General features: G+C 71.2%; 46 protein-coding genes and 3 pseudogenes (1 of these 49 cut by a window edge). 14 read left to right on the top strand and 35 right to left on the bottom strand.

Annotated elements, in window-relative coordinates:
• The 3 genes from ACZ7L1_RS27130 to ACZ7L1_RS27120 form a co-directional block, all read left to right on the top strand.
• Positions 1-653 carry the 3' portion of an ABC transporter substrate-binding protein gene (locus ACZ7L1_RS27130; RefSeq protein ID WP_471440625.1) on the top strand. Its footprint begins 709 nt before the window's first position, so the window shows 653 of its 1362 coding nt (coding positions 710-1362); its start codon lies off the left edge, out of view; it ends in the stop codon at positions 651-653.
• An 88-nt stretch (positions 654-741) separates the two neighbouring features.
• Positions 742-2925: an alpha-galactosidase gene (locus tag ACZ7L1_RS27125; protein WP_471440624.1), complete on the top strand. Its 2184-nt coding sequence runs from the start codon at positions 742-744 to the stop codon at positions 2923-2925.
• Between the two features lie 142 nt (positions 2926-3067).
• Positions 3068-4444, top strand: coding sequence for an amidase (locus ACZ7L1_RS27120; RefSeq protein WP_471440623.1), 1377 nt, complete (start codon positions 3068-3070; stop codon positions 4442-4444).
• 9 nt (positions 4445-4453) lie between these two features.
• Here the strand turns inward: ACZ7L1_RS27120 and ACZ7L1_RS27115 are convergent, their stop codons facing one another.
• Positions 4454-4873, bottom strand: a complete 420-nt coding sequence (locus ACZ7L1_RS27115; RefSeq protein WP_471440685.1) for a CBS domain-containing protein — start codon at positions 4871-4873, stop codon at positions 4454-4456.
• A gap of 241 nt (positions 4874-5114) precedes the next feature.
• Between ACZ7L1_RS27115 and ACZ7L1_RS27110 the strand changes: the two genes are divergently transcribed.
• The 4 genes from ACZ7L1_RS27110 to ACZ7L1_RS27095 all read left to right on the top strand — a co-directional run bounded on the left by ACZ7L1_RS27110 (position 5115) and on the right by ACZ7L1_RS27095 (position 9466).
• Complete coding sequence (locus ACZ7L1_RS27110; RefSeq protein WP_471440622.1) at positions 5115-5288, top strand: hypothetical protein; 174 nt, start codon at positions 5115-5117, stop codon at positions 5286-5288.
• A 180-nt stretch (positions 5289-5468) separates the two neighbouring features.
• On the top strand, positions 5469-7757 hold the full coding sequence (locus ACZ7L1_RS27105) for a catalase (RefSeq protein WP_471440621.1): 2289 nt from the start codon (positions 5469-5471) through the stop codon (positions 7755-7757).
• A 118-nt stretch (positions 7758-7875) separates the two neighbouring features.
• Positions 7876-9063, top strand: coding sequence for an alcohol dehydrogenase catalytic domain-containing protein (locus tag ACZ7L1_RS27100; RefSeq protein ID WP_471440620.1), 1188 nt, complete (start codon positions 7876-7878; stop codon positions 9061-9063).
• A gap of 34 nt (positions 9064-9097) precedes the next feature.
• Positions 9098-9466: a TraR/DksA family transcriptional regulator gene (locus tag ACZ7L1_RS27095; RefSeq protein WP_471440619.1), complete on the top strand. Its 369-nt coding sequence runs from the start codon at positions 9098-9100 to the stop codon at positions 9464-9466.
• A gap of 69 nt (positions 9467-9535) precedes the next feature.
• Here the strand turns inward: ACZ7L1_RS27095 and ACZ7L1_RS27090 are convergent, their stop codons facing one another.
• From ACZ7L1_RS27090 to ACZ7L1_RS27075, 4 genes are all read right to left on the bottom strand, one after another.
• Positions 9536-11062, bottom strand: a complete 1527-nt coding sequence (locus ACZ7L1_RS27090) for an FAD-dependent oxidoreductase (protein WP_471440618.1) — start codon at positions 11060-11062, stop codon at positions 9536-9538.
• 43 nt (positions 11063-11105) lie between these two features.
• The gene (locus ACZ7L1_RS27085) at positions 11106-11990 is read right to left on the bottom strand and encodes an SDR family oxidoreductase (RefSeq protein ID WP_471440617.1); all 885 of its coding nucleotides are present in this window, start codon (positions 11988-11990) and stop codon (positions 11106-11108) included.
• A 121-nt stretch (positions 11991-12111) separates the two neighbouring features.
• Positions 12112-12594, bottom strand: coding sequence for a GNAT family N-acetyltransferase (locus tag ACZ7L1_RS27080; protein ID WP_471440616.1), 483 nt, complete (start codon positions 12592-12594; stop codon positions 12112-12114).
• Positions 12595-12647: 53 nt separating this feature from the next.
• Complete coding sequence (locus tag ACZ7L1_RS27075) at positions 12648-12824, bottom strand: hypothetical protein (RefSeq protein WP_471440615.1); 177 nt, start codon at positions 12822-12824, stop codon at positions 12648-12650.
• Positions 12825-13306: 482 nt separating this feature from the next.
• Here ACZ7L1_RS27075 and ACZ7L1_RS27070 point away from each other — a divergent pair, with 482 nt between their 5' ends.
• Positions 13307-13792 carry a hypothetical protein gene (locus ACZ7L1_RS27070; RefSeq protein ID WP_471440614.1) on the top strand — a complete coding sequence of 162 codons (486 nt, stop codon included), beginning with the start codon at positions 13307-13309 and terminating at the stop codon, positions 13790-13792.
• A 124-nt stretch (positions 13793-13916) separates the two neighbouring features.
• On the opposite strand, the gene ACZ7L1_RS27065 is transcribed toward ACZ7L1_RS27070, so the two are convergent.
• The 7 genes and pseudogenes from ACZ7L1_RS27065 to ACZ7L1_RS27035 form a co-directional block, all read right to left on the bottom strand.
• Positions 13917-14618, bottom strand: coding sequence for a nucleotidyltransferase domain-containing protein (locus ACZ7L1_RS27065; protein WP_471440613.1), 702 nt, complete (start codon positions 14616-14618; stop codon positions 13917-13919).
• A gap of 169 nt (positions 14619-14787) precedes the next feature.
• A complete protein-coding gene (locus ACZ7L1_RS27060; RefSeq protein WP_471440612.1) occupies positions 14788-15024 on the bottom strand; it encodes a hypothetical protein in 237 nt (78 codons plus the stop codon).
• Positions 15025-15123: 99 nt separating this feature from the next.
• Positions 15124-16599 (bottom strand): SDR family NAD(P)-dependent oxidoreductase, encoded by a 1476-nt coding sequence (locus ACZ7L1_RS27055; protein ID WP_471440611.1) that lies wholly within the window; start codon positions 16597-16599, stop codon positions 15124-15126.
• Between the two features lie 203 nt (positions 16600-16802).
• Complete coding sequence (locus ACZ7L1_RS27050; protein WP_471440610.1) at positions 16803-18164, bottom strand: wax ester/triacylglycerol synthase family O-acyltransferase; 1362 nt, start codon at positions 18162-18164, stop codon at positions 16803-16805.
• A 144-nt stretch (positions 18165-18308) separates the two neighbouring features.
• Positions 18309-20639: a GH92 family glycosyl hydrolase gene (locus ACZ7L1_RS27045; protein WP_471440609.1), complete on the bottom strand. Its 2331-nt coding sequence runs from the start codon at positions 20637-20639 to the stop codon at positions 18309-18311.
• A gap of 188 nt (positions 20640-20827) precedes the next feature.
• Positions 20828-21019, bottom strand: a pseudogene (locus ACZ7L1_RS27040) (hypothetical protein); the annotation flags it as partial.
• Between the two features lie 9 nt (positions 21020-21028).
• The gene (locus ACZ7L1_RS27035; protein ID WP_471440608.1) at positions 21029-21421 is read right to left on the bottom strand and encodes a winged helix-turn-helix transcriptional regulator; all 393 of its coding nucleotides are present in this window, start codon (positions 21419-21421) and stop codon (positions 21029-21031) included.
• Positions 21422-21527: 106 nt separating this feature from the next.
• Here ACZ7L1_RS27035 and ACZ7L1_RS27030 point away from each other — a divergent pair, with 106 nt between their 5' ends.
• Positions 21528-22373 (top strand): NAD(P)H-binding protein, encoded by an 846-nt coding sequence (locus ACZ7L1_RS27030; RefSeq protein WP_471440607.1) that lies wholly within the window; start codon positions 21528-21530, stop codon positions 22371-22373.
• Positions 22374-22407: 34 nt separating this feature from the next.
• On the opposite strand, the gene glgC is transcribed toward ACZ7L1_RS27030, so the two are convergent.
• From glgC to ACZ7L1_RS27015, 3 genes are all read right to left on the bottom strand, one after another.
• Positions 22408-23628, bottom strand: coding sequence for a glucose-1-phosphate adenylyltransferase (gene glgC / locus ACZ7L1_RS27025; RefSeq protein ID WP_471440606.1), 1221 nt, complete (start codon positions 23626-23628; stop codon positions 22408-22410).
• A 44-nt stretch (positions 23629-23672) separates the two neighbouring features.
• On the bottom strand, positions 23673-24824 hold the full coding sequence (gene glgA, locus ACZ7L1_RS27020) for a glycogen synthase (RefSeq protein ID WP_471440605.1): 1152 nt from the start codon (positions 24822-24824) through the stop codon (positions 23673-23675).
• A gap of 74 nt (positions 24825-24898) precedes the next feature.
• Complete coding sequence (locus ACZ7L1_RS27015; RefSeq protein WP_471440604.1) at positions 24899-25606, bottom strand: (2Fe-2S)-binding protein; 708 nt, start codon at positions 25604-25606, stop codon at positions 24899-24901.
• Positions 25607-25855: 249 nt separating this feature from the next.
• On the opposite strand from ACZ7L1_RS27015, the gene ACZ7L1_RS27010 reads away from it, so the two are divergent.
• A complete protein-coding gene (locus tag ACZ7L1_RS27010; RefSeq protein ID WP_471440603.1) occupies positions 25856-26941 on the top strand; it encodes a DMT family transporter in 1086 nt (361 codons plus the stop codon).
• Between the two features lie 39 nt (positions 26942-26980).
• Here the strand turns inward: ACZ7L1_RS27010 and ACZ7L1_RS27005 are convergent, their stop codons facing one another.
• Positions 26981-28210 carry a transglycosylase family protein gene (locus tag ACZ7L1_RS27005; RefSeq protein WP_471440602.1) on the bottom strand — a complete coding sequence of 410 codons (1230 nt, stop codon included), beginning with the start codon at positions 28208-28210 and terminating at the stop codon, positions 26981-26983.
• A gap of 332 nt (positions 28211-28542) precedes the next feature.
• Here ACZ7L1_RS27005 and gndA point away from each other — a divergent pair, with 332 nt between their 5' ends.
• Positions 28543-29982 carry an NADP-dependent phosphogluconate dehydrogenase gene (gene gndA / locus ACZ7L1_RS27000; protein ID WP_471440601.1) on the top strand — a complete coding sequence of 480 codons (1440 nt, stop codon included), beginning with the start codon at positions 28543-28545 and terminating at the stop codon, positions 29980-29982.
• Positions 29983-30849: 867 nt separating this feature from the next.
• Here gndA and ACZ7L1_RS26995 read toward each other — a convergent pair.
• The 13 genes and pseudogenes from ACZ7L1_RS26995 to ACZ7L1_RS26935 all read right to left on the bottom strand — a co-directional run bounded on the left by ACZ7L1_RS26995 (position 30850) and on the right by ACZ7L1_RS26935 (position 44250).
• Positions 30850-31539 carry an aspartate/glutamate racemase family protein gene (locus ACZ7L1_RS26995; RefSeq protein WP_471440600.1) on the bottom strand — a complete coding sequence of 230 codons (690 nt, stop codon included), beginning with the start codon at positions 31537-31539 and terminating at the stop codon, positions 30850-30852.
• Positions 31536-31958, bottom strand: a complete 423-nt coding sequence (gene panD, locus ACZ7L1_RS26990) for an aspartate 1-decarboxylase (RefSeq protein WP_471440599.1) — start codon at positions 31956-31958, stop codon at positions 31536-31538. The genes ACZ7L1_RS26995 and panD overlap by 4 nt, the downstream gene beginning before the upstream one ends.
• Positions 31959-32690: 732 nt before the next feature.
• On the bottom strand, positions 32691-32933 hold the full coding sequence (locus ACZ7L1_RS26985; RefSeq protein WP_471440598.1) for a DUF5302 domain-containing protein: 243 nt from the start codon (positions 32931-32933) through the stop codon (positions 32691-32693).
• A gap of 212 nt (positions 32934-33145) precedes the next feature.
• Positions 33146-34561: a DEAD/DEAH box helicase gene (locus ACZ7L1_RS26980; RefSeq protein WP_471440597.1), complete on the bottom strand. Its 1416-nt coding sequence runs from the start codon at positions 34559-34561 to the stop codon at positions 33146-33148.
• A 611-nt stretch (positions 34562-35172) separates the two neighbouring features.
• Positions 35173-36006: an RNA polymerase sigma factor SigF gene (locus ACZ7L1_RS26975; protein WP_471440596.1), complete on the bottom strand. Its 834-nt coding sequence runs from the start codon at positions 36004-36006 to the stop codon at positions 35173-35175.
• Positions 36007-36102: 96 nt separating this feature from the next.
• A pseudogene (locus ACZ7L1_RS26970) lies at positions 36103-37440 on the bottom strand (thiamine pyrophosphate-dependent enzyme); the annotation flags it as partial.
• A gap of 70 nt (positions 37441-37510) precedes the next feature.
• Complete coding sequence (locus tag ACZ7L1_RS26965) at positions 37511-39094, bottom strand: FMN-binding glutamate synthase family protein (protein WP_471440595.1); 1584 nt, start codon at positions 39092-39094, stop codon at positions 37511-37513.
• A 166-nt stretch (positions 39095-39260) separates the two neighbouring features.
• The gene (locus ACZ7L1_RS26960) at positions 39261-40520 is read right to left on the bottom strand and encodes a PP2C family protein-serine/threonine phosphatase (protein WP_471440594.1); all 1260 of its coding nucleotides are present in this window, start codon (positions 40518-40520) and stop codon (positions 39261-39263) included.
• On the bottom strand, positions 40520-41332 hold the full coding sequence (locus ACZ7L1_RS26955) for an alpha/beta fold hydrolase (RefSeq protein WP_471440593.1): 813 nt from the start codon (positions 41330-41332) through the stop codon (positions 40520-40522). Before ACZ7L1_RS26955 ends, ACZ7L1_RS26960 begins: the two co-directional genes overlap by 1 nt.
• 180 nt (positions 41333-41512) lie before the next feature.
• Positions 41513-42197: pseudogene (locus tag ACZ7L1_RS26950) on the bottom strand (aldehyde dehydrogenase family protein); the annotation flags it as partial.
• Positions 42198-42274: 77 nt separating this feature from the next.
• Entirely contained in the window at positions 42275-42685 is a 411-nt protein-coding gene (locus tag ACZ7L1_RS26945) for a DUF6896 domain-containing protein (RefSeq protein ID WP_471440592.1), read from the bottom strand.
• Positions 42682-44043 (bottom strand): polymorphic toxin-type HINT domain-containing protein, encoded by a 1362-nt coding sequence (locus tag ACZ7L1_RS26940; RefSeq protein WP_471440591.1) that lies wholly within the window; start codon positions 44041-44043, stop codon positions 42682-42684. The genes ACZ7L1_RS26945 and ACZ7L1_RS26940 overlap by 4 nt, the downstream gene beginning before the upstream one ends.
• Positions 44044-44070: 27 nt before the next feature.
• Positions 44071-44250: a hypothetical protein gene (locus tag ACZ7L1_RS26935; protein ID WP_471440590.1), complete on the bottom strand. Its 180-nt coding sequence runs from the start codon at positions 44248-44250 to the stop codon at positions 44071-44073.
• A 352-nt stretch (positions 44251-44602) separates the two neighbouring features.
• Here ACZ7L1_RS26935 and ACZ7L1_RS26930 point away from each other — a divergent pair, with 352 nt between their 5' ends.
• Both ACZ7L1_RS26930 and ACZ7L1_RS26925 read left to right on the top strand, forming a co-directional pair.
• Entirely contained in the window at positions 44603-46570 is a 1968-nt protein-coding gene (locus ACZ7L1_RS26930; RefSeq protein ID WP_471440589.1) for a DUF8189 domain-containing protein, read from the top strand.
• A gap of 180 nt (positions 46571-46750) precedes the next feature.
• Entirely contained in the window at positions 46751-50128 is a 3378-nt protein-coding gene (locus ACZ7L1_RS26925) for a LamG-like jellyroll fold domain-containing protein (RefSeq protein WP_471440588.1), read from the top strand.
• A 320-nt stretch (positions 50129-50448) separates the two neighbouring features.
• Here the strand turns inward: ACZ7L1_RS26925 and ACZ7L1_RS26920 are convergent, their stop codons facing one another.
• The 6 genes from ACZ7L1_RS26920 to ACZ7L1_RS26895 all read right to left on the bottom strand — a co-directional run bounded on the left by ACZ7L1_RS26920 (position 50449) and on the right by ACZ7L1_RS26895 (position 55175).
• Positions 50449-51372, bottom strand: a complete 924-nt coding sequence (locus ACZ7L1_RS26920) for an NADP-dependent oxidoreductase (RefSeq protein ID WP_471440587.1) — start codon at positions 51370-51372, stop codon at positions 50449-50451.
• Between the two features lie 171 nt (positions 51373-51543).
• Positions 51544-51819: a DUF6510 family protein gene (locus tag ACZ7L1_RS26915; protein WP_471440586.1), complete on the bottom strand. Its 276-nt coding sequence runs from the start codon at positions 51817-51819 to the stop codon at positions 51544-51546.
• 31 nt (positions 51820-51850) lie between these two features.
• The gene (locus ACZ7L1_RS26910; protein WP_471440585.1) at positions 51851-52561 is read right to left on the bottom strand and encodes a ferredoxin reductase; all 711 of its coding nucleotides are present in this window, start codon (positions 52559-52561) and stop codon (positions 51851-51853) included.
• Between the two features lie 2 nt (positions 52562-52563).
• The gene (locus ACZ7L1_RS26905; RefSeq protein ID WP_471440684.1) at positions 52564-53163 is read right to left on the bottom strand and encodes a sulfite oxidase-like oxidoreductase; all 600 of its coding nucleotides are present in this window, start codon (positions 53161-53163) and stop codon (positions 52564-52566) included.
• 300 nt (positions 53164-53463) lie between these two features.
• Positions 53464-54183, bottom strand: coding sequence for an alpha/beta fold hydrolase (locus ACZ7L1_RS26900; RefSeq protein ID WP_471440584.1), 720 nt, complete (start codon positions 54181-54183; stop codon positions 53464-53466).
• A 20-nt stretch (positions 54184-54203) separates the two neighbouring features.
• Entirely contained in the window at positions 54204-55175 is a 972-nt protein-coding gene (locus ACZ7L1_RS26895) for an alpha/beta hydrolase (protein ID WP_471440583.1), read from the bottom strand.
• Positions 55176-55572: 397 nt separating this feature from the next.
• On the opposite strand from ACZ7L1_RS26895, the gene ACZ7L1_RS26890 reads away from it, so the two are divergent.
• Positions 55573-57459: an amidohydrolase gene (locus ACZ7L1_RS26890; protein WP_471440582.1), complete on the top strand. Its 1887-nt coding sequence runs from the start codon at positions 55573-55575 to the stop codon at positions 57457-57459.
• Positions 57460-57550: the final 91 nt, after the last annotated feature.

The raw sequence follows: 57550 nt of genomic DNA, 5'->3' as shown, positions 1-57550 counted from the left end.
GCTGGCGCCTGGGTGACAAACCCACCTGGCCGACGGTGTTCAACTACACCGACCCGCGGTTCGTGAAGACCATGGACTGGATCCGCTCGCTGACGAACAAGGGCTACGCACCGAAGATCGGTGACTTCGCCAACAGTGTCAGTGATGTGGACCTGCTGTCGTCCGGCAAGGTCGCCATGGAGAGCGCCGGCTCGTGGGAGGCCGCGACCTTCGTGAAGATCCCGAACCTGAAGGTCGGCATCGCCCCCACCCCCTACGGCCCCGACGGCCGGACCAGGGCCGTGCTCAGCAACTCCAACGGCAACAACATCTGGGCCGGCACCAAGAACCCGGACCTGACCTGGCAGTGGGTTTCCTACATGGGCTCCGAGTCCTGCCAGTCGAAGGCTTCGCAGACAGGTACATTCTTCCCGTCGATCCCGGCCGCCATGGACTCCTCGGCCAAGGCGCTGGCCGCCAAGGGTGTGGACCTGTCCGTCTTCACCGACATGATGAAGAACAAGGCCCTCTACCCCTCCCCGGTCTACGGCAACGGTGCCGCCCTGCAGGACGCGCTGGAGCCGTTGTTCGAGGCGTACTTCGCGGGTCAGAAGGACGACTCCGTGTTCACGGACATGCGGGACAAGAGCAGGACGCTGCTCGCGAAGAGCTGAACCACCGAAGGCAACCGGTTGTCCGGGCGCCGGACGCGGCCCACGAGCAGGGCCCGTCCGGCGGGCCGGAGCCATGAAAGGACTCTGCATGCCCGACACCACCGCGCGGATCCTGGCCCTGCGCGCGGCCGGCACCTCACTCGTCGTCGAGCTCGCCGAGCCGGTGCCCAGAGTCCTGCACTGGGGAGCCGACCTGGGCGACCTGTCGGAGGCCGGCCTGACTGCGCTCGCCCTGACCGGTGAGCCCGCCGTGCTGAACAACTCCATCGACGTCCCGCGCCGGTTCACCGTCTGGCCCACCGAGGCGGACGGCTGGTCCGGCACCCCCGCCCACCAGGGCCATCTGGCCGGTACCGCCGCCGCACCGCGGCTCAGCCTGGCCGGAGCGTCGTACCGCCCGCAGGCCGAGGGCGGGGAGCTGTCCCTGGACCTCACCGACCCCGGAGCCGGACTCGACGTCACCGTCACCTACCGCCTGGAGCCCTCCGGCGTCCTGGGCGTGCGGACGCGGATCGGCCGCCGGGCGGACGCCGCCCCGGAGCCGTACGACCTCGCGCAGGTCACCACGATGCTGCCGTTGCCCCGCCGGGCCGCGGAGATCCTGGACTTCACCGGCAAGTGGAGCCGGGAGCGCTCCCCGCAGCGCCGCCCGCTCGGCTTCGGGACGTACGCCCGCGAGGTGCGGCGCGGCAAACCCGGCCTGGACTCGCCGTACCTGGTGACGGTCGGCGTGCCGGGGTTCGGTTTCCGCCAGGGCGAGGTGTGGGGGGTGCACCTCGCCTGGAGCGGTGACCAGCGGTATCTGGTCGAGCAGTTGCCGGAGGGCGCGGGCACCCACGCCGCGGTGCTCGGCGGCGGCGAGCTGCTGCGGCCCGGGGAGATCCGGCTCGCCCCCGGTGAGTCGTACATCACGCCGGTGTGCCACTTCACCTGGTCCGATCAGGGCCTGGACGGGCTCGCGGACCGTTTCCACACCCTGCTGCGGGCCCGACCCGCGCATCCGCGCACCCCCCGCCCGCTGATCCTCAACAGCTGGGAGGCGGTGTACTTCGACCACGATCTGGACCGGCTGCTGCGGCTGGCCGACAAGGCCGCCGAGGTCGGTGTCGAGCGTTTCGTACTCGACGACGGCTGGTTCCGCGGGCGCCGCTCGGACAACGCCGGGCTGGGCGACTGGACGGTGGACCCGGTGGTGTGGCCCGAGGGGCTGACGCCGCTGGTGGACCATGTGCGCTCGCTCGGCATGGAGTTCGGGTTGTGGGTCGAGCCGGAGATGGTCAACCTGGACTCCGACCTGGCCAGGGAACACCCCGACTGGGTCCTCGGCCCGGCGCGCGGCGTCGGCCCGTCCTCCCGGCACCAGCACGTCCTGGACCTGGCCAACCCGCAGGTATGGGACTACCTCCTGGGCGCGCTGGACGTCCTGGTGGAGAAGTACGGCATCGCCTATCTGAAGTGGGACCACAACCGGGAGCTCCACGAGGCCGTGCACAGCGGCGCCGACCGCCCGGTCGCGCACGCCCAGGTCCTCGCTCTCTACCGGCTGATCGACGCCCTCAAGGAGCGCCACCCCGGGCTGGAGATCGAGAGCTGCGCCAGCGGCGGCGGCCGGATCGACCTGGGCATTCTGGCCCGCACCGACCGGGTGTGGGCCTCGGACTGCAACGATCCGGTGGAGCGACAGATGATCCAGCGGTGGACGGCGCAACTGCTGCCGCCCGAGCTGGTCGGCGCCCATGTCGGCTCCGGCACCAGCCACACCACCGCCCGGGTCAGCTCCGACGCGTTTCGGCTGACCACGGCCCTGTTCGGGCATGCCGGTATCGAACAGGACATCACCCGGTGCAACCCCGAGGAACTCGGCCGGCTCACCGCCTGGGCCGCGCTCTACCGCGAACTGCGTCCCTTGCTGCACGGCGGCCGCACGGTCCGCGCCGACCTCGCCGGTGACGCCACCCTGCTGCACGGGGTCGTGGCGCACGACGGTGCGGCCGCGCTGTACTGCTGGGCCCGGGTGGCCACCTCGCCCGAGGGGCAGTCCGGGCGGGTGCAGCTGCCCGGACTCGCCGCCGACGCTACCTACCGGGTACGGGTCCGTACCGAGCTGGGGCTGCCGTCCTTCCACCAGACGTCCGGGCCGGCATGGCTGACCGCCGCGCTGGATGACTGGCTGACGCTGCCCGGTGCGGTGCTCACGGTGGCCGGACTGCCCATGCCCAACCTCAACCCGGACCAGGCGCTGCTGCTGGAGGTCCGGCGGAACGACCAGTGACAGGGACGGGTCGTCCGAGGGTGACCCTGGTGACAAGTCTCCCTCGGGCTCTCGACGTGGCGCCGCCCGCAGGGCACAGTGCTGCTCGTACTCGCCAGTACGCTCATGCGCCAACCACGCCGAGCACCGACAGGGAGCGCCCGTGACCAGCTGGGTCGGCCGGACCGCCGCCGAGATCGCCGCCGCCGTACGGGAGAAGCGGGTCACCCCGCGGGAGGTGGTGGCGGAGCACCTCGCGCGGATCGAGGAGCTGGACGGCCGCGTCGGCGCCTTCCGCCGGGTCCGCACGCAGGCGGCGCTCGCCGAGGCCGACGAGGTCGCGGAGCGCGCGGAGCTGGCCGATCTGCCGCTGGCGGGCGTTCCCGTGGCGGTCAAGGACAATCTGGCGGTGCGCGGCGAGTCGACGCGCAACGGCTCGGCCGCCACCCCCGACACGCCCGCCGAACGGGACCATGTCACGGTGGCCCGGCTGCGCGCGGCGGGCGCGGTGGTGGTGGGTCTGACCAACGTGCCGGAGCTGTGCGTCTTCGGCACCACGGAAGGGGTGCACGGGACCGCCCGGAACCCGTGGGACCTGACGCGCACGGCGGGGGGCTCCTCCGGCGGCAGCGCGGCGGCGGTGGCCGCCGGGATGGTGCCGGTCGCGCTCGGCAACGACGGGATGGGGTCGCTGCGCATCCCGGCCGCGAACTGCGGGCTCGTCACCATCAAGCCCGGCCACGGCGTGATCCCCGCGGGCATCGGCAACGGCGACTGGTTCGGCATGTCCGAGAACGGCCCGCTGGCGACGACGGTCGAGGACGCACGGTTGGTGTTCGGCGTTCTGGCGGGGACAGGCGAGGACCAGGCTTCGGGAACCGCGCCGCGCAGGATCGCGTTCTCCCTGCGCAGCCCCCTGCTCGGCGTCACCGTGAGCCGCCCGTACGCGGACGCGGCCCGCGCGGCGGCCGCACTGCTGTCGAGGGCGGGTCACGACGTGCGTCCGGACGAGCCGCCGTACCCCTGGTGGCTGGGCACGACGTCACTGGCGCACTGGACGGCGGGTACGGCGGTGGACGCGGAGGGCCTCGATCCGCAGCGACTGGCCCGGCGTACCCGGGTGCACGCGGCGGTGGGGCGGCGTTTCGTCGGGAGCGTGCGGTCCGGTGACCGCCGCGGGCAACTGCGCCGGCTCCTCGAACCGTTCTTCGCCGCGCACGACGTGCTGCTCACCCCGGCGCTCGCCCGTCGCGGCCCCGTCGCCGATTCCTGGCACGAGCGCGGCTGGCTGCGCAACCTGCTGACGAACACCGCCTACTCCCCCATGACCCCGCCGTGGAACCTCACGGGCTGGCCGGCGATGTCGGTGCCGTTCGACACCCTCCCGAACGGCACGCCCTGCGCGGTGCAGCTGGTGGGACGGCCGGGCTCGGAGCGGGAACTGCTGGCGATGGCGGGCCAGTTGGAGTCCCTGCGGCCCTGGCGGCGCACCGCCCCGCTGGGCCGGGGCGGTGCCACACGCTCCGAGCCGGCCGGTTGAACACCCGTCCTACTGGTTGGACTTCGCGACGCTGATGTCACCAAGCGCCGACTCCGGGTCCCGCTCGATGGCCAGGTCGCCGAGGGACACGATGCCCACGGGCTCCCCGTTCTCGACGACCGGGACACGGCGCACGGAGTGCTCGCGCATCAACCGTACCGCGCGGTCCAGTTCGTCCTCGGGGCTCACGGTGACCAGGTCGCCGCTGCACGCGCGATCCACCGTGGTCTCCCGCGGGTCCGCTCCCTCCGCGACCGTGCGCACCACCAGGTCGCGGTCGCTGACCAGCCCGCGCAGCCGGTCGCCCTCCGTCACGAGGACCGCGCCGATGTTCTGGTCGCGCATCACCTGGGCCACGGTCGCCACCGAGGTCTGCGGTTCGACCGTCACGGGTGCGGCGGTCATGATGTCGCGTACGTGCTGGGCCATCATGTCTCCCTTCGCGCATCGCTGCGGTGGCGGTCACCGCGCTCGGCCGCCGGGTACCCGGCGAACCCGACGCCTCACCCGTCGTTTCGGCCGGTACGCACGGGGTGTTCCGCAGAAGGGCGGCGCACGTCACCACGGCCCGTTTCCTCAGGCCGTCACTGGGGACTCGGTCAACAAGCGCCGTGAGGCCCCGGTGAGACGAGGCCCGGCGCTCGAGGATGCAGAAGGAAGATGAACTGTCGTGACCGTACAGCCAAGTGAGAAGCCCGTCGTCCGCCCGCTCGAGACCGGTTGGGCGCAGGCCCGTCGCCTGCGCGACAACCGCCTGCGCACCTGTGTGCCGGCTGTCGACGACGGGAAGAGGCCCTGGCCGCGCCGCGACCCCGAGGGAAACATCGTCCGGGGCGAGGACTGAGGGCCGAAGAACGACCGGGCCATTTGGCTGCCGCGTACACGCTTCACCGACGAGGGCGTGGGTACCCAGGCGGGGCGAGCGAACGCGAGCGCGCGGCGCTTCCTCCGTGGGCGCGGGAGGGCGTCCCCCTGCCCTGCCCGTTTCGCCGCGTGGACTTCACGCCCGGAAGGCGGCAACCACATGAGCGAGAACCCGGTCAAAGGCATGAAGGACAAGGTGGTCGACGCGCTGCGGGGCGACGGGCAGGCGGACGGCGGCATCCCCGGCAGGCCCGGCGCCGAGCCGCCCGAGGTGGCCGAGCCGACCGAGCCCAGGCCGCCGCTGCCGCCCAAGCCCGACCAGACGACCCCGGTCGCGGTCAGCCCGACCGGCCGCCCCACGGAGGCGGACCCGACGGCGCGCGCCCAAGGCGGCCCCTACCTCACCACCGCGCAGGGCAACCGCCTCCACGACACGGACCACTCCCTGAAGGCCGGTGAGCGCGGGCCTGTCCTGCTCCAGGACCACCATCTGCGCGAGAAGATCACCCACTTCGACCACGAGCGCATCCCCGAGCGGGTCGTCCATGCCCGCGGCGCGGCGGCCCACGGGGTCTTCCAGAGCTACGGCACCGCCGCGAACGTCACCAGGGCTGCCTTCCTCCAGCGGGACGTCGAGACACCGGTGTTCGTACGGTTCTCCACGGTGCTCGGCTCCCGGGGGTCGGCCGACACCGTGCGTGACACCCGGGGTTTCGCGACCAAGTTCTACACCGGCGAGGGCGTCTTCGACCTGGTCGGCAACAACATCCCGGTGTTCTTCATCCAGGACGCGATCAAGTTCCCGGACGTCGTCCACGCCGCGAAGCCGCACCCCGACCGGGAGATCCCGCAGGCGCAGAGCGCGCACGACACGTTCTGGGACTTCGTGACCCTGCACACCGAGGCCACGTTCCACACGATGTGGAACATGTCCGACCGGGGCATTCCGCGCTCGTTTCGGATGATGGAGGGCTTCGGCGTCCACACCTTCCGGCTGGTCGACGCCGAGGGCGCCACGACACTGGTGAAGTTCCACTGGAAGCCGAGGCTCGGCGTGCACTCCCTGGTGTGGGAGGAGGCCCAGCTCATCGGCGGTACGGACCCGGACTTCCACCGGCGCGACCTGGCCGACGCGATCGAGGCGGGCGCGTATCCCCAGTGGGAGCTGGGCATCCAGACCTTCCCGGACACCCCCGAACAGACCTTCGGGGGCATCGATCTGCTGGACCCGACGAACATCGTCCCCGAGGAACTGGCCCCGGTGCAGCCGGTCGGTCTGCTCACCCTCAACGCCAACCCGTCGAACTTCTTCGCCGAGACCGAACAGGTCGCCTTCCACCCCGGCCATCTCGTGCCCGGTATCGACATCACCGACGACCCGCTGCTGGCCGGCCGCCTCTTCTCCTACCTGGACACCCAGATCACCCGCCTGGGCGGACCCAACTTCGCGCAGATCCCGGTGAACCGCCCGCACGCCCCGGTGAACGACATGCTGCGCGACGGCATGCACCAGACCGCCGTGCACACCGGGGTGGCCCCCTACCGGCCCAACTCCCTCGACGGCGGCTGCCCGTTCGTCGCGGGCACGGGCGACCTCGGGGGCGCCGGCGACCACGCGTACGTCGAGGCTCCGGTGCGGATACCCGAGGCGACGAAGTCCCGTACGGCGCCGGCGTCCTTCGCGGACCACTTCACCCAGCCGAGGATGTTCTGGCTGAGCCTGAGCCCGGTGGAGCGGGAACACCTGGTCGCCGCCTACACCTTCGAACTCGGCAAATGCTACGAACAGGCCGTCAAGGAACGAGGGCTGCGGGTACTGGCCAACATCGACCCCGAGCTGTGCGAACAGGTCGCCGTCGGCCTCGGTCTGCCCGCGCCCGAGGCCGGCGTGCCGATCGTCGCGGTCGACCCCAGTCCCGCCCTGTCGCAGGTGGGCCGGACCTGGCCGCTGGACGGGCGCATCATCGGTGTCGTCACCGACGGCGGCACCGACCTGGACGGTCTGCGCACGGTGCGGGAGGCGGTGTTCACCGCGGGCATGGTGCCGCTGGTCATCGCTCCCACCGGCGGAAAGCTCGACCCGGAGGGCGAGCCCATCACCGTCCAGCGCAGCTTCGCCACCGCCCGGTCCGTCGAGTACGACGCCGTGCTGGTGGCCGGCGCTCCGGCGCCCGCCCCCGACGCGTACGGCGCACGCGACGCGAAGGCCGGGGAGCCCGGAGCCGACGGCAGCGTCGATCCCCGGGTGCTGCTGATGCTGGCGGAGGCCTTCCGGCACGGCAAGGCGATCGGCGGCTGGGCCGGCGCCGAGGCCGCGCTCCAGGCGGCCGGTGTGCCCACGGACGCTCCCGGAGTGGTGACCGCCCAGACCGGTTCCGACGCGCTGCAGCAGATCACCGGGCTGCTGACGAAGCACCGTGTCTGGGAGCGGTTCGCCTCCCGCGTGTGACCGCGGTCGGCCCCCACGTCGGTGTGTCGAACCGGGCGCCCCGGGGACTCGGACCGGGAGCCCGGTACTCGGAACACCGGTGCGATCCCGCCATGCGACAGGACCGGAGGAGCAGAACATGCGAGCACTGACCTGGCAGGGCCGACGCGATGTCCGCGTGGAGACCGTCCCGGACCCCCGGATCGAGAAGCCCGGCGACGTCATCGTCAGGGTCACGTCCAGCGGGATCTGCGGTTCCGACCTCCACCTGTACGAACTCTTCGGTCCCTACATCGACCCGGGCGACGTCCTGGGCCACGAACCCATGGGCATCGTGGAGGAGGTCGGGCCGCAGGTTCGCACACTCGGGCCGGGCGACCGGGTGGTCATCCCGTTCAACGTCTCATGCCGTGACTGTTTCATGTGCAACCAGGGCCTGCACTCGCAGTGCGAGACGACCCAGGTCCGCGAGCGCGGCACCGGCGCCGCCCTGTTCGGGTACACCAAGCTGTACGGACAGGTGCCGGGCGGGCAGGCGGAGCTGATGCGGGTGCCGTTCGGCGACAGGCTGCCCATCAAGGTGCCCGAGGGGCCGCCGGACGACCGGTATGTGTACCTGTCCGACGTGCTGCCGACCGCGTGGCAGGCGGTGGAGTACGCGGCGGTGCCCGAGGGCGGCAGCGTGGCCGTCCTGGGCCTCGGGCCCATCGGCGACATGTGCACCCGGATCGCCCGGCACCGGGGCGCCGGTCTGGTCATCGGCGTGGACCTGGTGGACGAGCGGCTGGAGCGCGCCGCGGCGCACGGGGTCACCTGCTTCGACCTCCGCCGGCACAGCGGCGAGGACCTGACCGAGGCCGTGCGGGAGCTGACCGGCGGGCGGGGACCGGACAGCGTGATCGACGCCGTCGGCATGGAGGCGCACGGCGCGCCGTTCGCCAAGGCCGCGCAGTGGCTGACCGGTCATCTGCCCGACGCGGTGGCGCAACCGCTGATGGAGCACGCCGGAGTGGACCGGCTCGGGGCCCTGCACACGGCCATCGACCTGGTACGCCGCGGCGGCACCCTGTCCGTCTCCGGGGTGTACGGCGGGGCCGCGAGCCCCATGCCCCTGTTGACCATGTTCGACAAGCAGGTCCAGGTGCGCATGGGCCAGGCGAACGTCTGGAACTGGGTGGAGGACATCCTGCCCCTGCTCACGGACGAGGACCCTCTCGGCGTGGACGGCTTCAAGACGCACGCCATGCCGCTCGAGGACGGCCCCAAGGCGTACGCGATGTTCCAGGCCAAGGAGGACGGCATGGTCAAGACCCTGCTCAAGCCGTGACCGTGGTGAGGACCGAGCCCGAGGTGATGTACCCATGCCGACGAAGGAACTGTCGACCGAGGACCTGCGTGACATCGCCGAGAAGCTGACCGCAGAGGCGGACGCGCTGCGCGTGGAGCTCGCGGCGGCCGAGGCGCAGATGTCCGCCCTGTCCGCGGACTGCGACCTGGACGCGGGCGACGCCAGCGCGAAGACGGCCGCCCTCGAGAGCCTGCGCACGGACACCGAGCGCGCCCGGACGCTGCTCGACCGGATCCTCACCACCCTGTCCCGGGTGGGGGCCCCCGGCTTCGGCCGGTGCACGGCCTGCGGTGGCGAGATCGGCCGCGACCGTCTGCTGGCGGTACCGCACACGGACCTCTGCATCGCCTGCGCACGGACGGGGACGGACGCCGGGCTGTGAAGCCGGCGTCCGCCCGAAGCCGGGCCCGTCCGCCCGAAGCCGGGCCCGTCCGCCCGAAGCCGGGCCCGGTCAGACGTCCCGCTGCTCCAGCGGCCGTACGGCCGGGCCCTGCAGGACGCGTCCGTCGACGTCGAAGCGGGAACCGTGGCAGGGGCACTCCCAGGCCTGCTCGGTGCGGTTGAACGCGACGAGGCAGCCCAGGTGGGTGCAGCGCGCCGACACGGCGTGCAGCTGCCCCGAGTCGTCCCGCGACACGGCGCACACATGGCCGCCGACGCGCAGCACCGCGCCCTCTCCCGGGGCGACGTCGTCGACCGAGCCGCCGCCGATGAACGGTGCCAGACGGTCACCCACGAAGTGCTGCGTGACCTTCGCCTGGTACCTGAGGAAGGCGGGCGCCTCCCTCAGGACCGTGCCGACCCGGCGCGGGTCGTACAACCGCGCCCACGGCGGCTCGCGCCCGTCGATCAGCGCGGACAGCAGGAGACCCGCCATGACGCCCCCGCTGAGTCCCCAGCCGCCGAAGCCCGTGGCGACGTAGGTGTGGTGGCTCGCCGGGTGCAGGGGCCCTACGAGCGGCACGGTGTCCGAGGAGTCGTTGTCCTGGGTGGCCCAGCGGTGCCTGAACTCCAGGGGCCCGAAGTGCTCGGTGGCCCAGTCGGCCAGTCGGGTGAGGTGGTCCCCGGTGTCGGAGGTACCCGGCGTGAAGTGCTCGCCGGTAACGATCAACAGACGCATGCCGTCCTGGTAGGGCGTGGTGCGGATCGACCGCGTGTTCTCCTCGGGAGTGATGTACATGCCCTGCGGCGCACGTCCGGCCTCGATCGGTGCCGTCAGCACGACCTCGCGGCGCGGCGAGAGCCGGGCGAAGAGCATCGCGCGGTCGAAGATCGGGTAATGGGTGGCCACCACGACGTCCCGTGCCGTGACCGTGTGCCCGGCCTCGGTGGTCAGGCGGCAGGGCTCGCCTTCGTGCAGTCCGACCACGCGGGTGTGCTCGTACAACTGCCCGCCACCGCGCTCCAGCGCCTCGGCGAGCGCGAGGAGGTACTTGCGCGGGTGGAACTGCACCTGGTCGGCCACCCTCACCGCGCCCGCCACGGGAAAGGGCAGATCCGTGTCGGTGACGAACTCGGCGGGCAGCCCCGCCTCCCGCGCGGCCTCCGCCTCGGTGCGCAGCTCGGACACGCGGTCGTGGTCCGTCGCGTAGGTGAACGCCGGTGCGGTCTCCCAGTCGCAGTCGATGCCGAGTTCGTCCACCAGCTCGGCGGCGCGGCCGATCGCCTCCAGCTGGGAGCGGCCGTACAGTCGCGCGCCGTCGGCGCCCCGGGTGCGGCGCAGTCGCTGGTAGACGAGGGAGTGCAGCGCGGAGAGCTTGGCGGTCGTGTACCCGGTGACGCCCTCGGCGAGGCGTCCGGCCTCCAGCACGGCGACGCTGCGGCCGCCGCGCGCCACCTCCCAGGCGGTGCTCAGGCCCGCCACCCCGCCTCCGACGACGGCCACGTCGACGGTGATGTCCTCGGTGAGGGCGGGCCGGGGAACTCCGGGTGCCGTTTCGATCCAGTACGACGTCTGCGTGCCGGTGTGGTCACTCATGGCGCACCGAGTTCCCCGGGACGGGTCGTCGAAGCGCGGCCGGTCAGGGCAGCGGCGTGCCGCCCGTGGCGTTGACGATCTCGGCGGTGATGTAGCTCGCGTGCTGCGAGGCGAGGAAGACGTACGCGGGAGCGATCTCGGCCGGCTGGGCGGGCCTGCCCAAAGGTGCCTGCTTGCCGAAGTTGGTGGTGTCCGGGAGCGTCGCCGGGATCAGCGGGGTCCACACGGGCCCCGGGGCCACCGCGTTCACCCGGATGCCGTCGGAGGCGACCATCTGCGCCAGGCCCTGCGTGAAGGTGACGATGGCGCCCTTGGTCGTGGCGTAGTCGAGCAGGTGCGGACTGGGCTTGTACGCCTGGACGGACGTGGTGTTGATGATCGATCCGCCGGGCGGGATGTGCGGCAGCGCCTTCTTGCACAGCCAGAACATCCCGTAGAGGTTCGTCCGCATCACCCGGTCGAACTGCTCGGTGGTGATGGCCTGGATGCCGTCGGACTGGGCCATCTGGTACGCGGCGTTGTTGACCAGGACGTCGATGCGCCCGAACTCGGAGAGCGCCCGTTCGATCAGCCGGTCGCACTGCTCCTCGTCACGGATGTCGCAGGACACCGGGACCGCCTTGCGGCCCGCGTCCTCGACCAGACGCGCCGTCTCACGGGCCTCGCCGCTCTCCTGCTCCAGATGGGTGAACAGGACGTCCGCGCCCTCCCGCGCGTAGGCGAGTGCGACGGCGCGTCCGATCCCGGAGTCGCCGCCGGTGATGACGGCCTTCCGGTCCGTGAGGAGGCCGCTGCCGCGGTAGGAGTCCTCCCCGTGGTCCGGCGGCGGGTCCATCGGGCCGGTCCAGCCCGGGTGCGGCTGGTCCTGCTGGGGGAATTCCGGTTGGGGATGCTGCTGTCCGGGGTGCTGAGGTGCGTTGTCGTTCACGGTGCGTCGAGTCCCCCCACCGGGCGGGATCGACACATGCCCGGCCGCTTCGAACCAGACACATCGAACACACCATTCACGGACAGCCGTTCGGTTGAGAGTGTCCCTACAGCCCGGGTCCCTATAGCGCCCGGTACATGACGTGCAGCCCCACCCTCCCGAACCGGGGGTGGTCGTACGCGTCCGGAACGGTGCCCACGATCGCGAAACCGAGGGACGTCCACAGCGCCACCGCGGGGTTCGTCTCGACGACCGCGTTGAACACCATGCCCCGGTAGCCCTGGACCTTGGCCGCGGCCAGGATGTACTCGGCGAGAGCCCGGCCGATGCCCTGTCCCGCGTGGTCGGGGTCCACCATGAAACCGGCGTTGGCGATACCGGCCGCGGGGCCGCCGTAGTTGGGCGTCACGTAGGCCGAGCCGACGACCGCTCCGGAGTCGTCCTCCGCGACGTACACACATTTGGCCGGCGCCATCCACAGGGCGCGGGCCACCTCCTCGGAGGTGTCCGGGTCCCAGGTGTAGGTCTCCCCGGCGGCGACGATCCGGTGCCAGAACGGCCAGATGCGCGGCCAGTCGCCGACCGCGGCTTCTCTGATCAGCATGGGCGTGAGTCTGACACGCCCATGCCGTCAGTGATCATGACGGGTCCTACGGATCAGTCCACGCTGGGCAGGATGTGCGGCTCGGCGAGGTCGTCCTCGTAACCGGCCAGCCGGATGGGCGCGGAACGGGCCCACACGTCCAAGCTGCCGAGCTTCTTCTCGATACGACGACCCCCGCGCTCCAGGCGTTCCTTGGGGCGCTGTTCGTGATGCGTCTTCTCCGGTGTCACCGCGCACTCCTTATGTGTCGGGTAACCCTCAGGACGTTCCGGTCCAGTGTGCCGCTGTGCCCTCGACGTCCGGTCGGGTATGAGTTCAGAAAGGTCGGACGCGGTGGCGCCGGCAACTCGTACGAGGGCAGGCCGTGGTGACCGACCTGTCCCGGGACGGACCGTGGGTGTGGGTAGGACCCCAAAGGCTGTCCGTACACCTCAGGTTAACCAAATGAGCGGACTCCCGCTCGATGGGGCTGAAACAACCGTGTAACTGTCTTGAGTCGTACAGCTCCATGCGGCCAGGTTTTCCACCGTTTCAGCCGTGTTCAGCATGGTTCGCGGCCACCCGTTCGGTCCCCTCCTCGAACCGCTGACCGGTACGGCAGGTGTACGGACCGGCGCGCACGGTGCTCAGTTCAGGTCCCGTTGGCCGGTACGCAAGCTCACCCTGATCTGCTGACGGCCGGCAACGGCTTTTCTCGCGGGAGGACTGACGCATGGAGCTGCGCAGCGTCGAGGAGCTGATGGACCTGCTGCACGCCTGCCGGGGCGCGCGGAACACCCCCGGCGGCAGCGGACGGCCGGTCGACGTGCACGAACACGCCTTGCAGACCGCCGCCCTGCTGCGCCGAAGTCACCCCGCGGACAAGGAACTCCAGGTGGCCGGGCTGGTGCATGGCATCGGCCGGCTGCTGGGGCGGGGCGACGGCGCCGGGCGCGCCGACCTCGCGGCCGACGCGGTACGGCCGCTGCTCGGCGAAAGGATCTCCCGTCTCGTACGCCTGCAGGGGCAGGACGGGCCGCTCACGCCCGCGGAGGCCGCCGAGTTCGAAGGCGACCCGCTGGCCGGCGACGCCGTCATCCTGCGGCAGGCGAACGAGGCGGCCGAGGTGGCGGGCCTGGACGCGGGCGTGCTGGAGGACTGGCGGACGGTGCTGGAACTCGTGGCGGCACGACACGCCCGCCTGGAGGCCGTGGACTGAACGCGACACGCTGCCGGGGGCGCGCCGTCTGTGGGCAGTCCTGGCCTTTGTCGCCATCGGCTCCGGTCCGCACGGGCGCCATGCCGTGCCCTCATGGCGGCCTCGTACTCCTGGGCGCAGGGCGTCAAGCGGCCAGCGCACCGGGCGCGTAGAAGTGGGCGCGGACACGGCGCAGCCATGCCTCGACGGCCGTCTCGTCGGGCCGTTCCGGCAGCGCGGCGCGTGCCTCGCCGAAGGCGTCCTCGTAGAAGCGGAGCAGGGGCAGAGCGACCGTCGGGTCGGTGGCCACGCGCTCGCCGAACTCGTGGTACTCCTGCGGGTTCGCCACGCGGAGGGTCAGGCGCCCGGTGGTGTACAGCTCCAGGCCCTGGTGGCAGAGCCGCTTGAGGTGGCGGGCGTGTTTGGCGGTGCGTCTGCGGGTGTCGGCGGAGAAGGAGCCGTCCCCCCGGGACTCCAGGCGACGGAACTGCCGAGTGGCGTAGCCGAGATAGGCGTCACGGACGCGCTTGGCACACAGGAAGGACGTCCGGATGCCGATCAGCTCGTCGCCGAGCGCGGTGCGCACCTCGTACAACTCGTCCGGGAGCCACACCAGTTCCATCGCGGTCGGATTGCCGCCGAGCGCGAGCCGGCACCACTTCGCGGCCTCGTGCAGGGTGCGGTCCGGGGCGGTGGAGACATGGGACTCCTTGGGCGGGTGCAGTCCGTGCAGCCGCTCCGTGGGCGCCGCGAACAGGCCGAGCCGGTCGACGTCGGAGCCCTCGTGGGCGAGCCCGTACGCGGTGGACCCGACGATGCCGGACAGCAGGACGTTCGGGACGGTCACGGTCGCCGCCTTCCCTGGTTCTCACGCTGCGCCGGGGCGGCAGCAGTCAGTGGGGACTCAAGTCATGGCGGGACGTTAACCGCCGGGGCGGGACCACGGCGAAGGGTTTTCGCAGTACGCCCCGGAGCCTCAGCCTCCGGGGCGTACGCAGTAGAGGACCGGCAGTGGCTCAGGGAAACAGCGCGATCCCGAAAATGATCAACAGGACGATGCCGACGATCATCATGACGGTGGCCCAGGAGCTGCGGTGCCTCACCGGCTCGGTGGGGCCGCCGCCGCGCGGCCGGTCCTCCGGCAGGACGCAGTCCGCCGGACGATCGGACATGTAGAACTGCTCGTCGCTCGGGTAGACGTTGCGGGGATCACCGGCGGCACGGGGATCGATCTCATGTGGAGTGGACATCATGGGACCTCCTTGCGCGGTGCTCGTCGAGGACGAGTTCCCGGCCGGCGCCGGATGACGCGTCAAGGGCGCCGCGTCACCGCCTTCGGGTCGCTTCCGGGCTCACCACTTCCCCGGCGCGTAGTCCTTCAGGAAGACGCCGTACAGGTCCTCGCCCTGTTCGCCGCGCACAATCGGATCGTATACCCGGGCCGCGCCGTCCACGAGGTCGAGCGGCGCGTGGAAGCCCGCGTCCGCCAGGCGCACCTTGTCCGGATGCGGGCGCTCGTCCGTGATCCAGCCGGTGTCGACGGCGGTCATCAGGATGCCGTCCTTCTCGAACATCTCCTGGGCGCTGGTGCGGGTGAGCATGTTCAGGGCGGCCTTGGCCATGTTGGTGTGCGGGTGGCCGGCGCCCTTGTAGCCGCGGCTGAAGACGCCCTCCATGGCGGAGACGTTCACGATGTAGGTCCGGCGGGCCTGCGACGCCGCCATCGCCGGGCGCAGGCGGCTGATCAGGATGAAGGGCGCCGTCGAGTTGCACAGCTGGACCTCGAGCAGCTCGATGGGCGTGACCTCCTCGACCGTCTGCACCCAGCTGTTGGTGTCGTGCAGGTCGGGGACGAGGCCGCCCGCGTCGATGGCCGTACCGGCCGCGATGCGTTCCAGGGACGCCGAGCCGGAGACCAGCGCGAGGTCGGTGACGTCCTGCGCGGTCAGCGCGCCGCCGCCGGCCACGGGCAGCGCGGCCACGGCCCCCGAGCCGAACGTGCCGATGACCTCGGCGGCCGGCAGCTCGCCCGCCGGGAGCGGGGCGGACTCGGCTGCCACCAGTTCGCTGTAGGCCTGCGGGGAGCGGCGTACGGTCTGCGCCGCGTTGTTGATCAGGATGTCCAGCGGTCCCTCGGCGGCCACGGAGTCGGCGAGCGCCACCACCTGGGCCGGGTCGCGCAGATCGATGCCGACGATCTTCAGCCGGTGGATCCACTCGTCGCTGTCGGGCTGGGCCTTGAAGCGGCGGATCGCGTCGTTCGGGAAGCGCGTGGTGATCGTGGTGTGGGCGCCGTCGCGCAGCAGACGCAGCGCGATGTACATGCCGATCTTGGCGCGGCCACCGGTCAGCAGGGCGCGCTTGCCGGTGAGGTCGGCCCGGGCGTCGCGGCGGGCCCGGTTCTCGGCGGCGCACTTCTGGCAGAGCTGGTGGTAGAAGTAGTCGACCTCGACGAAGCGGGTCTTGCAGACGTAGCAGGAGCGGGGGCGCTGGAGTATCCCCGCGATCCGGCCGGCCTCGGTGGCCGAGGACGGCAGGATGCCCTCGGTCTCGTCGTCGATGCGCAGCGCGGAGCCGGTGGCGGTGGCCTCGGTGACCGTCTTGTCGTGGGCGGTCTTGGCGGCGCGGCGCTCCTGGCGGCGGCGCTGCTTGACCGTGCGGTAGATGTGCGATGTGGCGCGGCGCACCTTGATCGCGTCGGGGTGGTCGACGTCGAGCTTGTCCAGTTCCTCGAGCACGCTGAGGCAGACGGCGAGCCGCTCCGGGTCGATGCCGGGCCCGTACGCCACCTCGTCCATGGCCGCCGGGCCGTCCTTGGTCACCGTCATCGCGCTGCCGTTCCTCGCTCTCCCGCGCAGCGCTCCGACCGCGCTCGCCTCCGAACGGGGAATTTTACGGAGCGGCGGGGCAGGTCACCAAACCGGCGATGATCGAGTCGAAGTCCCCCGCCGGCGGACGGGCCGCGCGCGGCCGCGGGTGACGCGTGTCCCGGCACCACTCGGGATGCCGGGACCGACGCGTCCGTCCCCGTTCAGATGCGGCAGGCCGCCAGCAGTGTCTCGACCTCGTCGGGGACCGCCCGGGCCAGGCGTTCCAGGTCCGGCACCGCCCGGCCGTCCGCGACGAGCCCGTAGTGGACGCGACCGCGGTACGTCGAGATCGCCACCGCCAGGGACTGGCCGCGGGCCAGGGGGGCGAGCGGGTAGACCTCGGCGAGCGGGTTGCCCCCGAGCCTCAGGCCGAGGCTGGGCAGCGGCACGCTGGTGACCAGGATGTCGAACCAGAGCCGCGCGGCCTGGCTGACCAGCGGCCCGCCCAGCCGGTGCCCCAGCGCCGGCACATGGTCGGCGAGCAGCGCGACGGCGCCCGCGCCCCGGTTGGGCCCGGCGTCCTTGTTGCGGTCCATGGCCGTGCGGACCGTCCGCAGCCGCTCCAGCGGGTCCGGATCACCGACCGGAAGCCGTATCAGGTAGCCGGAGAGCCGGTTGCCCTGTGGGTGCGCGGTGCGCGGCCGGCGCTTGGACACCGGGATGAGCGCCCGGGGCTCGACACCCGCGCTGCCGTCGCCGCGCTCGTCCAGCCAGCGTCGCAGGGCGCCCGCGACGACCGCGATCAGCACGTCGTTGACGGTGCCGCCCGCCGACTTGCGCACCCGGTGCACATCGTCGAGGTCGATGGCGACACCGGCCGTACGGCGGGTGCCGCTGGGCTCGGAGGTGAGCGCTGACGAGGAGCGCATGCCGATGGTGGACAGGGCGACGGAGGCGCCGATGTCGAGGGCCCGCCCCACGTCGGCGAGCGTGCCGCGCAGCAGCCCCGGGAGCCTGCGCACGTCGGGCAGGAGGCCCCGGGCGGGCTCTGGCGGGCGCGGCCGGGGCTCGGGCATGTCCATCGGGTCCATGACGGCGGCCGCGAGGGTCAGCGCGCGCAGTCCGTCGGCGAGCGCGTGATGGAACTTGAACAGCACGGCGAAGGAGGTGCCGTCCTCCCCCGGCAGCACATGCGCCTCCCACGGCGGCCGGCCGCGCACCAGCGCGCGCTCCATGAGCCGCCCGGCCTCGGCGTGGAAGTCGGCGGTGGGCGCGTGCAGCCGCACATGGCGCATGGGGTCGAAGTCGGGGTCGGGTTCCCGGGTCGCACCGCCCAGGGCGAGCGGGAGACGCGCGGCGGCGAGGTCGCGCGGCAGGCGTACGTCCGGCAGCCAGACGTCGCGGATCCGCATGCGCAGTCCCGGGACCGCGGCGGCGCGGGACGCCAGCAGATCCGCGGCATGGGCGCCCGCGGTCGGCGAGTGGCAGGAGAACACGCCGAGGGCACCGAGGTGCATGGGGTGCCCGGCGGACTCGATGTTCCAGAACGCCAGGTCGAGTGGTGCGAGCAGGTCAGAAGTCAATGGCTTGCCTCGCGTCGACGATGAGGGAAGCACGAGTCAACCTCCGACAGGCGATTACGGTCAAGTACGATCAGGCTACGTACAGTTAACAGCGGATTAAGTCCCGCCGCGCCGAGAGCAGCGGGACCGATGTGACGGAGGAGGTCATTTCAACGGGGGCGGCGCGGCCTGCGGTGCCGTGCCCCACCCGGACGGCCGCGCGCCGACCGTGAACTCCAGCGTGCCCAGACGACGCAACACGTCCGTCGTGACGTACGTGCGTTCGTACGCCGTTCCGTCGATGCGCACGTTCTGGACGTACCGGTCGCTCCCTGACGTGCCGGGTGCGGTGATGGTCAGCCTGCCGCGCGGGTAGTACGCCCGGTCGAGCACCAGGTCGACGCGGTCGAACACCGGGGTGGTCAGACCCCAGGTGGGATAGCCGGGCTGCACGGGGAAGAGACCGATGGACGACAGCACGTTCCAGGCGGACATCGTGCCGAGGTCGTCGTTGCCGGTCATCCCGGTCGGGCCGTTGGTGAAGAGGGTCAGCGCCGCGTGCACGACGTCCGTGGTCTTCCACGGCTGACCGGTCGACAGATACGTGTAGGGGGCGATCAGGTCCGGCTCGTTCTGCGGGTTGTACGTGGCCGCGTCGTAGTAGGCGTACGGTCCGTGCACCCACACTTCACGCGCGGTCCTCTCCGGGTCCTTGAGCAGCTCGCCGTATGCGAAGAAGGCGTCGAGCCGGTCATTGGCCGCCTGTCGGCCGCCGATGAGGCCGACCATGCCGGGCAGGTCCTGCGGCACGAGCCACTGGTACTGCCAGGCGGTGCCCTCATGGAAACCCTGGCTCTTGGCCGGTTCGGCCGGCCCCGCGAAGGCTCCGGAGGCGTCCCGGGCGCGGAAGAAGCCGGTCGAGGAATCGAAGAGGGTGCGGTAGTTCCGCGACCGGGCGGCGTAGCGGGCGGAGTCCGCGGGGTGTCCCAGGTCGCGTGCCATCTGGGCGAGCATGGCGTCGGCGAGCGCGTACTCCAGCGTCACCGACCCGCCGTGGTGGTAGTCGGAGTCGCCGGGCTTGGTGTAGGGGCGGCCCTTGATGTAGGGCGCGAAGCCGTGTGCGATGTACTCGCGGTTCGCCTCACGGCCCGTGTACATGGTGTCGGCGGACGGCACGCCGTCGGCGTTCTTCTTCAGCGCGCGGTACGCCCGCTCCTCGTACCCCTTGAGCAGTCCCTGATGATAGGCGTGGGTCAGGTACGGGGTGACGGGGTCGCCGCTCATGATGTTCGTCTCGACCGTGCCGTAGCCCCACTTGGGCAGCCAGCCACCCTGCTCGTCGACCTTCAGCAGGGAGACGGCCATGTCGCGCGCCTCGCGCGGCGCGAGCAGGGACAGGAGCTGGGACTGGGTGCGGTAGGTGTCCCACAGCGACCAGTTCTGGAAGTACGTGAAACCCTGCGCGCGGTGGACCTTCTGGTCCCAGCCGGTGTAGCGGCCGTCGGCGTCGCTGCCGATGTTCGGCGCGAGGAACGACCGGTACAGCGAGGAGTAGAAGGTGGTGCGCAAGGTGGCGTCGCCGCCCTGGACCCGGACGTCGTCGAGGCGGTCCTCCCAAGCGCGGCGGGCGGCCTCCCGCACGGTGTCGAACGAACGGCCGTACGTGGTGGCGAGGTTGACGTCTGCGCCGTGTGCGTCGACGTACGACAGCGCGGTGGTCGCCTCGACGGTGCGGTCCTTCGTGGTGTCGAACGTGACATAGGCGCCGTTGCGCCCGGGCCCCGCCGACTTCGTCGCCCCCGGGGTGATCGAGTCCTGGTACCAGGTCCCGTGCGCGGTGAACGGCCGGTTGAAACGGGTGATGGTGTAGACCGTGTACGGCCGGGTGGAGCGGCAGAAGCCGGTGCCCGTGATCTCGGTGCGCACGGTGCGGTCGTCGAGGATCTCCACCTTGGAGGACACGTTCTTGTGCAGCGCCTGGCCCGCGTTGAGCAGCACGTTCGCCTTGCCGGTGGCCGGGAAGGCGTAGCGCTGCACGGCGGTGCGCTGGGACGCCGTCAGTTCCGCCTCGATGCCGCTGTCGAGGCCGACCCGGTAGTAGCCGGGGCTCGCCTGCTCGTTCGCGTGGCTGAAGGTGGCCGCGTACTTGGCGTAGTCCGTCTCGGTCACGTCACCCGTCGTCGGCAGCACCGGCAGGTCTCCTCCGATGGCGCAGCCGACGCCGGAGAGGTGCACGAGGGAGAAGCCGCGGATCCGGTTCTGGGTGTGGTCGTAGCCGGTGTTGTGCCCGGTGTCCGGAGAGAACTGCACCATGCCGAAGGGCACGGCGGCGCCGGGGAAGGTGTTGCCCTCGTCCTGTGTGCCGATGAAGGGGTTGACCAGGCCGGTGTGCCCGCCGTCGCGCGGCTCTGCGGCATGGGCGGCCGACGGGAGGCACAGCGTCGAGGCCACCACCGTGCTCGCGGCGGCGAGGCGCAGGCGCCGGGTGCGTCTCATCTCGGAAGACCTCCGGAGGATTGATGTGGTCGAGCACATGGTGGTGGCGGGGCGTCGGTTTCCCGGGCAACCGGCGGGGTCCTTCCGGGGCGCGTCGCGGATCAGCGCCTGGTGCGCGATCCGCGGACGCGCGGCGTCCGGCTCGGGGAACCGGCGGTCATGGCTGAGCAGACCGCGGTCGACATCCATGAGTCGTAGGTGAGCTGGAGCCGCCTGCCCGAGCCGATCCGCCGGCCTGCGGGCACGCTGAAGGTGCGGCGGTACCCCATACGGTCCTCGTGCCGCTCGATGCCGGAGAGCTGCGACTCCACGGGATGGGGAACGAGGATGTGCGCGCCGAGGTTCTTCCCGAACGGCGGCCGTTCACCCGCCCGTGCTGCCCGGCGGTGCTACCGGGCCGAGTCGGTGTCGTAGTCGTTCCGGGCCCGTTCGACCTCGTCCAGGTGCTCGGCGGACCATTGCGCGAGGTGCGCGAAGAGCGGGGCGAGGCTGCGGCCGAGTTCGCTGATCTCGTACTCGACCCGTGGGGGGACCTCCGGGTGGTACGTGCGCCCGATCAGCCCGTCGCGCTCGAGTTGCCTCAGCCGCTGGGTCAGCACCTTGGGTGTGATCCTGTCGATGCGCCGCTGAAGTTCGACGAAGCGCTGACGGCCGTGGGTGTGCAGGGTCCACAGGATCGGGGTCGTCCAGCGGCTGAACACGATGTCGACGACCGGGGCGATGGGACAGGCGAGTTCGGGGTCGGACGCGGCGGACGCCGCCCAGGTCGCTTCACCGGCCATGCGCGCACCCCTCCGGGATAGCCACTTTCCTGTAGGTACCTACTATACCGACGGTGTTAGCGTCCCTGTGTCTCGACAACCACTGTGCAGCAAAAGGGAGTTGACCATGTTCGTAGTGACGGGGGCGACCGGCAACGTCGGCCGGTCGCTCGTGCGGATCCTGGTGGCCGCCGACGAGCAGGTGACCGCGACATCGCGCGGGATCTCGGAGGCCGACATGCCGGAGGGCGTGCGGCGGCGGGCGGCGGACCTGACCGACCCGGAGAGCCTCCGGCCCGTGTTCGACGGCGCCGATGCGCTCTTCCTGCAGAACGGCGGCCCCAGTGCGCACCTGGTGAGCCCGCGGGACATCCTGGACGTCGCCAAGGCCGGCGGTGTCGAACGGGTGGTGCTGCTCTCGTCGCAAGCGGTCGCGACCCGGCCGGAGTCGGGCTCGCACGGGGGCGTCGCGCGCGCCATCGAGGACGCCCTACGCGAGTCGGGCCTGGAGTGGACGATTCTGCGACCCGGTGGCTTCCACTCCAACGCGTATGCCTGGGCCGAGTCGGTCCGTACCCGGCGGGCCGTCGCGGCACCGTTCGCAGATGTCGGACTGCCCACCGTCGACCCGGGCGACATCGCCGAGGTCGCCGCGGCGGCGCTGCGCGAGGACGGTCACCACGGCCGTGTCCACGAGTTGACCGGGCCGTCGCTCACCACGCCCCGGCAACGGGCGGAGGCGATCGGCGACGCGCTCGGCGAACCCGTACGGTTCACCGAGCAGACCCTCGACGAGGCCCGAGCGGAGATGCTGCGGTTCATGCCCGAGCCGGTGGTCGAGACCACGCTGACCATCCTGGGCGAGCCGACCGCCGCCGAACAACGCGTCAGCCCCGACGTCGAACGCGTCCTCGGCCGCCCGGCCCGCTCCTTCGCCGACTGGGCCCGGGAGAACGCCGCCGCCTTCCGCTGACACGGGAGACGGTGGCGGCCCGGCCCCACAGGGCCTACGACACCCGCTGCCCCTTCCCCAGCGCGATCACTCCGCCCTTCGACACCGTGTACAACTCCGCGTCGCGTTCCGGGTTGACGCCGATCGTCGCGCCCGGAGGGACCTCCACGTTCTTGTCGAGGACCGCTCCGCGGACGATCGCGCCGCGGCCGACGTGAACGTTGTCGTGCAGGACCGAGCCCTGGACGACGGCGCCCGGGTCCACCAGGACGCCCGGGGACAGGACCGACCGCGACACCTGGCCCCGGATCAGGCACCCGGCGCTGATGATCGACTCGCTGGCGATGCCGCCCGAGTTGAAGCGGGCCGGTGACAGCTGGTAGGAGTGCGTGTAGATGGGCCAGTTGCGGTTGTAGAGGTTGAAGGCCGGGCGCTCCGCGATCAGGTCCATGTGCGCCTCGTAGTACGCGTCCAGGGTGCCCACGTCCCGCCAGTAACCCCGGTCTCGATTGGTCTCGCCGGGCACGTGGTTGGCGCTGAAGTCGTACAGCTGGGCCTCGCCGCGCTCGGTGAGCTGGGGCAGGATCGAACCGCCCATGTCGTGCACCGAGTTCTGGTCCTCGGCGTCCCGCTGCAACGCCTCGATCAGCGCCTTGGTGGTGAAGATGTAGTTGCCCATGGAGGCGAAGACGGTCTCGGGGTCGTCCGGCAGGCCGGGCGGGTCGGCCGGCTTCTCCAGGAAGCGTTCGACCGTCTGTCCGTCCGAGCCGGGTGTGATCACGCCGAAGGAGGAGGACTCGGCGCGCGGCACCCGTATGCCCGCGACGGTCACGCCCGCCCCGCCCTCGATGTGCTGCGCGAGCATCTGCCGCGGGTCCATGCGGTAGACGTGGTCGGCGCCGAACACCGCCACGTACTCCGGCTGTTCGTCGTGGATCAGGTTCAGCGACTGCAGGATCGCGTCCGCGCTGCCCAGGTACCAGCGCGGGCCGAGCCGCTGCTGGGCCGGTACCGGGGTGACGTAGTTGCCGAGCAGGCTGGACATCCGCCAGGTGGTGGTGATGTGCCGGTCCAGCGAGTGCGACTTGTACTGCGTGAGCACGCAGATGCGCAGGATGTCGCCGTTGACGAGGTTCGACAGGACGAAGTCCACGAGGCGGTAGGTCCCGCCGAAGGTCACGGCCGGTTTCGCACGGTCGGCGGTGAGCGGCATCAGCCGCTTGCCCTCCCCGCCGGCCAGTACGATTCCCAGCACCGAAGGTCCACCGCGCCGCATGCCGCCGCCCCTCTACGCCCGGTTGTGCTGCACTTTGCTGATTACTACCCCTGTTTGAGGACATCCTCGTACAGGCGGACCGTGCGCCGGGCCACCGCGTCCCAGCCGAACTCCCCCGCTGCGCGCTCCCGTCCGGCCTCGCCCATCCGCCGCGCGGCCACCGGATCGGCGAGGACGGCGTCGAGGGCGCGCGCGAGGTGCTCCTCGAAGCCGTCGTCCACGTCGACCAGCAGGCCGGTGCGGCCGTCGTCCACGACCTCCGGAATGCCGCCGGTGCGCGAGGCCACCACGGCGGTGCCGCACGCCATGGCCTCCAGGTTGACGATGCCGAGCGGCTCGTACACCGACGGACAGACGAACACGGTGGCATGGGTCAGGAGCTGGATCACTTCCGGGCGCGGCAGCATCTTGGGGATCCAGTGCACGCCCTCACGGCCCCGGCTCAGCTCCTCGAACAGGTCACGGAACTCGCGGTCGATCTCGGGGGTGTCCGGGGCGCCCGCGCACAGGACGACCTGGGCCGCCGGGTCGATGTGCCGCACCGCGCGCAGGAGATGGGGCACGCCCTTCTGGCGGGTGATCCGCCCGACGAACAGGACGTAGGGGCGGTGCGGATCGACGCCGATGCGGGCGAGGACGTCCGTCCCGGGGTCCGGCCGGTACAGGGTGGTGTCGATGCCGTTGTGCACGACGTGGACCCGTGCCGGGTCGAGGGCCGGGTAGCAGGCGAGGATGTCGTCGCGCATGGCGCCGGAGACGGCGATCACCGCGTCCGCGGCCTCGATCGCGGTGCGCTCCGCCCAGCTGGAGAGCGCGTATCCGCCGCCGAGCTGCTCGGCCTTCCAGGGGCGCAGCGGCTCCAGCGAGTGCGCGGTCATCACGTGCGGGATGCCGTACAGCAGCTTGGCGAGGTGGCCGGCGAGGTTGGCGTACCAGGTGTGCGAGTGGACCAGCTCGCGGCCCTGCAGTGCGGCGGTCATGGCCAGGTCCACCGAGAAGGTGCGCAGCGCGTCGTTGGCCGAGTCGAGGCCGGTCCACGGCCGGTGGCGTATGACGCCGCCCGCGCCGCCCTCACCCCAGCAGTGCACGTCGAGGTCGACGAGGGAGCGCAACTCCCGGGCGAGGAACTCGACATGGACGCCCGCACCGCCGTACACGTCCGGCGGGTACTCCCGGGTCAGCAGTCCCACACGCACCCGGTACCCCCTGTCTCAGCGGCTGGTTCCCACATGGTCACCCAGATGCGGCCGTTGCGGAAGACCACCCGTGTTCACTCCTGCCCGGGCGGGCGGTCGAAGCAGCAGTCGCCGCACAGTCCGCCCGCGGGCAGCCGGTAGTAGAGACAGCAGCTGCGGCGGCGTCCGGTGGCCGGGTCCAGGGTGCCGGACAGGTCGGGGTGCGCGAACAGTCCCTGGGCGAGGGCGCGGGCCCGCTCCGCCACATCCGTACGGCCGGTCTCCCGCGCCCATCGGTCGACCATGCGGACGGTGCCGGCGAGCGCGGAGCCCGCGTTGCCCCACAACAGCCGTGCGGAGACGCTGTGGCGCGCGCTCAGGGCGGCCGTGAGGGGCACCAGGTGCCCCTCACGTACGACCGTGTCGAGCGAGACGACGGGCAGCGGACGCACCTCGCTCAGCCACAGGTCGTCGGGCACGCCGGCCTCCGGGTCCCAGCGCAGCAGCCGGGGATCGAGGGCGGGCACCCGCCCGTACAGCGCGGCACAGCCGAGCGCGACGGACCAGATCCGGGCCGCCAGGCCCTGGTGGGTGAGGGAGGCGGCGACCCGGAGTTCCGGTGCCCGGAGACTGTGCGCGACCTTGCGGACGCGCGTGGCCAGCGGATCGGTGCCGCCCTCCGGCGACTCGGACGCGTACGCCTGCGCCAGCGTGGGCAACCCCCCACGCGGCGGCGCTCCGGTGCGCAGGACGAAGAAGCCGCCGAGCGCGCCGAGCGCCGAGAGGTCGGGGTCGAGGTCCACGGGATCAGTACTACCAAGCGCGTCGCGTGCTGCCGGCTCCGGGCTCCGGGCTCCGACCTAGGGGGACCTGCCCGTCGGCACCCCTCCTGGGGATGAGAGAAACGCTCTCGTACTCCATCGGCAGTATGACTCAATGAGTGCTCAGGGACGACGACGGGGAACAGCCTCGGGCGGCATCGTGTTGACCATGCAGGAAGACCGTTCGTCGCGCCGGGCCGCCCGCTCCGGCCCCACGCGAAGGAGCCGCTCATGAGCGCCCTCGCGTTGTCCGTGCTCCTGTCGCTCGTCTCCGCCGTAGCGTACGCGGGCGGGGCGATCGTGCAGGAGCAGGTCGCCGTGTCCGCGCCCGACCGGCCCTACGCGCCGCTGCGCCGGCCGGCCTGGTGGGCGGCGGTCGTGCTGAACGGTCTCGGCGGACTGCTGCATGTGGCGGCGCTCGCCTACGGCCCCTTGAGCCTGGTCCAGCCGCTGGGAGCGCTGACCATCGTGTTCGCGCTGCCGATGGCGGCCCTGTACGTGGGTCGCCGGGCGGGGACGACCGCCTGGCGCGGTGCCGTCATGGCGACCGTGGGCCTCGCGGGCCTGCTGTCCGTGGTCGGGGCCTCCGACACGCACTCCCTCGGTGACGCCCAGCGGATGACGCTGGCCCTGGTCACCGCCGGTGGCGTGATGGCGCTGATGGTCACGGGGCGGGCGACGCGCCGGCATCCGGCGGTGCGCAGCGTGCTGTTGGCGGTGGCGTCCGGTGGCGCGTTCGGCATGTCGTCGGTGTTCACCAAGATGGTCGCGGTGGACTGGACCGGCGGGGTCTCCCTCGGGGACCTGCCGAGCCTGGTGGCGATAGGCGTCCTCGCGACGGCCGGTCTGCTGCTGTCGCAGGCCTCCTACCGGGGTGCGGGCCTCGCGGCACCGCTCGCCACGCTGACCGTCGTCAATCCGGTGGCGGCGGCCGCGGTGGGCATCACCCTGTTCGGCGAGACCTTCCGCTACGGCACCACCGGCACCGTGCTCGCCCTGGTCTGCGGTGTTCTCGCCGCCGGCGGACTGATCCTGCTGACCACGGAGCGGATCGACGGCGAGCGGCGCCCGACGGCGGTCGGCGAGGCCGTCACGGAGGCCGTGAGCGCGCCGTGGCCGAAGCCGCGGTCGTTCCCGGAGCCCGCGATGCCCGTGCGGAAGACCGTGCCGGGCGAGCAGGACACGGTTCAGAAGGCGCACGAGGACTGGGATCCCGCCGCGTACGACGAGCCGTCGTACGCGTACGGCCCCTTGCGCACCGGCGTGTTCATTCCGGCGCCCGTCATGGACCGGCATGGCGCTCGGGTCGGGTCCTGACCGGTCCGGTCCCGTCGGACGGCACCGGACCGACCGGTGTCAGACGGCGACGCCACCCGCACGGAGATAGGCGACCGGATCGATGTCGCTGCCGAACGCGGGCCCCGTCCGCACCTCGAAGTGCAGATGCGGGCCCGTGCTGTTGCCCGTGGAGCCGGAACGGCCGATGCGCTGGCCGGCCACCACGCTCTGCCCGTCCCTGACGGAGATCGCCGACAGATGGGCGTACTGCGTGTAGCGGCCGTCGGCGTGCCGGATGACCACCTGGTAGCCGAAGGAGCCGCCCCAGCCGGCGCCGACCACCTGCCCGGCCGCGACCGCCCGCACGGAGGTGCCGGTCGGCACGGGGAAGTCGACGCCGGTGTGGTAGCCCTTCGACCACGCCGACCCCGCGGCGTGGTACTGCGTGCCCGTGGCGGCGTTCACCGGGGCCACCATCGAGTGGGTGGTGGCGCTGTGATGCGAAGGCGCCTTCCGGGGGCTTGACTTATGGGTTCCCTCGGACGTCCTGCGGGTCGCCTCGGACGTCTTGTGAGTCCGCTCGGACGTCTTGTGCGTCGCCTCGGACGCCCTGCGGGTTCGCTCCGGCGCGGCCTCAGGATGCGGCGGAGCCTTGGCCACCGCCTTGGCCCGCAGGTTCAGCCGCTGGCCGGGCAGGATCAGGTCCGGGTCCGCGCCGACCGTCGTCCGGTTGGCCGCGTACAGCCCCTGCCAGCCGCCTTGGACGTGGTGGGAGTCGGCGATGCCGGAGAGTGTGTCGCCGTGCACCACGGTGTACATCTCGGTGGTGCCCGCCTGCGACTGGGGCGTGGTCTGCGGTTTCACGTCGCGAAGGGAACGTTCGACGGTCGCCGGGGCGGATCCGGCCGCCGATGCGTCGGGGTCGGATCCGCCCCGGGTCAGACCCGCGCGTACGGAGCACACCGGCCAGGCGCCGGGCCCCTGTCCCTTGAGGACCTTCTCGGCCACGGCGATCTGCTGGTCCCTGGTGGCCATGTCCGCGCGCCGCGCGTACGCCGTCCCCCCGTAGGCCGCCCAGGTCGACTGCGTGAACTGCAGTCCCCCGTAATAGCCGTTGCCGGTGTTGATGCCCCAGTCGCCGCTGGCCTCGCAGGCGGCGACCTTGCTCCAGGTGTCCACGTCGGCCGCGTGCGCGACGCCGGTGCCGATGAGCGGGAGTGCCATGCCGGCGCCGCCCGCCGTGACGGTGAGCGAGGCGCGGTTGATCCTTGTCGGCTGATACCGGCGGTGCCGGCCGCGTACGGCCATGGAAAGCCCCCTCGACATGCGTCAGGAGGGGCAAAAGTAGACGCCGCGAACAGGCCATGACAAGACGGGGAATCGGTCGCTCCGTCGCGTCAACTGGCTGGGATTCGCGCCTGGTTGCGGCTGCCGGAGGGAACTGCCGGTGCGCGTGGCGCCTCCTCCTCGGCGGAGGATCCCGGAAGTGCGGCGGTAGATTCCGGATGTGCGGCGGGTGTACCGGCGCGTCACGATGGTCACCGGGCAATACTGACCAGCACAAACGGCACCACCCTTCGATGATGTCGTCCGGACAGAACCGGCACCGCCGATTCCAGGACTTCTAGGAGCCAACCGTTATGAGCACTTCAGCCCAGATCGGCGTCACGGGTCTCGCGGTCATGGGCCGCAACCTCGCCCGTAACTTCGCGCGCAACGGCTACGCGGTCGCCCTGCACAACCGGACCGTGTCACGGACCCATGAGTTGGTGAAGGAGTTCGGCCACGAGGGCGACTTCGTGGCGACCGAGTCCGCGGAGGACTTCGTGGCGGCGCTGGAGCGGCCCCGGCGCCTGATGATCATGGTGAAGGCGGGCGGGCCGACGGACGCCGTGATCCAGGAGTTCGCGCCGCTGCTCGAGCCCGGCGACATGATCATCGATGGCGGCAACGCGCACTTCGCGGACACCCGCCGCCGCGAGAAGGAACTGCGGGAGCGGGGCATCCACTTCGTCGGCACCGGCATCTCCGGAGGCGAGGAGGGCGCGCTGCACGGGCCGAGCATCATGCCGGGCGGCTCGGTCGAATCGTACGAGTCGCTGGGCCCGATGCTGGAGAAGATCTCCGCGAAGGCGAAGGACGGCGCGCCGTGCGTGACCCACGTCGGCCCGGACGGCGCCGGGCACTTCGTGAAGATGGTCCACAACGGCATCGAGTACGCCGACATGCAGCTGATCGGTGAGGCGTACCAGTTGCTGCGTGACGTCGCCGGCTACTCCCCCGCCGAGATCGCGGAGATCTTCCGCACCTGGAACACCGGCCGCCTGGACTCGTACCTGATCGAGATCACGGCGGAGGTGCTCTCCCACGTGGACGCGGCGACGGGCAAGCCGTTCGTGGACGTGGTCCTGGACCAGGCGGAGCAGAAGGGCACCGGCCGCTGGACGGTGCAGATCGCGCTGGACCTCGGCGTGCCGGTGTCCGGCATCGCGGAGGCGGTGTTCGCCCGCTCGCTGTCCGGGCACACGGCGCTGCGCGAGGCGTCGCGGGGCCTGGCCGGGCCGAAGGCGTCGCCGCTCGGCGAGTCCGAGGCGGCGGCCTTCGCGGACCGGGTGGAGCAGGCGCTGTACGCGTCGAAGATCGTGTCGTACACGCAGGGTTTCCACGAGATCGCGTCGGGCAGCGCGGAGTACGACTGGAACATCGACCTCGGCGAGGTGGCGTCCATCTGGCGCGGTGGCTGCATCATCCGCGCCGCGTTCCTGGACCGCATCCGCGCGGCGTACGACGCCCGGGCGGACCTGCCGAGCCTGCTGTCGGACGAGACGTTCGCGCAGGAGATCACCGCGGCGCAGGACGACTGGCGCGAGGTCCTGGTGGCCGCGACGCGCCAAGGCGTGCCGACGCCGGGCTTCTCCGCGGCCCTCGCCTACTACGACGCCCTGCGCGCGGAGCGGCTGCCGGCCGCGCTGACCCAGGGGCAGCGTGACTTCTTCGGCGCGCACACGTACCGGCGGACGGACCGTGCGGGGTCGTTCCACACGCTGTGGGGCGGGGACCGGTCCGAGGTCGAGGCATAGGGCGCGGGGCGGCTCAGAGGTCGGGCAGCTCGGGGCATCAGGCGCGGGCGGCTCTGGAGTCGCCGGTCCCTCGTGCCGCTGTGTCGGCGTCCGGGTACGGCAGTGGCCGGGGCACGGCAGTGGCCGGGCACGGCAGCGGCCCGGTGCGGCAGTGGCCGGGGCACGGCAGCGGCGGGGTGCGGCAGTGGCCGGGCACGGTGGTGGCCCGGTGCACGGTAGTGGCCCGGTGCACGGGTTTTCCGCCCGTGCGCCGGGCCGACATGCTTTCCGTGCCGGGTCGTCCTACGAAAGGGGCGGTCCCGGTTCTCCGGGTTCGGGGACGGGGTCCGGGCCCGGCGGTTTCGGGATCGGCGACGGGGGCGGCTCCGGAGTGGGCACCGGCCCCGGACCTGGGTGCGGGCGGTCGGGGCCCGGTTCGGGGTGCGGGCGGTCGGGGCCCGGTCCCGGCGGCACCGGCTCGGGTCCCGGTGGCGTGGGGCCGGGTGCCGGAGGTGTCGGCTCGGGTCCCGGTGGCGCGGGACCCGGTTCCGGGGGCGCGGGCTCAGGCCCCGGCGTGGGGCCCGGTTCGGGTGTCGGCTCCGGTCCCGGGGTCGGTCCCGGTCCGGGTGGTGGTCCCGGCTGCGCGGGATCGGGGAACGGATGCGTCATCGTGTCCTCCAGCCAGTCGTACGTCGGCCTGGACTTGTCCCCCGGGTACCCGGCCGCCATACGGGCACTCACCCCGTCGCGGGACGGGCGGGGCCCGACCGGGCCACCGCGGACCGCCGCGGCCGGTCGGGCACACCGCACGGCGGCGCCGGTCACCAACCGGTCACCGGTCGCCGGTCACCGGTCACCGGTCACCGGTCACCGGTCACCGGTCACCGGTCAGCCTTGCGCACCGTCCCGAGGGCCGTGTGAACCGTCCCGCGGACCATGTGCCGCCGCGATGGCCGCAGCGGAAAGCCCTGGCTCCGGGCTCGACAGGACCGGGACGGTGGTCGTGGTCAGGTGGCGTGCCGGAGCCATGGACGCCTGAGCGAGGACGATCGCGTCCGCGTCGGTGACCGAGTCGGCGGCGTCGGCGATCACGCGGAGGTAGCCGTCGGTGTCCCCGGCCTCGAAACGCGCCCAGGCGTCGTCGACGAGCAGGGTGCGCAGTTCGACGGGACCTCGGCCGGCCGCCTCCTCGCGCACCAGGGCGACCGTCGGCCCGAGGGTGCTCTCCAGCGCGGCGACGACGACGATCCGGGGCCCTGCGGCCACCGCGGCCGCGGCCATCGGCCGGTCCACGCGCAACACCGGCACACCGACGTCCGCGCGCTCGGCGACCGCGCCGATGGTCGAGCAGGTGCACAGCACGGCGCGGGCGCCCGCCGCGACGGCCCCACGCAAGAGGTCCCGGACGTCGTCGGCCACGGCGCCGGGGCCGCACGCGCGGGCGCGGTCCAGCAGCTCCGTCGCCACGTGGTGCGTCAGGCCGAGGCCCGGATGGGCCGCGTCACGCAGGGCCTCGAACACGGGGACGTGGACGGGTGAGGTGTGCAGCAGGGCCAGCGGGCCGGTGCGCGCGGTCACCCGGCGGCCACGGCCTGCGGGCTGCGCTCCTGGTCGGAACCCGGTACCGGGGCGGACGGGTCGGACCCCAGGGCCACGATCCGGTTCTCGCCGTCCACGTGCACCACCCGCGGTCGCAGGGTCCGAGCCTCGGCGTCGGAGACCTGGGCGTAGCTGATGATGATCACGAGGTCGCCGGGGTGGACGAGATGGGCCGCGGCCCCGTTGATGCCGATGACACCGGAGCCGCGCTCGCCCTCGATGACATAGGTCTCCAGGCGGGCACCGTTGGTGATGTCGACGATGTGGACCAGCTCCCCGGGGAGCAGGTCTGCGGCGTCGAGGAGGTCGGCGTCGATGGTCACCGATCCCACGTAGTGCAGGTCGGCCTGGGTGACGGTGGCACGGTGGATCTTGGACTTGAATACTGTACGAAACACGAAGAAACTCCCGATTCGTCCTGCTCCCTGCCTGCTTTTGCAGGTCAAGGGCGATGCCCGGAGGCTACAACGTTTCGCATGTGTGGTCAGCTGTCGCCGGGTGTCTGAGGACTCACACTGACCTGTCTTGGGCCCAGTTGACATGGCGGGCCATGTCGGTGTCCACGTAGCCGACGTGTCCCGGCGCAAGGACGGCACCCCGCCTCCCTCCTCGCCTTCACCGTCACCGACGGACTTGCCTGATGAGACATCGGGTGGCGCGATGGCCGAAACGGTCAGCGGGCGGCAATGGGCCACACCGCAAGGTTGCGAGCCTCGCCCCCCCCGAGACCCTGCACCGCCACGAACCGGCGTATCGCGGTGGTGAGTCGGAGGTGATGTCCGCCGCCGGGCGCGGTGTCCGCGGTCCGTGCGGCGGCCTACTGCGAGTTTCTCGGTGTCGCGGACCGGCGGCGCCGCCGGCACGCCACGCGCGGGGACGGCTCCGGTGGTGACGCCGGCTTCATGGCCGGACACGCCGGCGTCACACCGGGCACCGACCGGAATCCGAGTGCGTCGGCGCCACCGACCCGCGCCAGCCGCAGCTTGGCCCTTCCCACCGGCGAGACCGCCGGCTACGCCTCACCCGCAACGCGCGCAGGGCCTACGCGCGTTGCGGGCCACTGCACGGGGCGCGCGAGTGAGTGGCGCTCAGAGTGCTGGTTGAGCGGCCAGATCGCGGGACTGATCGACTCAGCCGCCGCTCTTACGCCTGAACGACCGCTGGCTCGAAGCCGGGCCGTGCGCCGCACGCACTTTCGACGCATCGGGGTTGGCGGCAACATCGGCGGCGTCCGCCTGCGCACCGCGCTTGCGCGCCAGGGCTTCGCGGAACTTGCGCTTGAGGTCGTAGTTGCCGTCGCTGTCCGGCGCCAAAGGGGACGTCTCGGGGGCAGCCGGCTCCGAACCTTCAGTAGATACGGGCTCTGCGGTCATGGTGACCTCCTTGGTTCGGGGGTGTGCAACCACAGCTTGTCATGCCGGGCGCAGTGCGGGGCGCCGGCAACATCGTCCTGCTCCGTTTCGGCGGGTATCCCTCTCGCGGCCAAGGGCGTTCGCTTCGTAGGTGAGGCGCACAGGACGGCTTCGGGCCGGGCCGAGGGTTGTCGATCCCGTGGCCAGGACGTTCACTGCCTGGGCAACGCCCCTCAGCCGTTGCGACGCACGAGGGCGGCCTTGCGGGCCTCGGCGAGCTTGCGGGCCTCGCCGGCCTTGCGGGACTTGCCTGCGGCGACGCGGGAGGTGTCCTTGCTGGTGCCGAGGCCGCGGAAGGGAACGTTGGTGTTCTTGGGCCGGGGGACGGCGGGGCCGCCGTCTAGCGGGATCCCGGAGGGAGCCTTGGCGCCGGTGATCCGGCTCAGCTCCGCCTCGCCCGAGCGCACCTTGGTGACGGTTGCCTCGATGCCGGCCCCGGCCATCATTCGGCTCGTCTCGCGGCGCTGGCCCGCCAGCACGAGCGTGACCACGCTGCCGGACTCACCGGCGCGGGCGGTGCGGCCCGCCCGGTGCACATAGTCCTTGGGGTCGGTGGGCGGGTCGACGTTGACCACGAGATCGAGGTCGTCGACGTGCAGGCCACGGGCCGCGACATTGGTCGCCACCAGAGCGGTGATCTGGCCGTTCTTGAACTGCGCCAGGGTCCTTGTGCGCTGTGGCTGGGACTTGCCGCTGTGCAGGGCCCCGGCGTGCACCCCGCTGGCCCGCAGGTGCCGGGTGAGCTGGTCGACGGCGTGCTTGGTGTCGAGGAACAGCAGTACGCGGCCGTCGCGCGCGGCGATCTCCGTGGTGACGGCGTAGCGGTCAGGACCGTGGACGACCAGAACGTGGTGCTCCATCGTCGTGACCGTGCCCGCGGACGGGTCGACCGAGTGGACGACGGGGTCGTGGAGGTAGCGGCGGACCAGCTGATCGACGTCGCGATCCAGAGTGGCGGAGAACAGCATCCGCTGACCGTCGGGGTGCACCTGGTCTAGGACGTCGACAACCTGCGGCAGGAATCCCAAGTCGCACATCTGGTCGGCCTCGTCCAGCACGGTGATCCTTACCCGTCCCAGGCGGCAGGCGTTGCGCTCGATCAGGTCGTGCAGGCGTCCGGGGGTGGCGACGACCACCTCGGCTCCCTGACGCAGCGCGGCGACCTGCCGGCCGATCGACATGCCGCCGACGACCGTGGTCATCCGCAGCCGCAGTGCCTCGGCGTACGGCGCCAGCGCCTGGGTGACCTGTTGGGCCAGCTCCCGGGTGGGCACAAGGATCAGAGCGAGGGGCTGCTTCGGTTCGGCGCGCCGCCCGGCCGCACGTGTCAGCAGCGGCAAACCGAAGGCGAGCGTCTTGCCCGATCCGGTGCGCCCGCGCCCCAGGACGTCGCGCCCTTCCAGGGCATCGGGCAGTGTGGCGGCCTGGATCGGAAAGGGTTCGCGCACCCCGAGTCCGCTCAGTGTCCGCAGCACCTCCACGGGCAGTTCCAGACCGGCGAAGGAGACAGCCGGGGGCAGCGCCGGGGTCGTGGCCTCGGGCTGGACGGGACCGCCGTGAGCCATGCCGGAGTCATCGCGATGCTTCATGAACAGCCTTCCGCAGAGGAACGTACCGAGGAAGGCCCGGCAGGATTGAACAGCCCACGCACAAGCGGAACCGAACACGCAGAACCGCCCACCGCGACGACCACGCAAACGCATGAGACTAACACAAGACATGACGTCGCGCCGTGATGTCGATCTCGAAGTGGATCACACCCAGCTCGTGAGCACGGTGGATGGCCATGATCGAGTCGGTGTCGTCGGAGGAGCCGTAGCCGACCCCTCCCCGGGTGTTTTGCAGAAGCCCGGACCGCCCTCGCATGCCCCCGGGGAGGCGGACTTGGGGCAGCAGTACTTGCTGCTCTCGGTGACCACCACCTCGACCACGGTCCTGCGGTCCCATCTGCGGTCGATGGTGCGCCGACCCGTGACTGGCAGCGTTCCGAAACGATCGTCGGTGCCCTCGGCTCGGCCCGCGCTCAGGCGACTCCCGTCAAGACGACGCTCGTCCAGCCCAGGGACATCAAGCCGCGGGCCGCACTCCGCAGCTGCGGGGTCCCAACTGCGGGACCCGGGACAGTGAAGCGCTACGTCCGTCAGCTGCTCCGCTCCGCGAGGACACCGGGCTGTCGCCCGACTGCCGGGCCTCCGGCGGATCAGGCGGTGCTGAGCATGCCTTCGCGCAGGCGGCCCAGGAGACGGGAGATGAGCCGGGAGACGTGCATCTGGGAGACGCCGAGCCGTTCGGCGATCTGGGCCTGGGTGAGTTCCTCGACGAAGCGCCAGTGAATGATCTTGCGGTCGCGTTCGTCGAGTTCGGCGATCATCGGCGCGAGGGCGTGGAAGTCCTCGATCAGGCCGAGCGCGGCGTCCTCGTCGCCGATGAAGTCCGCCAGCGCGGCCTCGCCGTCCTCGCTGCCGTTGATCGCCGCGTCCAGGGAGGCCGACCTGTAGCCGTTGGAAGCGAGCTGGGCCTCGACGACCTCCTCCTCCGCAAGACTCATCAGCTCGGAAAGCTCCTTGGTCGTCGGTACCCGGCCCAGTCGGCTGCGCAGTTCCTCGTTGGCACGGGCGAGTTGGACGCGGGCCTCCTGGAGTCGGCGCGGAACGTGCACGGCCCAGGAGGTGTCACGGAAGAACCGCTTGATCTCGCCGACGATGTAGGGAACGGCGAAGGAGGTGAACTCCACCTCCCGGGAGAGCTCGAACCGGTCGATGGCCTTGATCAGGCCGATCATGCCGACCTGGACGATGTCCTCCATCTCCTCCGGCCCCCGGCTGCGGAACCGGCCGGCCGCGTAGCGGACCAGGGACATGTTCATCTCGATCAGCGTGTTCCGCGCGTACTGGTATTCGGGCGTCCCCTCCTCCAGCACCGCCAACTGGTCGAAGAACAGCCTCGACAGCTCCCGCGCGTCCTTCGGCGCGACCTTGGAAGGGTCAGCGATCTCCGGAACGTCCACCGTCTGCTCGGTCGTCGTCGGCATCATGCGCCCCTCCCAGTCGATCGGCCTTGTCCTCGCCGGTCCGTGCTCCGGCAAGCACGCGCATACCCCGCCCGCCGACCTGCAATCTTCGAACGTCCGTCAGTCCTCGCTCGGCTCTCCGTGGCTCCGTACGACTTCCTTCACCTTGGCCACGGCGAACCCCCAACCCTGCTCGACGGTCGGTTTGGCCGGAACGGCGATCTCGTCGGGGTTGGTGAGGACGTCGAGCAGGACCGGGCCCGGACTGCGCAAGGCACGTCGCACGGCGCTCTCCACTTCGGCCGGGTCGGTCACGCGGATGCCGGTGATGCCCATGGCCTCGGCAACCGCGGCGAAGTCGGGGTTGTCGAGCACAGTGCCGAACTCGGGCAGACCCGCTTGCTCCTGTTCGAGTTTCACCATGCCCAGCCGGCGGTTGTCGAAGACGACGAGTTTGACGGGAAGGCGGTATGTCTTCAGGGTCATGAGGTCGCCGAGGAGCATGCCCAGTCCGCCGTCGCCGCAGAAGGCCACCACCTGGCGCTCGCGGTCCAGGCACTGGGCGCCCAGAGCCTGGGGCATGGCGTTGGCCATCGAGCCGAGGTTGTAGGAGCCGATGAGGCGGCGCTCACCACGCATCTCCACGAAGCGCGAGAGCCACACCGTGGCCATGCCCGTATCGGAGGTGAAGACTGCGTCATCGGCCGCGACACGGTCGACGGCCGCGGCCAGCGCCTCGGGGCGGATGTCGTGGGCACGGTTGTCCAGCGCGGAGCGGAGGCGGCCCACGAGGCCCTTGTCGTGCCGGGGGTCGGCGAGTCGGGCCTGACCGGTGCGCCATCGGTCGAAGCGTTCGCGCGCCTTCTCCAGGTGCGAGCGGTCGCGCGCGGCTTCGGACCCGGCGGGCATGGCGGCGAGGTGGTCCAGGAGGTCGCGTACGGTGGCGCGGGTGTCCCCCACGAGCCCGACGTCGACCGGTACCCGGCGTCCGATGTGGGTGGCCTCGGTGTCCACCTGGATCACGGTCCGGCCCTCGGGATACCAGTCCAGGTAGGGGAAGTCCGTGCCGAGCAGCAGCAGGGTGTCCGCGTCCTGAAGCGCCGCCGCGGCGGCGGGATTGCCGATCAGCCCCGTCTGGCCGACCTGGAAGGGGTTGCTGTCACCCTCGAAGCCCGCCTTGGCCTTCAGTGTGAGGACCATCGGTGCGGCCAGGCGGTCGGCGAGGGTGAGGACGTCCTCGCGGGCGGCGCGGGCCCCCTGCCCGACGAGCAGGGTGATCCGTTCGGAGCGGTCCAGGAGTTCCACGGCGCGACGGACGGCGGACTCCTCCGGCCGGCTCACCGGAGCGTTCAGGGAGAACCGGCTCGGCCGGTCGGCGGTCAGTTCCTGCTCGCCCAGGTCGCCCGGCACGGTGAGGACGGCGACGCCCTTGCGGCCCAGTGCGTGGCGCACCGCCGTGGCGCACGCCGAGTTCGCTCAGCGCGTCCACAATGACACGGGCAACAGTACGGGCCACGAGTCCTCCAGGTCACACGGTGAAACGGTCGGGGTCTGCGGCCTTCCAGTCGGCCGCCCAGGAGGCCGGTGGCACGGCGAGCAACTGCCCCGGCTCGAGCCACTCGTACAGCTCCTCGTAGGAGCGTTCGGTGAAGGGGTCGACGCGCCGGCGGAGCATGTGCGGACGCAGTTCCGCGGGATCGGTGACGCCCATGGATGCCATGATCTGCAACGCGCCGGCCACGGTCGCCTCCTGGAAACGCCGGACGCGCGCCGTCTTGTCGCGGACGTCCAGGGCGCGGGCACGGCGTGGGTCCTGGGTCGTGACGCCGGTGGGGCAGGTGTTCGTATGGCACCTCTGGGCCTGGATGCAGCCGACGGCGAACATCATCGCCCGCGCGGCGTTGCCGTAGTCGGCGCCCTGCACCAGGCGCTTGACCAGGTCGGCACCTGTGGCGATCTTGCCGCTCGCCCCGACCTTGATCCGGTCGCGCAAGCCCGTGCCCACAAGGGCGTTGTGCACGGTGAGCAGACCCTCGGTGAGCGGGCTGCCCACATGGTCCGCGAACTCCAGCGGCGCCGCGCCGGTCCCGCCCTCGGCGCCGTCCACCACGATGAAGTCAGGCGCCGTGCCCTCCTCCAGCATGGCCTTGCACACGGCCAGGAACTGCCGGCGCGAGCCCACACACAGCTTGAACCCGGCAGGCTTGCCACCGGACAACTCGCGCATGCGGGCGACGAAGCGCACCAGTTCCCGCGGGGTGGAGAACACCCGGTGATACGGCGGGGAGACGACCGTCCGTCCTTCGGGCACGTCCCGGACCCGGGCGATCTCGGCGTTCACCTTGGCTCCCGGCAGGACGCCGCCGATGCCGGGCTTCGCGCCCTGCGACAGTTTCAGAGACACGCATTTGACGTGATCATGCGCGGCCTTGTCGGCGAACTCGGACGGGTCGAAATCGCCGTCCTCGGTGCGGCAGCCGAAGTACCCGGTGCCGATCTCCCATATGAGGTCACCTCCCGGGCGGAGGTGGTACTCGGACAGCCCGCCCTCACCGGTGTCCTGGGCGAAACCCCCGGCAGCCGCGCCCCCGTTGAGCGCGAGCACCGCATTGGCGGACAGCGAGCCGAAGCTCATCGCCGAGACGTTCAGCAGTGCCATGTCGTACGGCCGGCCGCAGTCCGGGCCGCCGATCCGCACACGCGGCGGAGTCTTCGGCACCGGGCAGGGCGCCATCGACGGGACCAGGAACTCGTAACCGGGCTGGTACACGTCCCGTTCGGTGCCGTACGGCTCCTCGGCGTCGGTACCCTTGGCGCGCTCGTAGACGATGCTGCGCACGTCCCGGTCGAAGGGACGCCCGTCGTAGTTCCGCTCGATGAAGTACTGCTGCAGCTCCGGGCGAATGCGCTCCATGAGGAAGCGGGCATGGCCGAGGACGGGATAGTTGCGCAGCACCGAGTGCCGACGCTGCACCAGGTCCCAGGCACCGAGCAAGCCCACGAACGTGAGCGGAAGGGCCGCGAACCACCAAAAGGGCGAGATCCCTACCGCTGCGGCCAAAGCCCCCAAAGCGGTCACCAGAGTCAGGACGACGATTCCGACGCGTATCACACCTGGCGCATTGCCCGATTGCCGATCTCCATGCCCGGCAGCCGAGCACTGACCTCTCGGTCGCCGGGTCCGCCCGCCCTACTACGATGCCTTGCCTCGGCTGCCGGGCTGTCCACGGTGTCGTTCCGCACCCGAAGGCGAGTGCCGGTGTGGATGGTCAGGTCGCTCACTCCTGCTCTTCGCTGTGTCGTCGGGGCACGCTGACGGCGAGGACCGCCGTGTCGTCGTCCAGGCCGGTGCCGAAGGTGTCGAGCAGGCTGCTCAACGCATCGATGGCGGCCGGTGCGGTGGTGGGAGCCAGGGCCCGGGCGAAGTCCAGCAGGGCCTCGTCGCCGTAGCGCTCACCGGATCGGCCGGTACGCGCTTCGGTCAGGCCGTCGGTGTACAGCAGGAGAGTGTCGCCGGGGGCGAGGTGGACGGTGGCGGTGGCGATGTGGGCGTCGGGCAGGACGCCCACGAGCTGCCCGCCGGGCGTGGGCAGGTAGTCGGCGCTTCCGGCGGCGCCCAGGAGCAAAGCCGGCGGATGCCCTCCGCTGGCCAGCACGATCCGGAACCCGAGGGTGTCGCAAGGGGTGAGCAGGCCGAAGACGACGGTGCAGAAGCGTGGGTCGATGCCCTTGTTCTCGTGGCTCAGGACGGTGTTGAGGTTGGCGAGTACGACGGCCGGGTCGGGGTCGTACACGGCTGCGGCCCGCAGGGTGTAGCGGGCCAGGGAGGTGACGGCTGCCGCGGCGGCTCCCTTGCCGCACACGTCGCCCAGAAACAGTCCCCAGGCGCCTTGGGAGAGGGGGAAGAGGTCGTAGAAGTCGCCGCCGACCTCGTCGATGGAGGCGATGTGATAGTGCGCGGCCACATCCAGACCGGGAACACTTTCCAGGGCGGGCGGCAGCAGTGTCTGCTGGAGCGTCCTCGCCAGGCGTTGCAGGCGTTCACGTTCCCGGTCGGCTTCCTGCTGGGCGCGGAGCAGTTCGGTTTCGTAGGCGCGGCGGTCGCGGGCGTCGAAGACGGTGGTCCGAATCAGCAGCGGCTCGCCCTCGCTGCCGGTTTTGACGGTGGAGGTGACCAGGACCGGCAGTCGGCTGCCGTCCGCGGCCGTCAGTTCCAGGGCGATGCCGCTGACCTGGCCCTGCATGCGCAGCAGCGGGGCGTAGTGAGTCTCGTGGTACAGCTTGCCACCCACGGTGAGCAGATCGGCGAACCGCTTGCGTCCGACCAGGTCGTCGCGCTGGTAGCCGAGCCAGTTCAGCAGGGTCGCGTTGACCTTGGCGATCTGTCCATCCAGCAGGGTGGAGAGGTAGCCGCAGGGCGCGTTCTCGTAGAGGTCTTCGGCGCTGTCCTCCAGCAGGGCGGAGAACCGGGCCCGCTCATCGTCCGGCTCGCTTTTCGGGTCCGGATCAAAGTCGTGGCCGTCCCCGGTCGCGCACATCACCGGCCCACTTCGGACGCGAATGCGGCAATGGCCGCAGCGGTGGCCTCGGGCGCGCTCAGCTGCGGGCAGTGCCCGGTCGCGGTGAGGGTGACCAGTCGGCTGCCCTGGATCTGCGCATGGACGAACGCGCCCACCTCCGCAGGGGCGATGGCGTCGCTGGAGCACTGCGTGATCAGGGTCGGTACGGTCACCGAGGCCAGATCGGCCCGGTTGTCGGACAGGAACGTGGCGCGGGCGAAGACGCGGGCGATCTTCGGGTCGGTGCGGCAGAAGCTGTTGGTCAGCTCCTGTCCCAGCTCCGGACGCTCCGGGTTGCCCATGATGACGGGGGCCATCGCCGCAGACCAGCCCAGATAATTGGACTCCAGCGACTCCAGCAGTTCGTTGATGTCCTCCGTGCTGAAACCGCCCCGGTAACCGGCCGCCGGGTCGTCGATGTAGCAGGGCGACGGCGTGAGCAGGACCAGTCCCGCAAAACGCTCCGGCTCGACACCGGCGGCCAGCACCCCGATCATGGCGCTCACCGAATGCCCCACGAAGACCACGGGCCCCAGGTCAAGCTCCCGGCAGATCTCCAGCAGGTCCTGCGCATAGCCGTCCAGCGAGGCGTACCGTTCCTCGCTCCACGCCGACAGGTCCGAGCGACCGGCCCCCACGTGGTCGAAGAGGACCACCCGGAAGTCCGGCTCCAGCGTCGGCACCACCAGGCGCCACATGTTCTGATCGCACCCGAAACCGTGCGACAGCACCACCACCGGCCCGTCCTCCCTGCCGGTCACCCTCACGTGGTTCCTGCTTCGCACGTCCATGCAGCCATCCTCCCACCGCCCCACGCGCAGCTCGTGCCGCAGCGGCCCTGGCATACCCGAATTCCCCGGTCATACGGGTGCGGGCCCGGAGACGGGTCCCGCTCCTCGGGCAGCGGCTGGAGCGGGACGAACGAAGGGCGGATTCAACGAGCACGAGCGTGAGGCAGCCGAAAGGCCATCTCATCGGGTGCGGATCCAGACGGTCTTCTCCCGGGTCCACTGGTCGAAGGCGTTGGTCGATTTCTCCACGCCGCCGAACCCGGACTGTTTCCAGCCGCCCAAGGGTGTGGTGATGTCGCCTTCGCTGTAGGCGTTGACGGAGACCGAGCCGGCCTGGACGCCGCGTGCCAACCGGAGGGCGGTGTCGAGGTCGCGGGTCCACACCGAGGCGGCAAGCCCGTATTCGGTGGCGTTCGCCAGGTACATCGCCTCGTCTTCGGTGGTGAAGGTCTGGACGGTGACAACGGGGCCGAACAGTTCCTTGGTGAGCACGTCGCTGCCTTCGGGCGCGTGGGTGATCACGGTGGGCGGGTAGTAAGCCCCGCGCTGCGGCAGGCCGTGCGGCAGCCCTCCGGTGTGAATGCGGGCTCCACCGGCCCGGGCGGCTTCCACCGCCGCCGCGACCCGGTCGAAGGCCGCCCGGTTGATCAGTGGCCCCACCTGAGTGCGAGGGTCCGCGGGATCGCCGATGACCAGGCGCTTCGCGGCGATCGTGAACCGCTCCAGCACCTCGTGGGAAGTTGCTGTCAGCCGCGTCCTTCAGGATGCGGCGCCCGGTCTCGGTGGAGCCGGTGAACGAGAGAGCGCCCACGACGGGGCTGCGGGCCAGGGCTGCGCCGGTGACGGAGCCGTGGCCGGTAAGGACCGGTCGTCAACCCCGCCACCGGGGAGCTCTGGGTGGGGATCCCATCGCGATGAGATACCCGACCCAGCCGTCACTCGTCATTCGATGACGCGGAACCATCCTGGCTCGGGCTCGTCGAGGATTCCCTCTCGCGTCATGTCACGGCATGCCCGAACAAGGTCGTCCCTGGGCGGAACGGGGACCATGCCGACGCTTCGCGCGAAAACCTCCAGGCGCCAGGCGTCGAACGCCTCCGACCCGTCAAGGAGCAGATCCGCCTCGATCTGAGCGCCATCGGGTCCGACCATCCGGCAGCCGCGCCCATGGACCGCGTATGAGTAGCCGGCATCCGACTGCCCCCTCCGTTCCAGTTCCCCGGCGCGGACCGCCTCCAGGACGTGGCCGAGCGTGTCGAACCGCGGGTAGCTGTCCAACAGCGCCTTTCTGATGCGTCTCCGATGCCGCAGGAAGGAACGCACACAGGCGGCAGCCGCGGTCGGCTGGGTCATCGACGCCTCCGTCCTCTCCGCTCCTCCGGGAAGTCCGGGCCCACTTCGACAGACGCCCAGACCACCTCGTCGGCGGATCGATACTTGTAGGCCTGGATCTCATCGAGTGAGAGAGACCGGTACTGGACATCGATCCCCGCCTTCTTGGCCGCCGCGACTCGGTGGTGGCCGTTGATGACGTAGCGCCGGTTCAGATGCTCGAAGACCTCGATGGGCTCTCCGACCCAGCCGTCGTTGCTCATGCTTTCGGCGATCTCGTCGACTCGTTGACGGTCGAAGGTGCCGCCGAGCTGTTCCGTTCGCTCCAACGAATGGGGGCTGGCGGTGCAGTTGTGCACCAGGACCTGCGTGGCCCCGGCCACCACATAGTAAGTGTGGGCCCTGTCGACCGTCAGGTTGTAGACCGCGGCCTGCTGCGTCCATGCGCTGACCGCCTGGACCTGGACCCATGTACCGGAACCCGTCTGGAGCCACTGGCCGGGCTTCAGCTCACCGGCCTTCAGCCACTTCTTCAGGTCCGGGACCCAGAAGGGGTGCCCCGCGGTCGCCGTGACGGTGTCCGTCGCGTGGCCCTTGTCGCCGTCCGTGTCGATCGTGACCTTGACGAGCTTCTTCGCGCCCTTGCCCTCGATCGTGTCGGTGACCTTCTCCTTGGAGGTCTTGCCGGTCGTCGGATCGGTGGCGAGGACCTCGTCGCCCTCCTCGACCTTCTCGATCGGTTCGCGGCTGCCGTCGGCCATCACGACTTCCGTACCGGGTACGAAGCTGTTGCCGCTGGCGAGAGAGGCCACGTCCCTGGCGGTCGAGACGCAGTCCGCCACCGACTCGGCCTCTTCGAGGACCTTCTTGCCCTTCTCCGCCGCCTTGGCGATCTGGTCCGCGTACTTCGCCGCCTTCGCCGTCATCCGTCCGGCCTTGGCCACCCGGACCGCCGCCGCGCCGGCGCCGCCGAGGACGATGCCGCCCACGGTCGCCGCCGCCCAGGCGCAGGACTCCATGTCGCCCGTGGTGACGCAGTTCTTGATGTCGTTGAAGCCGGTGACGTCTCCGACGATGTTGCCGACCGTCTTGACGCCGTCCCAGACCTCGCCCCAGTCGACCGCGTCCGAGACGGTCTCCACGACGCTGCCGACCTGCTTGACGACCTCGTCGCGGATGGCGTCCGCGGCCTTGGCGGCATCGGCGACCACCTGGACGGCCGCGCCGACGACGATCGCCGGAAGGTTCGGGTCGGCCGTGACGATCGCCTTGCCGACGGCGATCAGCGGCTTGGTGGCCGCGAGGATCGCCGGGATCGGGTTGTGCTGGGCCGCGAAGGAGGCCGCCTGCCTGGCCTTCTTCGTGATGTGCGACCGCATACGACGCCGACGGCGAGCCCGTGAAGCTCACCGCGCCGGGCAACGTGGTCTCCGGCCGGCGTCGTCGTAGCCGTAGGTGCTGGTCCCGGACTTGGCGGTGCCTGCCGTGGTCTTGGACGTCAGCCGGTCGTCGGTGTCATAGCCGTAGTCGGTCGACGCCATCGTCTGGCCGGTGCTGTTCTTCAGCAGACTGGATGCCGAGACCATTCACCTTGGCGTGATCATTACGTGATCATTACCTTCGGGCTCGATACGTGACTTCCCCAGGGCGCCCGCTGGTGGCGCCGGTTTCAGTGCGCGGGGTTCCGCCGGGAGGTGACATGGGTTCCCTCTGGGGTGCCATTCAGTGTAAGTACGGCTGGAGTTCACGCGGCATTCATCTGACACTTCAGGAGACGCCGAATCACCTAAAGGTCGATAGTCGAATTGATGTTTCGTCAATCTGCCACTGCACATGGGCCGTTGAGACCATCCGTTTACCTTCGAGATCCTGATTGGAGATCTTTGTTCATCTGGTTGAAACGGCAGCGTTCACGGTCGGACTCCTAACGTCCATGTCATGAACCGGATTTCACCTCGTGCACTCATCTCCGCCACTGCTCTGGCCACGGCCCTGGCGACCGCCCTTCCGCTCACCGGCGCACTGCCCTCCGCTCCCGCAGCGGCCGCCGTATCGCTGACCTGCGGCTCCGGCGGGGCCACCTACACCCTGGACTCCGCCGGCAAGCTCAGCAGAACCGACATGCCGGACCCGGCGGTCGGCAACGCCCTGCCCGCCGGCACCACCATCGACACCACCTGGACCGGCTACGGCCACATGCTCGCCGGCCCTGGTGCGACCTTCTACGGCATCAAGTCGGACGGGCTGTACTACAGCCACCGGATCAGCTCCGGCAACACCTGGGACGTCCACCACCGGAAGATCAGCTCCAGCTTCGCCCAGTTCAGGGCCGCCGACCGGATCGACGACATCACCATCGACCGCGGCGGCTACATCTGGACGCTCTCCGGCACCACCCACGACCTGCGCTGGTACCGCTACGACGCGACCGCCAACGAGTTCGTCGAGGGCAGCGGCAAGATCGTCGACATGGGCTGGAACTACGACGCGATCTACGCGGGCGACCGCGGCGTCATCTACGGCCGTGACGCGACCGACGGCAAGCTCTACCGCTCGCGCTACGACTACACCAGCCAGCGCTGGATCGAACGCCATGTACTGGAGTCCGCCGCCGACTGGAGCGACACCAAGTTCATGCCGTCGTACGGCGGTGACACGCTGTTCCGCGTCAAGGGCGGCGGCGCGGTCGCGTACTACCGCTTCGACGAGGACATCCGCGACTGGCCCGTCTACAACAAGCAGGTCGAGGCGTCCGGCTGGGCCGGCTACGTCTCGGTCTCGGCGGCGCCCGACATCTGCAAGCTCAACGTCAACCACACGCCCGCGGCGACGCCGGTGCCGCTGGAGTCGTACACCCCCGACTCCGTCATGCAGGCGTCCGACGGCAAGCTGGAGCTCGCCTACATCGACAACATCGGCCGCCTGGTCCACGGCCGTACCGACCCGGCCGACATCAACGGCGCCCAGTGGACGGTGATCTCCGGCCAGGAGGCCTTCACCGGCCGGCCCTCGCTGTCCGCGCACACCGACGGCCGCGTCGTCGTCACCGCCCACAACACCTCCGGCAGCGTCTGGCAACGCAACCAGACCGCCGTGAGCAGCGCCGACTGGGGCGACTGGATCGATCTGGCCGGCGCCATGCAGCAGCACGCCGTCACCGGCAAGACCCCCACCGGTCTGATGACCCAGTTCGCCCTCGACGCGGACGGCAAGCCCTGGTACCGCATCCAGCAGCGCGCCAACGTGGACTTCATGGGCTGGATGCCGCTCTCCGGCAGCGGTTTCACCGGCCCCCTCACCGCCGTCACCGTGCGCGACGGTATCCAGCTCTTCGGCAGGAAGGCCGACGGCACCCTCTCCACCGCCCTGTTCAAGGAGGGGGGCACGCTCTCGGCGTGGACCGGCATGGGCACCCAGGCCATCAGCGGCACGCCGTCGGTCATCGTCTACCCCGGCTACCGCATGCGTGTCTTCGCCACGGACGCGAACGGCAACGTGGTCACCACCGCTCAGACCGCCGAGGGCGGGGTCTACGGAGTCTGGGAGACCGTCGCCGGCGTCACCGCGCAGGGCTCCCCCAGCGCCGTGATCTCCCCGCTGACCGGCCTCACCGAGGTCGTCGTCCGCGGCGCCGACGGCTACGTCCACAACACCGGCGAGACGGCACAGGGCAGCGGTGCCTGGCGCGCCTGGCAGCAGGTGAGCTTCGAAACGTCGGCCACCGAGCCGACCGCCTTCACCTACACCAACCCCACCGGTCCGACCTGGGCCTACACCTTCCGTACCGCCGACAACCAGACCCGCATCTACCAGGTCCAGCAGACCTCTTCGCTCAGCGCGATGCGCGCCGCGGCCGACGCTCCGGACTTCCATGGCAGTAAGCTGCCCACCCCGCCGACCAAGTGATCACACCGTAGAAGAGGCCGTGGCGGCCCCACGGCCGTCACGCCCCGCCTCCACCGCCGCCCGCTCCGCCCCGCTTCCTTCCGTCCTGTCGGCACGGGGACGGGGCGGGCCGGGCGGCGGTCTGCTCACGGCCAGGTCCCGCCTGCGGGTCCCAACCGCACCAGAAAGGTCTGCACCGCTGTGTCCCGGCTACATTTACGTGCCCTCGGCGCCGCCCTCGTCACCCTGCCCCTGATCCTCCTCGGAGCCGTCGCTCCACCTGCCGCCGCCGGCGGTACCCAGCCGTCGGCCGACGGCCTCATCGGGACCGAACAGATCCTGTTCCGCTCCGGAACCGCCGGATACGGCTGTTTCCGCATCCCCACGATCGTCCGTACGAAGGCGGGCACACTGCTCGCCTTCGCGGAGGCCCGCCGCTCGCCCTCCTGCGCCGACCGGGGTGCCATCGACATCGTCGTCCGCCGCTCCACCAACGGCGGCCGCACCTGGGGCCCCATCCGCGTGGCGCTCGCCGGCAGCGACACCGACCCGGAGACGCCCTACACGCGCGGCAATCCCTCACCCGTCGCGGACCTGCGCACCGGCGACGTCCATCTGCTCTCCACGTCGGAACCGGCCGAGCCGGGCGGCAAACGGCTGCCGCGAGTCCAGCGCAGCACGGACGACGGGCTGACCTTCGGCGCACCGAAGCCGCTGCCGCGGCTGGCGGACCCGCAGGACGGCTGGTTCGGCACCGGACCCTCGCACGGCATCCAGCTCAAGCGGGGCGACAAGGCGGGCCGGCTGGTGGTGGGGGCGTACGAGTCCCCACCACAGCCCGGTCAGGACCCCCAGCTCGTCGGTGTGCTCTACAGCGACGACGGCGACGAGTGGTTCGCGAGCGCCACGGCCGACTCCGCCGGGCCCGGGATGGCGCCGGGCGAGCCCACCGTCGCCGAACTCGACAACGGGAACGTCTACATCAACGCCCGCAACAACAACGGCTCCTCGTCCGGGCACCGTACGCACGCCGTCAGCACCGACTCCGGCGCGACCGTGCCCGCGCAGCAGGTCGTGCCCTCGCTGACCACGCCCGAGGTGCAGGCGTCGGTCCTGGCGCTGGAGCAGACGTACCGGGCCACGCCCGGCGACACGCTCGTCCTCTCGGCGCCCTCGCACCCGACGGACCGCCAGAACATGCGGATCCGCTACTCCACCGACCGCGGCACCACCTGGCACGACGCCGCGCAGATCAACGCCAAGCGGGCCGGGTACTCGGACCTGGTCGAGCTGACCGACGGCGAGATCGGCCTGGTCTACGAGGGCGGCGACGGCTTCTCCGCGGCCGCCATCTACTTCAACCGCTTCACGCCGGCGGCGGCCGGCGTGCCGGGTACCTTCACCGGCGCGGTGCACCCGCAGGCCTCCCGGGCCGCGGGCCGCACCACCCCGGACAGCACGCCGAACGCCAACGACGCCTATCTGGCCGGGAGTTCGACGCTCGGCAGCGGCCGCTGGGGCCAGGGGCTGGCCCTCGGCGCCACCGGTGAGTACGCCGACGTGCCGTACACGCCGGGAATCGACCCGGGCGACGGTGACTTCACCTATTCGCTGTTCTTCAAGTACAAGGCGCAGCCCGGTGAGACCCAGCAGAGGGTACTGCTGTGGGCCTACGGGTACGGCGCGGCGAAACCGCAGGTGTGGGTGCGTGCCCAGCCCGGCCAGAACCGGCTGTACGCCTGGGTGCAGGGCACCGGCGGCACCGCCTCCGTCACACTGACCGACCCCGGCCCGTCGACCGCCTTCGGCGACGACGCCTGGCACCATCTGACGCTGGTGCGCAGCGGCGGACGGATCACGCTCTCGGTCGACGGCACGTCCTCGGCGCAGGCCACCGGGGTGGCCGGATCGGTCAGCGCCGACCGCGTCGACGGTGTCGACGGGATCCGGCTCGGGGCCAAGCCCGATACCGCCGCCGGTGACCCCTTCAGCGGCGGCCTGGACGAGTTCCGGGTGTACCGCAGCGCTCTGACGGATGCCCAGCTCGCCGAGTTGCGTACGGCGAACGCGGCCCCTTCCGTGGACGGTTCGCTCGGTGTGCGGCTGCCGTTCCAGGTGGTCGACACGGCCGATGTGCCCGCGCTGACCTCGGTCGCGATCGAGGACGACGTCTCGGGGCACTGCGCCGACGGCACCCTTCTCGGCGGGGTGCCAGGTGAAGTGGCCGGCCGGGTCGGCAAGGGCGCGATCTCCGTCTCGGCGTCCCGGCCCGGCGTCGAGGTCCCCTATCTCCCGGCGCTCGACGTCGGCTCCGGCGACTTCACCTACACCCTGTGGTTCCGGCACACCCTGACCGAGACCGACGCGAACGCCGCGCTGCTGTGGGCCTACGGCTCGGTCTCCGGCGCGCCTTCGCTGTGGGTGCGCGCGCAGCCGTCCCAGAGGCGGCTGCTCGCGTGGGCCGAGACGCCCGCGGGTGCGATGCAGGTGGCGCTGACCGACCCCGGCCCGTCGGCCGCCTTCGGGGACGGCGCCTGGCACCTGCTCGCGGTCGGCCGGAGCGGTGGCACCCTGCGACTGAGCGTGGACGCAACCACGGCCGCCGAGACGACCGGACTGTCCGGCGCGCTCACCTCCACGGCGACACCGCAGGGGCTGCGGGTCGGCTCCAAGCCGGGCAACCTCGATGTGTTCACCGGCTCCCTGGACGAGGCCCGGCTCTACAAGCGGGCGCTCACGACGGACGAGCTGACGAGGATCGCCCACTCCGTCGTCGGTTCCACGGGCGGCTACCCGGCCGACAGGCCCGCTCTGTCGTGGTCCATGGAGAACGGCCACACCGAGGCCCATCCGGTGGTCAGACCGGCCGCGGGTCCCGCGACCCCGGACTCTTCGATGCACTGCAACCACGCCTTCGTACGGGGCGGAGCCCGGCCCACGACCTCGGCGGGCGGCGGCCGGTTCGGCGCCGGGCTTGCGCTGGACGGCACGGACGACTCGGTCGAGGTGCCGTACGGCGCGGACGAGGCCCTCGGCTCCCGTGACTTCACCGTGGCGACCTGGATGCGCTACTCGGCGAGCCAGACGAGCGCCAACCAGGTCGTCTTCTGGGCGTACGGCATCGGCAGCACCGATCGGCAACTGTGGCTGCGGACCCAGCCGGGCCAGGACCGGCTCGCCGCCGTGCTGCAGACGGACACGGCCACCACCACCGTCTACGTCGCCGACGGCAGCGCGGCCTACGCCTTCGGTGACGGCGCCTGGCACCATGTGGTCCTCGAGCGCACGAACGGAAGGCTGAGCCTGTCGGTGGACGGTGGAGCGCCCGGCGAGGCCACGGCTCCGGCCGGCTCGGTGACGCACGAGGACGGCTTCGCCGTGCTCGGTCTCCATCTGGGGGCCAGGCCGGACGGCTACGACCGGTTCAAGGGCTCCCTGGACGAGTTCCGCCTGGTGCGGCGCGCGCTCACGGCGGATGAACTGACCGCCCTGCGCACGTCCAACGCGGACACCGGGACGGCCACCACCGTCCGGCTCCCGTTCGAGACGCTCTCGCCCCAGCCGTACGCCCGGATGTGAGCCGGATCCGCCGGACCTTCTCAAGGACACGCGCAACCGCTGCTGCCGGTCGAGCGAGCGACGCCGCTCGACCGGGCCGAGCACCAGGCTCGCGCCCGGCCCGAAGGTCAGCGACGTGACCATTCGCCGGGACGACCGCGCATGGGGCGGCGTGAGTGCAGGGTCGGCTCCGACGGGCCACTGCGTCTGGACATCTGGCCCGGGACGCCGATCCATGGACGGCCCTGCCGTGAGCCGGGGGGAGGCCGTGTGGCGCAGCCGCCGCGGCAGCCGCGGGACGGTCCCCGTGCGCCGGCGCGGGCCATGCACCGGACCGTCTATCAGCCGACCTCGAGCACGATCTTGCCGCGGGTCCGGCCGCTCATGCTGAGTCGGAACGCCTCGGCGGCCTCGGCCAGCGGCAGGGCGTGCTCGACGTGGACATCGAGCTTGCCGGCGTCGGCGAGTCGAGCGAGCTCCGCGAGGTCCGAGTTGTCGGGCCGGACCCAGACGTGGTGTCCGCCGTGCTCGGTGACCGCCGGGTCGACGATCGACGCGAGGCGCGAGCGGTCCTTCAGCAGTTCCTCGGAGACGGCGACCGCGTCGCCGCCGACGTAGTCCACGGCCGCGTCGACGCCCTCCGGCGCCAGCTGCCGTACCCGGTCGGCCAGGCCGTCGCCGTAGGTGACGGGTTCCGCGCCCAGGGAGCGCAGGAAGTCGTGGTTGTGTTCGCCGGCGGTGCCGATCACCCGGGCCCCCTTGGCCACCGCGATCTGCACGGCGAGGGAGCCGACGCCGCCGGCCGCCGCGTGGACCAGGACCGTGTCGCCCTCGGCGACCCCCACCCGGGCCAGTGACTGCCAGGCGGTGAGCCCGGCCAGCGGGACGCCGGCCGCCTGCTGCCAGCTCAGCGACGCGGGCTTGTGCGCGAGGGTACGCACGGGCGCGGCGACGAGCTCGGCATAGGTGCCGTGCTGCACTTCGTCCTTGCGGACATATCCGAAGACCTCGTCGCCGACCGAGAATTCCGGGACGTCCAGGCCGACCGCCTCGATGACGCCCGCCACATCCCATCCGGGCACAAGGGGAAAGTGGACGTACATGATCGGGTCGAGATAACCGGCGACGATCTTCCAGTCCACCGGGTTGACCCCGGCGGCCTTCACCCGCACGAGCACCGAGTCGGGTCCGATCTTGGGGTCGTCGGTCTCGGCCAGTTCCAGGGTCTCAGGACCACCGTAACGGTTTACAGTAATTGCACGCATAACGGACACGATACGTGTCGAGGGGTGCCTCATCTGCGGTTTCTGCCGCATCTCCACGAACAGGCTTCACCAGCAACACCGTTCACTTGCTTCGCCCACACGTACTGCGCCTGGTCGCACCCACGGTCGGTCCCTGGTGGACCCTCAGGGCCGGCGGCAGGCGCGGGGCGGCTACTGACCCGTGGAGAAGCGGAACGCTCCGGTGCCCCCGCCCAGCGTGAGCCAGATGTGTTCGCCGTCCCTGACCAGGCGGAGGGCGATGTGGGCGCATCCGGGGCAGCGGGCGGTCAGGCCCGGTTCGGGGCCGTAGACGTGGAGTTCGGCGAGCGGACCCGACCGCGCGCACTCCGGGCACCGCCACCAGGCCGTGGTGGGCTCCGCGGAGAGGATCTCCGAGAGCGGGCCGGCGAGGCAGTTGCCGTCGAGGTGGGTGGTGGCGTCTGCCATGAGGACCTCCCGTGCGGTCGGGGTCGGTGGGTCATCCGAAGCGCTCGGTGCGGATCGTGACGGGGTCCCGCCCCCTGTCGATCAGCAGGTCGTCGACGGCTTCCACGAAGCCGGTGGGCCCGCAGACGTACACGGGACTGGCCGGCTTCAGTCTGGCCGTCGCCTCGTCCAGGTCGGCCGGCGTGATGCGGCCGGGCGGGCGCGCGCTGCCGGGCGGGGTCTGCCGTGTGTACACGATGCGGACGTCGAGGAGGGGATCCTCGTCGGCCAGGTGGTCGCGGTACCAGACGTCCTCCGGGGTGCGCGCCGAGTACAGCAGGTGCAGCGGGCCGCGCGAGCGTGCCGTGCGGTGGGCGCGGACCATGGCCGCCAGCGGGACGACACCGGAGCCGCCCGCCACCAGGAGCGCCGGCTCGGTCTGCTCGGCCCGCCAGACGAACCAGTTGCCCAGCGGCCCGCGTACCTCCACCTCCGCGCCCACCGGCAGGCCGTCGGCCAGATAGGGCGACACCTCCCCGTCGGGCACGGTCTGCACGCCGAGTTCGAGGCGGTCGCCGTCGGCGGGCGCGGCCAGGGAGTAGCTGCGTACGGCCTGGTAGCCGTCGTCGGCGGTGAGCCGTACGTCGACGTGCTGGCCGGGCAGGTGGCCGGGCCAGCCGGGCACCGTCAGGACCAGGGAACGGGCGGTGGCGGTCTGGGAGTGGCGCTCGAGGAGCCGGGCGCGGCGCCAGGCGATGCCCATGCTCAGTCGCCCCAGTTGCGCTGTTCGCGCCACGGGTCGCCGTAGTTGTGGTACCCGACGCTCTCCCAGAAGCCCGGCTCGTCCTCGTGCGTGAGCGTCAGTCCGCGCACCCACTTGGCCGACTTCCAGAAGTACAGGTGCGGTACGAGCAGTCGTGCGGGGCCGCCGTGCTCGGGAGTCAGCGGAGAGCCGTCGTAGGTGTGGACGATCCACGCCTTGCCGTCGAGGAGGTCCTCCAGCGGGAGATTGGTGGTGTACCCGCCGTAGCTGCTGACGACGGCGTAGTCCGCGGCCGTCTCCACGTCCTCGAGGAAGGCGTCGACGGGAACGCCCCGCCACTGCGTGTCGAACTTCGACCAGCGCGTCACACAGTGGATGTCATGGGTCGTCTCCTGCTGCGGCAGGGCCATCATCTCGTCCCAGGTCCAGCTGTGTGTGGCGCCGAGTTCCGTGGTCACGGTGAAGGACCACGTCTCGGTGGGGACCCTCGGTGTGGGGCCCGCCGACAGCACGGGGAAGGACTCGGTCGGGTACTGACCGGGCGGCAGACGGTCCGCGAGGCGCCGCCCGCGGCCCTGGAAGCCGGGTGAGAAGGAAGTCACAGCGTTGTCTCCTGAGCCGATGCGGCCGATGCCGCCGAAGTCGGCCGAGCAGGTGCAGATGATGCCGGCCATGCCGGTCCAGCCGCCCCGCCAAGCCGGTGCAGCCGATGCCCGTCATGGGGACGACGCGGCCGATGCCGCCCCCATGTGCCGTCCGTACCGCCTCCTGCGGCCGGTGCAAGGCGCCTGGGCCCGGTCACTCCTCCAGTGTCGGGTGACCGGGGCCGCCCCACCACTCGGTGGCGGTGGCCGCGCGGACGCGATCCGGGAGTGCGTCCGCGCGGCCGTCCGTGCCGGCGGTCAGCTCGTCGAGCGGACAGCGTCCCGGATCAGGTCGGCGACCTCCTTGGGCCGCGAGACGGCGACCGCGTGCGACGCGCCCTCCAACTCGACGATGGTCGCGCCGGCCCGCTTCGCACCGAAGCGCTCCACCTCCGGGTTGATCGCCTCGTCCGCGCCGGCCACCAGCGCCCAGGACGGCTTGGTCTTCCACGCGGCGGCGGAGGCCCTCTCCTCGAAAGCCGCGGCTGCCAGCGGACGCTGCGCCGCCGCGAGGACCTTCGTGACCTCCGCCGGCACGTCGGCGGCGAAGACCGACGGGAAGGCCGCCTCGGCGATGGTGACCTCGACCGCGTCCTCGCCACCCGGGACGGGGTACGTCCACTCCTTGAGGTTGCTCACCAGCGGTGAGAGGGGGAAGCGGCCCTGCAGCTCGCCGAGGCTCTCGCCCTCCTCCAGGACGTAGGCCGCCACGTATACCAGCCCGACGACGTTCTCGGTCGTACCGGCCACGGTGATGAGCGCACCGCCGTAGGAATGGCCGACCAGCACGACGGGACTGTCGATCTGGGAGGCCACGGAGGCGACGTACGCGGCGTCGGCCGCGAGGCCGCGCAGTGGGTTCGGCGGCGCCACCACGGGTATGCCGGCCTTCTGCAGTTCCTCGATCACCCCGGACCAGCTCGCCGCGTCGGCGAAGGCGCCGTGGACGAGGACGACGGTGGGTGTGGAAGTGGTCATGTCTGCGTGTCTCCTCGATGTCAGGCGGTGTGCAGGGCCGTGTGCAGGGTGCGCGCCGCCAGGGTGATCGCGGCCTCGGCCGCGTGGGTCCCGCGCAGGGCGTTGAGCATCACGAAGTCGTGGATGATCCCCTGGAAGCGCACGGCGGTGACCGGAACTCCGGCCTGGCGCAGCTTGTTGGCGTACGCCTCGCCCTCGTCCCGCAGCACGTCGGCCTCGGCGGTGATGACCAGGGCCGGGGGCAGGTCCCCCAGCTGCTCGGTGGTGGCGCGCAGCGGGGACGCGGTGATCTGGGCGCGCTCGCTCTCGTCGGTCGTGTACTGGTCCCAGAACCACTGCATGCCGTCCCGGCGCAGGAAGTAGCCGGTGGCGAACTGGTGGTAGGAGCCGGTGTCGAAGTTCGCGTCGGTGACCGGGTAGAACAGCACCTGCTGGACCAGCGGGATGCCGCCGCGCTCCTTGGCCATCAGGGTCAGGGCGGCGGTCATGTTGCCGCCGACGGAGTCGCCGGCGACGGCCAGCCTGGAGCCGTCGAGACCCTTGGACGCGCCCTCCTGAACGACCCAGCGGGCGACCGCGTAGTTCTGCTCGATGGCGACCGGGTAGCGGGCCTCGGGCGACAGGTCGTACTCGGGGAAGACGACGGCGGCGTTCGCTCCGACGGCGAGTTCGCGCACCAGGCGGTCGTGGGTGTGGGCGTTGCCGAAGACCCAGCCCGCGCCGTGGATGTAGATGATCACCGGGAGCGTTCCGGTCGCCCCGGCGGGCTTGACGATGCGCGCCCGGACACTGCCCGTCGGTCCGCCGGAGACGGTCATCCACTCCTCGTCGATCGCAGGCTTGTCGATGTCCCCGGACTGCACCTCGTCGACGGCCTTGCGCCCTTCTGCCGGGGCCAGGTCGAACAGGTACGGCGGATTGGCGGTCGCCTCGGCGAACTCGGCTGCGGCCGGCTCCAGTACCGGCTGGACCGGCGCGACGGCATCGGACATGGGAACTCCTCGAATTGCGTTGGGGACGCCGGTCCTGCCGGCGAACGACCCGGTTCCTGTGCTGACCACTCCGGTGCCGCCAACAGTCACCGTAGGGCCGCCGCGGTGGCGGCGGTTGCCCCTGAGCGCACGACCGGTGTGCCCACAGCGCACGGGCCTCGCCCGGTCCCCGCCGCCGATCGGCGACCTGCGCATCTCGGTGCGCTGTGGGGAACACCGTGGTGCGCTGAGAGGACACACGACGGTTGCCACCGGGCCTAGCGTGGTGGCTCAGCGGTCGCGGTCCGCCCGTGGAATCGGGCTGACGTCCACGCGCACATCTCCGCTCTTCTTCGTCCGCCGACGTCAACCACAGCGGACATCGCATCCGTTCAGTCCCGGAGGGGGTCGTACCCACATGTCAGCAATGCCGGTCGGCGGACTGGTTCCCCGAGCCACCGACGATGCCGCCGAGCTCGTCGTCCGCAACGCCAAGGTCCATACGGGAGACCCGAACCGCCCCCAGGCCGAGGCGATCGCCGTCCGGGGCGGTGTCATCACGGTCGTGGGCGGCGACAGGGACGTGGCTCCGCACATCGGCGCGGCCACCAAGGTGGTGGACGCGCTGGGGCGACGGGTGATCCCGGGCCTCAACGACGCCCATCTGCATGTGATCCGCGGTGGGCTCAACTACGTATTGGAGCTGCGCTGGGACGGGGTGCGCAGCCTGCGTCAGGGCCTGGAGATGCTGCGTGAGCAGGCCGCGCGTACCCCGAAGGGCCAGTGGGTGCGGGTGGTGGGGGGCTGGTCGGCCGAGCAGTTCGCCGAGCGGCGGCTGCCGACCGTGGCGGAACTGAACGCCGCCGCCCCGGACACCCCGGTGTTCGTTCTGCACCTGTACCAGTCGGCCGTGCTCAACCGGGCGGCGCTCAAGGCCGCGGGCTACGGCAAGGACACGCCCGACCCCAAGGGCGGGCAGCTCGTCCGCGGCCGGGACGGGGAACCGACGGGCATGCTGCTGGCCGCGCCCAGCGCCCTCATCCTGTACTCGACGCTGGCCAAGGCGCCGGTGCTCCAGGGCGAGGACATGAAGACCTCGACCCGCCATTTCCTACGCGAACTGAACAGGTTCGGACTGACCTCGGCCATCGACGCGGCCGGCGGGTTCCAGAACTTCCCCGACAACTACAGCACCGTCATCGAACTGGCGGAGGCCGGTCAGTTGTCGCTGCGCATCGCCTATCACCTCTTCCCGCAGACGGCCGGGCAGGAGATAGCCGACCTCACCCGCTGGATCGAAATGGCCCGACCCGAGGACGGGGACGAATGGCTGCGGCTGAACGGGGCGGGAGAGAACCTCACCTGGGCGGCCGCCGATTTCGAGAACTTCGCCCAGCCGCGCCCCGAACTCGGCCCCGACTACGAGGCGGAATTCGAGAAGGCGGTCCGGCTCCTCATGGAGAACGGGTGGGGATTCAGGCTGCACGCCACGTATGACCACACCATCCGCCGGGACCTCGAGGTGTTCGAAAAGCTGGCCGCGGAAGGGCTTTTCCCGGCCGGGAACCGGTGGCTGTTCGACCATGCGGAGACCGTTTCACCGGACAGTCTCGACCGGGTCGCCGCCCTCGGCGGAGCCATGTCCGTGCAGAACCGGCTCTCGTTCCAGGGCGAGGCGTTCCTGCGCCGTTACGGCCCCGGCGCCGCCGCGGACGCCCCGCCGATCCGCGCCATGCTGGACCGCGGGCTGACCGTCGCCGCCGGCACGGACGCCACCCGGGTCTCCACCTACAACCCCTGGGTCGCCCTGCACTGGCTCATCAGCGGCCGCACGGTCGGTGACCTGGCGCTGCGCCCGTGGACGAACCAGGTCGACCGGCAGACCGCGCTGGAGATGTTCACCCGCGCCGGCGCCCGACTGACCGGCGAGGAGGACGTCAAGGGCGTCCTGCGTCCGGGCTGCTTCGCCGACCTGGCGGTGCTGTCCGAGGACTACTTCACCGCGCCCGAGCCGGTCATCCCGCACATCGAGTCGCTCCTCACGGTCACCGGCGGCCGGATCGTGTACGCCGCCGCGGAGTACGAGGGCCTCGACGAGGAACTGCCGCCCATCAGCCCCGCCTGGAGCCCGGTGGCGCACTTCGGCGGCTACCAGGCGTCCGGGCAGGGCCTCGCGGGCGCCCGGCAGGCGCAGGCAGTCGGCGAGGCCGTCGCCGAGTCGGAACGGCACCACGAGTGGCGCGTCCGGCGCGGTCTGACCCCGGACGGCGCCGAGGCGCCGTTCGACCCCTGCTTCGTCCTCTAGTGCTGTGGCCGGAAAGGTTCGCCGGAAAGCTCGCGGCGTCCGGTGCGGTGCATCGCAAGGCGGAGCGTCGCCCGCGTACCGGATGTACTCG

The organism is Streptomyces sp. NPDC107546, from assembly GCF_055639175.1.
The sequence above is the reverse complement of the archived record's forward strand: the minus strand, read 5'-3'. Positions and strand labels throughout refer to the sequence as shown.

What these genes read in the sequence shown, in the direction of transcription:
- ACZ7L1_RS26890 (WP_471440582.1), top strand. Translation starts at nt 55,573, where the DNA reads ATGTCAGCAATGCCGGTCGGCGGACTGGTTCCCCGAGCCACCGACGAT.
- ACZ7L1_RS27030 (WP_471440607.1), top strand. Translation starts at nt 21,528, where the DNA reads ATGTTCGTAGTGACGGGGGCGACCGGCAACGTCGGCCGGTCGCTCGTG.
- glgC (WP_471440606.1), bottom strand. Translation starts at nt 23,628, where the DNA reads ATGCGGCGCGGTGGACCTTCGGTGCTGGGAATCGTACTGGCCGGCGGG.
- ACZ7L1_RS27035 (WP_471440608.1), bottom strand. Translation starts at nt 21,421, where the DNA reads ATGGCCGGTGAAGCGACCTGGGCGGCGTCCGCCGCGTCCGACCCCGAA.
- ACZ7L1_RS27115 (WP_471440685.1), bottom strand. Translation starts at nt 4,873, where the DNA reads ATGGCCCAGCACGTACGCGACATCATGACCGCCGCACCCGTGACGGTC.
- ACZ7L1_RS27095 (WP_471440619.1), top strand. Translation starts at nt 9,098, where the DNA reads ATGCCGACGAAGGAACTGTCGACCGAGGACCTGCGTGACATCGCCGAG.
- ACZ7L1_RS26935 (WP_471440590.1), bottom strand. Translation starts at nt 44,250, where the DNA reads ATGGTCTCGGCATCCAGTCTGCTGAAGAACAGCACCGGCCAGACGATG.
- ACZ7L1_RS27055 (WP_471440611.1), bottom strand. Translation starts at nt 16,599, where the DNA reads ATGACGGTGACCAAGGACGGCCCGGCGGCCATGGACGAGGTGGCGTAC.
- ACZ7L1_RS27045 (WP_471440609.1), bottom strand. Translation starts at nt 20,639, where the DNA reads ATGAGACGCACCCGGCGCCTGCGCCTCGCCGCCGCGAGCACGGTGGTG.
- ACZ7L1_RS26940 (WP_471440591.1), bottom strand. Translation starts at nt 44,043, where the DNA reads ATGCGGTCGCACATCACGAAGAAGGCCAGGCAGGCGGCCTCCTTCGCG.
- ACZ7L1_RS26980 (WP_471440597.1), bottom strand. Translation starts at nt 34,561, where the DNA reads ATGAAGCATCGCGATGACTCCGGCATGGCTCACGGCGGTCCCGTCCAG.
- ACZ7L1_RS26920 (WP_471440587.1), bottom strand. Translation starts at nt 51,372, where the DNA reads ATGCGTGCAATTACTGTAAACCGTTACGGTGGTCCTGAGACCCTGGAA.
- ACZ7L1_RS26900 (WP_471440584.1), bottom strand. Translation starts at nt 54,183, where the DNA reads ATGACCACTTCCACACCCACCGTCGTCCTCGTCCACGGCGCCTTCGCC.
- ACZ7L1_RS27105 (WP_471440621.1), top strand. Translation starts at nt 5,469, where the DNA reads ATGAGCGAGAACCCGGTCAAAGGCATGAAGGACAAGGTGGTCGACGCG.
- ACZ7L1_RS27125 (WP_471440624.1), top strand. Translation starts at nt 742, where the DNA reads ATGCCCGACACCACCGCGCGGATCCTGGCCCTGCGCGCGGCCGGCACC.
- ACZ7L1_RS27070 (WP_471440614.1), top strand. Translation starts at nt 13,307, where the DNA reads ATGGAGCTGCGCAGCGTCGAGGAGCTGATGGACCTGCTGCACGCCTGC.
- ACZ7L1_RS26910 (WP_471440585.1), bottom strand. Translation starts at nt 52,561, where the DNA reads ATGGGCATCGCCTGGCGCCGCGCCCGGCTCCTCGAGCGCCACTCCCAG.
- ACZ7L1_RS26895 (WP_471440583.1), bottom strand. Translation starts at nt 55,175, where the DNA reads ATGTCCGATGCCGTCGCGCCGGTCCAGCCGGTACTGGAGCCGGCCGCA.
- ACZ7L1_RS26975 (WP_471440596.1), bottom strand. Translation starts at nt 36,006, where the DNA reads ATGATGCCGACGACGACCGAGCAGACGGTGGACGTTCCGGAGATCGCT.
- ACZ7L1_RS26955 (WP_471440593.1), bottom strand. Translation starts at nt 41,332, where the DNA reads ATGGACGTGCGAAGCAGGAACCACGTGAGGGTGACCGGCAGGGAGGAC.
- ACZ7L1_RS27010 (WP_471440603.1), top strand. Translation starts at nt 25,856, where the DNA reads ATGAGCGCCCTCGCGTTGTCCGTGCTCCTGTCGCTCGTCTCCGCCGTA.
- ACZ7L1_RS26960 (WP_471440594.1), bottom strand. Translation starts at nt 40,520, where the DNA reads ATGTGCGCGACCGGGGACGGCCACGACTTTGATCCGGACCCGAAAAGC.
- ACZ7L1_RS27090 (WP_471440618.1), bottom strand. Translation starts at nt 11,062, where the DNA reads ATGAGTGACCACACCGGCACGCAGACGTCGTACTGGATCGAAACGGCA.
- ACZ7L1_RS27060 (WP_471440612.1), bottom strand. Translation starts at nt 15,024, where the DNA reads ATGATGTCCACTCCACATGAGATCGATCCCCGTGCCGCCGGTGATCCC.
- gndA (WP_471440601.1), top strand. Translation starts at nt 28,543, where the DNA reads ATGAGCACTTCAGCCCAGATCGGCGTCACGGGTCTCGCGGTCATGGGC.
- ACZ7L1_RS27100 (WP_471440620.1), top strand. Translation starts at nt 7,876, where the DNA reads ATGCGAGCACTGACCTGGCAGGGCCGACGCGATGTCCGCGTGGAGACC.
- ACZ7L1_RS26985 (WP_471440598.1), bottom strand. Translation starts at nt 32,933, where the DNA reads ATGACCGCAGAGCCCGTATCTACTGAAGGTTCGGAGCCGGCTGCCCCC.
- ACZ7L1_RS27080 (WP_471440616.1), bottom strand. Translation starts at nt 12,594, where the DNA reads ATGCTGATCAGAGAAGCCGCGGTCGGCGACTGGCCGCGCATCTGGCCG.
- ACZ7L1_RS26915 (WP_471440586.1), bottom strand. Translation starts at nt 51,819, where the DNA reads ATGGCAGACGCCACCACCCACCTCGACGGCAACTGCCTCGCCGGCCCG.
- ACZ7L1_RS26930 (WP_471440589.1), top strand. Translation starts at nt 44,603, where the DNA reads ATGAACCGGATTTCACCTCGTGCACTCATCTCCGCCACTGCTCTGGCC.
- ACZ7L1_RS26945 (WP_471440592.1), bottom strand. Translation starts at nt 42,685, where the DNA reads ATGACCCAGCCGACCGCGGCTGCCGCCTGTGTGCGTTCCTTCCTGCGG.
- ACZ7L1_RS27005 (WP_471440602.1), bottom strand. Translation starts at nt 28,210, where the DNA reads ATGGCCGTACGCGGCCGGCACCGCCGGTATCAGCCGACAAGGATCAAC.